The organism is Providencia sp. PROV141 (assembly GCF_028481645.1).
GTDB lineage: Bacteria > Pseudomonadota > Gammaproteobacteria > Enterobacterales > Enterobacteriaceae > Providencia > Providencia rettgeri.
The window spans coordinates 230,686-288,356 of record NZ_JAMPPR010000006.1 but is presented as its reverse complement, the minus strand read 5'-3'; the positions used below and the strand labels follow the sequence as shown (position 1 = coordinate 288,356).

Here is a 57,671-nt window from a genome sequence, read left to right as displayed (position 1 = left end):
ACCCATCCAAGCCCTAGCCCATCAGCATGGCCTGCAACATCCATCCCTTTAATTTCTAAAAGTTTTTCACGTGGAAAATAGATGCCTTGTTCACGGGCAGCTGTGACTTTTCTTAGGTTACTGTCTGTCGATAAAAATTGTTGCATCCATTTTTGCATATCTGCAGGGGTGGAATACACACCACCACTTCCTGCAGCTGCAAGAGTGTTATGGCAAGGGCTAGGTTTTGTTCCTTCCATTAACCGTGCGCATTGTGCATTATTGGGGGTGTAAGTGGTATTCGTCATTTTGGCGGGAGAAGTAACATAGTGGTTAAATAGCTGAGGGTAAGAGACTCCTGAAGCTTTAACCATCGCATCTGCCAATAAGTCATACGCTAAGTTGGAATAAGAAGCTTCTGTTCCCGGTGTTGCATCTAACTTACCTGTTTTTAGCCAGGTCCAGCGGTTATCTTGAGTTGGCCAAATAAAAACAGGGCGTCCCCATTTCCCACCAGGTTGTTCGCGAGGTAAGCCACTGGTATGGCTTGCTAAATGATATAAGCGAATAGCTTGCCCACTGGCATTATCAGGAACAGTAACGCCATGGTAGGCGTATTGTTGTAATGGGTCCGTAATTAGCAGTTTCTTATCTTGTTCAAGCTTAATTAATATTTCGCTTGTCATTAACTTGGTAATTGATGCAATGCGAATTAATGAATTTGGGCCAGGTTTTTTACCATTACCAGGTGCAGTTTCACCATAATAGCGCGATAACGCCTGATTATTATCGATAACAATGATAGCCATGCCCCGTGCATTGCTTTCATTAAAAATGCGATTAGCGTATAAATCGACAATCTTAGCGACGCGCTCGTAAGTCCTTCTATCTCCCTCAAAAACTTGCCAGTCAGAGGATTCAATATCATTACTTTGCAAAAACTTTGGTGCTTTTTCTGTCTTACTTGAACAGGCCATTAACGCTAAGGATAATGCAGATACAGACAGAACTTTTAGAAATGATTTCTTCATGTTGGAAGCCAGCCGATATGATTGTTTGCAAATGGCCTTTCAGCCAATATTATTTTTTCTTCGCGAAAATCTTCATTACCACACCAATTAAGATGCCAATAAAGATACCTGTTGCTATCCACCCAACAAAACCCATGATTAAACCTTAAATATTGACATTAGATTGCAGATAAACTAACAAAAATAATGACCTGCCGCCAGTCACAGAGCCTCGCGATAAGAAAAATAATTTGGGAGAAGTTAACATACTCATTAATAGATATATAAACAAAAGAAGCTTTCCCTGTGATTTTATTAGTTCTAAGGAATATGCTTTTTTTTTAAGCGAACAAACTGAATCTTCACGAATAAGTGTTGCCAGTAGACACAAGGCAAGTATAATGACAGCGTTTTCCAAGAAACACATCACTTCGTGCCGGAGTGGCGGAATTGGTAGACGCAGTTGATTCAAAATCAACCGCCTTCGGGTGTGCCGGTTCGAGTCCGGCCTTCGGCACCATAAGAACATCAAGAGACGTCAACCGACGTCTTTTTTTGTATCTGAAATCCCAGTTTTACAAGGCTTTTCCCGCGTTTTCAGTCAATGCATGTCAATCTAACTCAACCCACATCAACCTCCGAGTGAGTATACAACTGAGTATATACATCGCTTCGATAATGAATGTATACTCATTTTACCTCGTATTACCGATGATAGTGCAATGCAGGTGCAGCCTGTGGCGTAGGTACATAGTTGGTTATGTCACTCGAAATCATCGACTGTAATCTGAGATATCTCGTTTATATACTCACTCCGGGGGGAAGAGGACAAAGAATATGGCATTAACCGATACAAAAGTTCGTGCAGCTAAACCTGAAGAGAAAGCTTATACACTGACAGACAGTGATGGCTTGTTTCTTTATATTCACCCCAATGGTTCTAAATATTGGCGTTTTCGTTTTCGCTTTGGTGGCAAACAACATTTGATGGCTTTTGGTGTATACCCTGAAATTTCTTTAGCAGATGCAAGAGAAAGAAGGGACGCAGCTAGAAAGCAAGTTGCTTTAGGTATCGACCCACGCGAACTCAAGAAAGAATTAAAGGAAGAGCAGCAAAAGGAATTTAACACTTTCGAGAAGATTGCTCGCGATTGGCACGCGACGAATAAGAAATGGTCTGAAGGACATAGCCATCGAGTACTCAAAAGCCTTGAGGACAATATCTTTGCGGCTATTGGCAAACGTAATATTGCCGAACTGAAAACTCGCGATCTCCTCGAACCCATTAAGGCCATAGAGATGTCTGGACGTCTTGAAGTTGCTGCACGTTTACAACAACGTGTTACAGCCATAATGCGTTATGCCGTACAAAGCGGTTTAATCGACTATAACCCTGCACAAGATATGGCTGGTGCAGTTGCCACGGGGAAACGAGTCCACAGAGCAGCTTTAGAACTTAAACGCCTACCTGAGTTCTTACAACGTATCGATGATTATAAGGGAAGACCTTTAACTAAACTTGCAGTCAAGCTTACCTTGTTAGTCTTCATTCGCTCTAGTGAATTGCGCTTTGCTCGTTGGGATGAAATCGATTTTGATAATGCCATGTGGACGATCCCCGCTGAACGCGAAGCGATAGAAGGGGTGAAGCACTCTCATCGCGGATCAAAAATGCGTACCCCTCATTTAGTCCCTTTAAGTCGACAAGCCATTGAAATCTTAAAACAGATCTATCAATTCAGCGGTAACCACGAACTGATCTTTATCGGTGATCATAATCCTAGAAAACCCATGAGTGAAAACACGGTGAACAACGCATTACGTGTCATGGGCTATGACACTAAAACGGAAGTGTGTGGTCATGGTTTCAGAACAATGGCATGCAGCTCGTTGATTGAGTCAGGACTGTGGTCGAAAGATGCAGTAGAAAGGCAGATGAGCCACCAAGAGCGTAATTCAGTCCGTGCAGCTTATATTCATAAAGCCGAACACATTGATGAGCGCCGATTGATGGTGCAATGGTGGGCAGATTATTTGGATGAGAATAGGGAACGGCATGTGGGGGCGTTTGGGTTTGGGAAAAGGTAGATTAATTTATATCTGAATCTAATTTCAAGGAAGGTTGAATGTGAATAATTATGAAGAAATAAAATCATTTCTTGATGAATTGAACCAATATAATCAAGTCGTAGATAAAGAAACATCTATCTTTTGCATCGGTAGCCGAGGGTATTATGAAAATCCGACAACTGATATTCTTGCATTTTTTCTCGATGATAATGAATCTCATGGCTTAGGTGCTTTGGTTATTGAAGCATTAGTTGCTATTTTACCAGACGAATATAAAAAAATAGACTGTTCTCTGGTTTCACCTCCAGAGCGTGAAATCAGAACTAAAACGGGTAAAAGAATTGATTTATTACTAGAGAATCAGCAGTGGATTATGGTGATTGAAAATAAAATTTTTCATGAACAAAATAACCCATTTAAAGATTATGAAAATCATGTTTCAAAAAAGAATGCTTCTGATAACAAAAAAAGTATTTTCATTATTTTGTCGCCATCAGGGAGTGTTTCGCAAAAAAATACAAAATGGATTGGAATAAGTTATGCTACCTTAATTAATTCTATTAAGGATAAGCTCTCTGGCTACTTTATTTCAGAGCCACTAAATAAATGGGTAATTTTGCTTCGTGAATTTATTTTACACTTGGAAAATATAATGAATAATCCAGAAGTTTCAGATGAAAATATAAATTTTATCTTGTCTAATTTAGCTAAAATAAAGCAAGCACAAAAAATGCAAGATAAAGTATTGAAAGCATATAAAGATCAATTGCATAACGCTTTGTCTGTGAAGCTTAATGCTGAATTAAGCTCCGTTATTGTTCATTGGCATGGTTATCCAGCGATCAGGTTTGCACTAAAGGGATGGCTCACGGATTCTGATATAGTATTGTTTTTAGATTCACGAAAAGGGAAACCGTTTTGTATTAATTATTACTCTAGTGATATTGTTAATGATGCTCAACGTAAAGTAGCAGATGAGCATTTCAAAGAGGAAGATTGTGTACATGTATGGAATGAACTAAAGGAAACATATCGTTGCTACAAAGCTCATTTTACAGAAGAAGAATTAGAAAATTTCAATCAAGATGTAGCTCTGAAAAAATTAGCACATAAATTGAAGTTAATGGATGAATTTGAGGAAAAAATACGAATAAAACTGTTGTGATAGACTATATTTATTACCTTGTAAATAATTACTGGTTTAGATCACAATTTATAAATTTAACTATTTTGATTATCTAGTATTTAGATACAAATCAAATTTTTAATTATTTTTATGAGCATACTGTTTCATGAATTAGATGAACTACTTTGACCTCTACAAAGCAGACTAGTAAATCAAGTAAGGAGAATTAATGAGCTTTCATCACTATTATCCACAACTGAAATGGAAACCTGCAGAATATGAATCGTTAATGCTGTTAGAACAGGCGACAATAGGTGGGTTAACTCCAATTATCACTATACCAGATATTGATTGGGACTATGAAAATGAATGCTATAAAAAGAGCCTTAACTCTTATCTATCTAATTTTGGCTCTAATTTAGCATCTTCATGGATCACTAATCGCCCTATTTTACTGGATGTAAAATACCTTGATATACATGGAACAAGTCGGCAACATCCATTAGATATGTGTATTAAAGATGCAAGAGCTAATGGTAAAGAAATTATACCAGTCATTTCGCCTGTGTCGTCACAAAATTATATTCATGCAGTTGGGCGTAACTTAACAAACGGAATTGCAGTTTCAGTCAATCCGCAAACATGGCATTTATTCGGTCAATTAATTAATCAATTTAATATTCATCCATCATTAGTTGATGTAATAATTGATTTTGGTGACATTCAAGAAGTGAGCCCTAGCCTTCAACAACAGGCTTTAAATATGTTTGATTTACTCGTAGCTCAAGCACATTGGAGATCTTTAATTGTTTCATCTACATCATATCCAACTTCCCAAGCCGGAATACCTCAGCATCAGCTCTATCATATTCCAAGGCATGAGTATAATCTTTGGCTTTATGTTGCTCAAAATACAACTTCAAATAGAACACCAAGCTTTAGTGATTACCCAACATCGAGTTCTACAATAACTAGTGTAGATCCTCGTTTTATGTCGCAATATGTAGCTATTAGATATTCAGATGATACTTCGTGGATCTTCGTTAAAGGAACCGCTGTTAGAGGAAATGGTTGGAGTCAAACGAGAGCTCTTTGTAATATCTTAACTAGCTCCGCTGTTTATGCTGCATATGGACCTCTATTTAGCTGGGGCGATGACTATATTAATCAAAGAGCACATGGTACAAATAAATCCGGTGCTTCGAAGGAATGGAGAAAAGTGGCACATACACATCACTTAAAACTAGTTGTTACACAACTCATTAGCTTGGCTCAAACTTTACCAGTTAAACCTTAATTTTCCAACCAACGCGTTTTTTTAATGCAGCCCTGATTTCATGTTTTAAATCGGGGACTGGGATTTTTTCTGCGACTACATTCCACAATTCAAAACGGGGTTTACTTTTATATCCCTTAGAAAACCCCCATCGTTCGAGAATTTCAAGACACTCCATTTTCCAGAGCAGCTGAGCAAGTATTAAAGAATCATGTTGGTGGTTTAATTTTTCACTACGCATATGTTTTATGTGGATCGCTCCTTTGGGTCCAACGGTGACTGTTTTTATTCCCCACCAATTGGGGATTAACTTTAAGGCACCAGATAGATGTTTTTCAGCTACAACGAGCGTAACCTTATCCATAACAGATGAATAATGCTTAATTTGGGTTGGTAAACGTTCAAGAGAATCACTTTCACTTTTAAGTTCATAGCCATGCATAATTCCATTAATTACAGTAATATCCGCTCTACTTGCACCTAGCGATATGGAAAACTCATCAATAACAAGACAGTCAGGATCTAAATGTGTATTTTTCAGTAATTTATTATGCACAGCGGCTCTAACATCTTGATCTTTCATGACTTACCCTTTCTAAATTACCTAAAATTATCCCGGATAGTATTTTACTGTATTTGTGAAAATTGGCTAGGGCAAATTGTAAATCTATTGAAAGCGAACGTATTTATTTATGGTTTTTTTCAGTTTTTACTAATACTAATATTTTTGATATTTTTATTCATTAAGAGTGAAGATTTGCCAGACTCAATAGTTTCGTATTTTAAAAAATATTAGTCCAAATTTGAACCTAATATATTTACTAATTATAGTGATCTAATTAGTTTAATATTTAGCCTAAGGAGTACCACTCTTTTTGCTATATTTAGTTACTTATGAAAAGTGCTTAGAAGGGGCAGAGCACCAATTAACCTTTTGGCTATTTTTTGAGGATTAGATTTATAGACTTATGTTGTATGTGAAATTTACGAAAAGCATATAGTTCAATAACATATTGAACTATATGCTACTTAAGAGCAGTTATACCAAACTATGCTTAACTGGCTCAGGGAATATTAAGCCCAGATCTCTTGAGTTGATTTTAAACAATGGCCCTTTTTCCGATACTCTACCATTTTTTGCTGAACGTTTAATTAAATGGTCCATCGTAATTGTTCCGTTTTCAAGCAAAGGCATTAGTTGGTTCAAGAGGGGGGCTTTTGTATGAGTAACAGAAATTAATTGAAAGTATTCAACATCATCAATAAATTGGCTTTTAACTTCAATCCAGAATGTTTCAGAATGCTTTTCTTTCAATCGCTTGCGAAGTAGTTTCCCACTCCAACTTGCTACGTGCTCTTTAAATATATTCTTATCATCTTCATGTTCAGCACACCACTCCTGTAAAATATCCTCTTCAACCTTAAATATTAATCCTTGGCTGTTAGGTTTTCGCGTACTAATGGTACAATAGAGCTTAAAATCATCCTCTCTGAAGTAACCAAATTTATCCAAAATCTCAGCACTTTTCTTATAGGGGCTTATTTCCCATTCAGCAACTTGAGCGAAAATTGTTGTTCTATTTTTCTCGGCATTACGACCAGACTTTAGTTCAATACCTTTATAATCTGGTAACTTACTTGAGTTTGCTTGAATACCTAATGCATCTTCAATAGACATACCTACTGCGGTATCACCAACATGTGTTGCTTTTATTGGTGTTTTTGCTAATTCTTTTAGTTTATTGAGTAACTCATTAGCAATAGCATTATTCTCGCTTAAGTAGTCATCAACAAACTTTTTTAGTTGACTTGTTGTGGATTCTAGTTCTAAGGTCAGGTTTACTGAACTTAAATCTATTAAATAAGCGCAGTCATTATGAATAACGGTAGCGATTTGCGCTCCGGCGTATGTGAAATTTGGGAGACCGGAGAACCACATTCTTGGATCACCTTTTTTCGTTTTAGGGCGATATAAGCTAACAGTGGTTGGTATCTGTTTTTCAGATGTGAGTAAAAAGGCGGTTTTCTTTATACCGTATTCGCTTGCCCCTTGGCCTTGCAAGTCATAGTGATGAAAATTTGTTATCTCAAAGTGAGTTCTTACGACTTGGGTTGCATCTAATATACTTTTTTTTAGCCCAGTTTTTGTTGGTTCAAAAATAGAGAACTCGATAGCTAATTGTGTCAGGACTTTTTTATTATTATTGACTCGCAATTTTGTTGCTTCGTCAATATCTTCAGTCCGTTCCTGCAGAAGTAATTGTTGGTCACTATCATCTAAAACGACATCGGAGTCATCAACAAAAGCCTGAGATACATTAGGTGTAGGTGTTTTGATGCTAGCATCATTATCACGGGCTTTAACTACAGCTTTCCAATTACCAAAGCAATTACTTTTAGCAACAATCTCAAGCGCTTTAGCATGGGATATATTTTTTTCTTTTTTGATTTCTTTTGCTTGTTTTTTAAGCTTTTCGAATTGTGACGCAGTAATACGTGGGGGTTGTGACATGTATAGCCTCTCTGTAATTTAGTTTCAGAAACAAATACATGCACCATTTCTTACTGCCCATAAATAAGTGATGCATAGATATTGAAACTTAAAAATTACAGAGAGGACTCGAAAGTCTTTGCTTGCTTGGGCTGAAGGCTTCTCTCTAAGCCGTAAATGGACTCTATAATTTCAGATAAACTATGTCAATGAAATTGAAATTTAGGCCTGGACATTTCTAAATAATTCCTTTAGAATCTGTCAATTATTATCAATACTGTATATTTATATAGGCTATGAAAAAAGAAAATAAATTCAATCATATAGAGCTTTTCTCTGGGTGTGGGGGGCTTTCTCTAGGTCTTGAAAAAGCAGGATTTGAATTATTATTGGCTAATGAGCTATCGCCTATGGCGGCAGAAACATTTTCATATAACTTTTTTAATGAAGATTACCAAGATCTTGCTAAAAAAGATAAAAAGCCTAAACATTCATTTTGGATCAGTAGTAAGCATGAGAAGTTATTACCTCGGCTAAGAGAAAACCCATTTGAATACCCTGAATATGCAGATAAAGGTAGTATTACTGATATCCCTAAAAATATTAAAAGGTTGAAAGGTAATTTGTTAATAGGGAATATCATTGAGTTAAACAAGCTTATTGAAAGTAAGGAAGAACTGCGCCAAGCGTTAATATCAGGTTTTTCAGGTGGTGGTGTTGATCTTGTTTCTGGAGGCCCTCCATGCCAAGGTTTTAGTATGGCTGGATTACGGGAAAAAGATAGCGACAAAAATATGCTTCCTTGGGAGTTTGCTAAGTTTGTTGAGTATGTGCAACCTAAAATTGCTGTTTTAGAAAATGTAACAGGGATCTTAAGGGCATTCAAAGATAGCGATGGAAAGCCATTTTATGCTTGGTTTGAGGTTGCAAAAGCGTTTGCTGAAAAAAAATATATTCCACTATGTTTACATGTGAATGCTAGATTTGCAGGCGTCCCACAGAACAGACCTCGCTTTATAATGATAGCAATACGCTCTGATATATTTGAAGATATCAAAAGCTCTTTTGATAGCGAGGGCATTGATTATCAATTACTTTCTTCGTCAGAGAATTTCTACAAACTTGTTCAAAATAACCCAGATAAAGCGGTCATGGGAACACTTGAATGTTATGACCCAGTGAAGAATATTTCGTTGTTTGAAGGTTCATTTTTGCACCATCTTGTTGGTCATGACCCTGTATCAGTCAAAGAAGCTTTAGATGATTTAAAACAAACATTTCCGACAAAATCATCGAAATTTGTTGAAAGATTGAATGAAACATTCTCAACCGTATTGTTAGAGCATGAGAAGCTAAGTAACCACGACCATAGAAGTAATGGTTATCATGTTCAGCGTAGATTCCGCTTATACCAAGTTGTACAACAAAGCCAAAGTACAACGGTAAGGAAAGAAATATTTGATATATTGAAAGGTGATTCTTGCTCACTATCAGATGTAGTCTGGGAACAAGTAAAAGACTATGAATTTTTAAAAGATAACAACAAAATGGAATGTTTCGATTCAAAAAATAGCTTTATTGAATATTTACGAAATCACCCAACTAAGAAGCATTCACAAAAAGCGTTAGATCCTAATCAACCTGCGCCGGCGGCCTTATCGATACCTGATGATGCATGTCATTATGATAAAAATGAATTGAGAGTTCTTACCGTTAGAGAAATGGCAAGAATCCAGTCATTTCCTGATAACTTTGTATTTCGCTCAAAAGTGACAACTGGTGGGCAGATGCGTAAATTTGAAGTTCCTCAATATACTCAGGTGGGAAATGCTGTGCCACCGTTACTAGGTTTGGCTATTGGTAAAGTAATTAAGACGTTACTATTTAAATTAGTAAAATAGTCAAATTTGAGTATAAGAGCTAAAACTATTGATAAGGCGATAATGTGACTATTAGATATTTAAATATTTTAAAACGTATTGAAATTGAAGAAAAACGTAAAAAAAAGACAAAGAAAGATAAAAAACAATTTAAATTTCTGATAATAATGTCAATGTTGACATTATTATCTTTCTTAATGATGTTTTGGGCTAAACACAAAAGTAATGAAAAAATCTTAATTGTTGCATTATCAATTCTTATTTTTGTATACTTATCATTTATAATAGCTCCATTTTTTTTAGCATACAAAAACAGAAGTAAAATAAGAAATGGTTTTTTTCTTCCATTTAACTCTGCAATAAATTTAAATATAAAAAGTGAGGCTTTAATTGATCAAAAATATGTCCAAAAGCTAGCCTCCTTAGATAAGGTAGAGCTAGAGTTGGGTTTAATGGAGATAAAACACGAAAAAAATTTCTTAGAGAAAAGAATGTTACTTATAATTGGGCCTATTGATAAGCTAGGAATATTACCGGGAATTATGTCTGCTTTTGCTACGGTTACAACATTAAGTTCAGAAAATGGCTGGCTTATAGGAGCTACATATGGGTATATGGCTTTAGTTATTTCAGCATTATTTTTCTATCAATTAATTATGCGTTATAATCGAATGATTACATTGACGGAGTTGGTTATTTCTAAAAAGTTGTAAGGTGAAAATTATTATAACCATAAAACACTCCATTAGCTTATCATATACCGTGTATTTTTGACTTTATAGTACACCAATAAATAGCTCATCAGATTGATAAAACATGGGAGAAATATCTTAGTTTATTAAAATGATAGCATTATGGGTGGCTCGGTTACCTGTGGTAAGTGTACATTGAAAATAAATTATCTAATTTTTCCCTGATCTCAATATATTTTAAAGGGAATCTAGATAATGTAGCAATACTGCTATAGTTCAGTGATTATGCTACTGAAATTTTAACTTCCGTTGTGACGATTTAATAGCCACTTGGCAAATCAAAAATATGTTCACTAAGGTTATCAACAATAGTATTCGGTAAACAATTGACGGTAGTTAGCAATTTATCGTTTTGATATACATCCACTTGAGCTTCATGTCTTGAATCAAAATAAGAAGAGGAAATGGTATAAGTATAGTTGCCATTTCTAAAGTCCATTTCATAGATTTGGGCTGTACCCGTATCTCCTTTCGGATTTAAATAACGCCCTTCTAATTGTTCTGGTTTTCTAGTAATAACGATATCAGGTTTTTGATTGAGCTTGCCGAACTGATAAATATACTGCTCATTCACAAGGCTAATATTAACTTGCTTTTGATTTTTATTGACACATTGGAAGACAGTGACGGTATGGGTACTTGCCATCGCTATTGGAGAGAGTAACCCTACAGCGAAAAAAGAAAGCAGTGCATTACGAAAAACTGGCATGATGGTCCTCTAATTATCTTACTTGTGATCCACTCTAAACGTACTAGATTGTAGTTTATTTGAGTCATTATACTGGCATATCCTACCCCTTCAGTGAAGCATAAAACTTGTCTGCCTGATAGCCTATATTTATTGTAGGGGTACTCGTTCTTCATGCTGTCGTTGCACAGTTAATAGTAGGACATATGAACATGTCAATCATATAGACAACTCTTTATCGTGTAATACAAAATGTCCTCGAAACGTTTCTTATTAATGGGGGCTTGCACTGAAGCCCCTATTTTGTAGTATGTTCCTTTTAATCAACCTTAATCTTTACTTAGTGCAGCAATGCTATAGATACCATCCTGACATGTAGGACAGTACTTTGAACCGCTGTATTCACTCTGGCAAAGCACACAAAACCAGTCTGTTATAGGCACTAAAGGTTTTAACCATCGATAAATACCTTCCTGCATTTCATTTCTGATTTGCTGATTGATAAAACTCAAGCAGTGGATACAACGTTTCTCTGATGATTTATCACTATGCTCAAACCAATAAGTTTCGTCATCGGTTATTAAGCTCAGATTCTCTCCACAATGAAGGCACGTGTATTGTACTAAAGGGTCACTAACCGCCGCTCGGACACCGATAGGCTTAAGGTTCGGGGTATTTGCAATATACAGGCGAGGCGTCTCTAATTCTGGTAATGTTGTTGTCATAGCATGGTTACCCTAGTAAGAAATTATCTCTTCTTAACAGGCGCACGAAACCCGACGGAGTACCGTCTAACAGGCTTGGAGAATGCTGAAAAGAAGAGAGGATGAGTCAGTGAAAACTAAGCGCGTGATTGTTGAATTCGTGCAGATAGCCATAGTTCCACTTCGCTCTTGAGCCAGCGTGAGCTACGACCTAATTTAATCGGCTTAGGGAACTCACCGTCTTGAATGAGTTTATAGAACCACTTATCGGTTAAGCCTGTTAACTGCGTAATGAATTTCATATCAATAAGCTTGTCTGCGAGAAGAGAAGCGGGTGTTGAAGTCGTTGTAGCGTTTGTCATAAAAAAGCTCCTGCTTGAATTAAATTCAGAAGCGATATCGATTGAAGGAAAGGGATATCACTTGGTGTCATGACATCCGTTCCTCAGTGATTAATTATCGGCTACAACCTACGACTCGGTTTCCATCTTTGTAGGGTTTGCTGTAATCCTTAGCAAGGTAGCTAAGCTTATCAACACAGTTTTTGTAATCCTTCTCAAAGCTATCAGAGCCTTTATGCAGGTATCGGATAGGATTAATATCGTAACTACAGACATGAATAATCCCATCATTCAGCATTTCAATTCCTAATGCACTATGCCATGCCTGATTGATCCTTGAATATAAATTCTTGGTTGTTTTCTCCCACTCGTCATCACATTGAAAGCGACCTAATGTGAAGAAGGCATCCTTGTTGAAGAGCAGAACACAGTGATAATGGGGATTCTCACTTTTAGGGCCTATCTCTCTAACCCATAGGTTTTTTAACCCATTAGGATAGACACGTTGACCCTGCTTACGTTTTTTCAACTCATAAGCTTTTAGCTGGGCTTTTAGAGAATCAAAGAACCGTGATATCACGCGAGAATCTTTCTTACATTCGGTGTGTTGTGGGAACCGAAGATCTATTCTGATAATAAATAATCGAGGATGTTTATCTAAGGCTGTTTTTAAGGTTCGTTCTATCTTCCTACTGATATTTGGATTGATTGTTTTAAGCTTCTTTGTCTTAGTTTCATTATGTGGTTTCATGCTTGCCCTATCTCGTTATGTAACAGCATAAAGTCGTAGGGTAAGTACTTTTTTATTGGTGAATGGTAATGACTAGAAGATTAACTGTTGTCTTATGGGTAGGAGTATCTGGTAGATGTCGTTATGTATGTTAGGGATCTATGAATAGGTATATATATATTACTATACCAACGCTAGAAAGTAGCTTTAGCCTACTGAGCCATGTCATTTTCAAGCCTATTTTAACTCTGACATTGATGCATCAGAATGTCGATATAGGATAAAAAGATATTACTGAGAGCATCTACATTACTGATTGCTTTTTGCTCAATTACTGTTGTTGTTTTATTTTATTTGTTTAAAATCATTTCTTTGTGTGAAATGCTGCACTATATTGTAGGGAATTATCTGGATATGAAGCATTGAAGTACACCATTGCATTCGAAGCTAGAATAGGTGTGCAGGCAAAGGTATCATTGTAGGTAGGGTAGCCATGTAGCTATTTTCACAGAAAACGATTGATGAATTTGAAGTAGGGTAACGATATGGCTAAGCGTGTCACTGTTAACATTACCTCGACAAAAGTACAGAACTATCTTGATAAGCAAGGATCACGATCCGCTGCAATTAATAAAATTCTTGAAGATACAATTCCAGAAGAGAGCTTAGACTATCAGGATGAGAAGGATGATAATTTTACTAAAATAGGGTCAAAAGAATTATCTAATAACTTGATGCATATTTACTATAAGAACAAAAATCGTCACGATGATAAACATGGTCATACTTGTGAAGAAGAGCTACACATTGATTTAGTTCGACAGGTTATTAAATGCCGAGGGAATGGTTATCTAAGCATACCAATAGAAAAAAAGGGAGAATTCATTAATGCTAAAGATGAATTTAATTTTCTCAATATGCTAAAACGCCATGATTTAGTTCATCAACTTATAAGCGAAAGAGTGAAATTTAGAGCTAAAGGGAATGAAAATACTTATAAATTTTTTGATTTTATCATCCATCTGGTTAATCAAGTAGAAATTAAAATTATAGAAATAAAATATAATGACGAGCCTTATGTGAGGGTTTTTATTGAATTTTCATGGGATATGATATTTGTAGATATAAAAAATAGTTCATTCAGAATTTATGATTACAATAGCATTAATTATTATCGATATAGTCATTACATGACGAAATTTAATAATGAAGGGAAACCTAAGTTTAGTTTAACTCAAGGGAAATATGGTGGGTATTTTATTGATTTTTTAGGTACGGAAAAACCGACTAGTTATTTCATGAGTTTAGTTTCAAAAAGCAGAAAAGAGCCTATTCTCTATATCCATACCGATAATATTAAAATAAAAACTAAAGGTATGATTAGAATGGATGAACTGAATGAGAGCGTTCAGAACTCTGTGTCGCGTTAATTGTATTTATTTTCAAACCTACATTATCTCTTTGCTATTTATCAAGGAGATAATTTATTATGTCAACATCAAACCTCATTTCTAACGTATTAACTAAAACACTGCCTCAATCCCTTTCACATCTACATGCTCAAATCGAAAGCAAATTGAATGCCATCATTCACTATTCCCCGACGATTGGTTTAATGGGGAAAACAGGTGTTGGTAAATCCAGCTTATGTAATGCTTTATTTCAAACTAATGTTTCGCCTGTTAGTGATATTCACAGCGGTACACATGAAGCTAAACATTTTGAAATGCAGCTAGGCACACGAACATTAACTTTCGTTGATTTACCGGGTGTCGGTGAAAGTATCGCGAGCAACGATGCTTATCACTCGCAATATCAGCAATTATTACCGAAACTTGATTTAATTATCTGGGTATTGAGGGCTGATGAACGTGCGTGGATATCGGATGAATTGACTTATCAATTTCTAACAGAACAGTGTGGCTATGATAAAACACGGTTCCTTTTTGTTTTAAATCAAGCCGACAAAATTGAACCATGTCGAGAGTGGGATCTTGAACAGCATAGTCCTTCAGATAAACAATATCAGCACTTACAGCAAAAAGTAGATAGGGTTCAGCGTACCTTTTTGCCTGTACATCCAGTCATTGCTATTTCAGCGAAAGAGTCATATCAATTGGCTCAATTTGTGGAAACATTCATTGCAGCGTTGCCATCACATGCTAGCAGTAGCGTGGTCAGTCAATTACAAACGACATACCGAACTCAGCCGGTTGAATATATTGCTCGTCAGGGATTTAACCTGAGTGTGACGGAAACTATCGATTCCATAATCCATGAACTTCCCTTATCAACGCTATTAAAAACGGTATTAGTGAAAGCCAAAGACGTTTTAGTGGATGCAGTGACTTCATTGTGGCGATGGTTATTTTAACGTAACAGGTATAGCGCAAAACAGCGCTAAATAGACGTTTTTGTTTATATCTTGCTCAATGTGGTTCGACAGGGTGTGTCGTTCCCAAAAGGTTTTAGATTGATGGAATTAATATATTGTTAAATCAATATATTAGATGTTTCTATTTCTTGAAAATCTTTTCATTTAATTTTAAATCGCGACATATCCTGTCTGGTGTATTTCTTATACTGAGGCTTGTTTTATATGGCACAGGAGATGAGGGATATGCAGGGTAATGAAGCTCGTCATGACCGCTTAGCGGTTCGGCTATCACTGATTATTAGCCGATTATTGGCAGGGGAAACGTTATCCTTAAAAGCTCTCGCTGATGAATTTGGCGTGTCGGAAAGAACACTTCAACGAGATTTTAATCAGCGATTATCTCATCTTGACCTTATCTCAGATAAAGAGGGATATCGTTTGTCAGGACGTTTAACGGCTTGGCGTCCACCCGATATTTTCACCTTTTTACAGAAAGTAGGGCTATCTCGTTATTTTCCGGGACTAACACGCAAGGCTGTTAATCACTTACTGCATAGTGACATTCATTATCCTTGTTTAGCTTGGCATACATCAATTGAGGTACATCCCACCAGCGCAGAATGTTTTTATCGAATTATTACGGCAATTACGTCAACCGTTGATATTCGCATTCAACAAACAGATAGCGAGTGGTTACAACTGACACCTTATCGCTTAGTGCTTCAAGGCGCACATTGGTATCTCATTGCCTGTTTCACTCAGCGGTTAGTCGTTATTCCTTTGGATAAAATTCAAGCTGTTCATATTACGGAGATTATGAGTTATCGAAGACAGGATATCTGCCAACTATCACAGGAAGATGACTTCATTCGAGGGCTACCTTATTTCGAAAGTTTTCAACGAACAATGACAGGTATTGATTATTAGTACCTGTTTTTCTTTATATTTAATTAATGGAACGTAAACATAATGTTTTCAAAATTACTCAATAAATTAATTGATCATTCAAGAACCCTAATAATTTTATTGGCTATTGTTGGTATTGGTATCTTGTATAAAGGGTGTAGTGGTGAGGAAACAACTTACTATCGAGTAGGGGAAGTTAAAAGTGTTCAATCTTGTGGGCAGGTAGGCGCAAATAGTTATTTATGTGGTGTCGATATCTATGACACAAGCACTCAGAAATTGCTGGCTAATGAAACCATAGGGCTGAAGTCTAGGCCGTATCCCGGGAATATCTTAATAAGTCAGTGCACGTTGAAAGGCTCCAAAATGGCGTGTGCGAATGAATGGGCATATATGCGTTAAGTCACTTCTTTATTTGCCTGTTAATACACCGGATATTTCTAATTTAAATTTATGCTCATTTAATAAGCCTGTCGGGTGACCGACAGGCTTATTTGTCTTTATTCAAAGGAAATACATGATGAATTCAACAATATTAGTTAGTGATGACTTTGTACATATTCAAGCCAATATAGTGACGCTATCAGAAAGGCAGGATTTTTGGCAAACCCACTTTGGGACCGTTAAAGGCTTCGCCACGTTTGAAGTGGTGATTTTCACTATCATGGGCCAGTTCTGTGATGAATATACGGGCGGCTATTGGGAATACTGCACCTTACCCAATGGCGGTGCGTTTATTTATCCTGATTTAGCCCCTGAAAAACTCACACTATTCAATATGCACAATGGTAATGAAGCGGAACTCAGCTCTGAAGCAGCTGGTATTGCTGTTTGTTTGATGCTGTATAGCCAGTGGTCATTTAGAACAGAAAGTGAAGTTTTAGTTGACCGTTTTTACCAGCTTCGTGATTACGCTATTCAACATCCTGAAAGTTCAGCTATTTTCCATCTTATCGATTAACTCTCCCTTAATTTATTCTCTCAGTCTTATCTATCTACTTTATTTTCAAGGAAATTAATTATGACTCGTTTAGCCTCTCGCTTTGGTGCGGCGAATAGCATTCGTCGTGACCGCCCGTTAACCATTGAGGAATTGTTTCGTACTGTTCCAAGTGTTTTCTCTGAAGAGAAACACGAATCCAGAAGTGACCGATACACTTATATTCCAACCATTACCTTACTCGATAGCCTTCAGAAAGAAGGCTTTTATCCGTTCTTTGCCTGCCAGACTCGTGTACGTGATATCAGCCGTCGAGAGCACACCAAGCATATGTTAAGACTTCGACGCCATGACCAAATCACAGGAATCCAAGTACCTGAAGTTATTCTTTTAAATAGCCATGATGGTTCAAGCAGTTATCAGATGTTGCCGGGCCTATTTAGAGCTGTATGCCAAAATGGTTTAGTGTGCGGAGATACCTTTGGTGAAGTGCGAGTGCCGCACAAAGGTGATGTTGTTGGGAAGGTAATTGAAGGAGCTTATGAGGTATTGGAAACGTTTGATACAGTTGCTGAAAAGCGCGAACAGATGCAATCACTATTGTTACCGCCACCAGCACAGCAAGCCTTAGCGCAAGCAGCTTTGACGTATCGCTTTGGTGAGGAACATCAACCTATTACTGAAGATCAAGTATTACAGCCGCGCCGCTGGGAGGATAAGAAAGATGATCTTTGGACGGTATATCAACGTTTACAGGAGAATTTAATTAAGGGGGGATTATCAGGTAGGAATGCAAAAGGCAAGCGCGCTCGTACTCGTTCAGTGAATGGTATTGATGGGGATATCAAATTGAATAAGGCGCTGTGGGTGATGATGGAACAAATGTATGAATGTTTAACTACATTGAAAATATGATCAGAAACTTCCAACTCTGAGAATTTACTTTAATTGTTTGTTTTGGTTTCTATAAGGGAATGTGAACGATGCCTCCCTTATCAATGATATCTATACTATTGCTATAGTACTGTGGCTACAATATAACTTTATACAATTAGAATAGGATGGATTATTTCCCATGCTTACAAAAGAACAAAAATACTACTTAAAAAAAGATGGTCATGTTTTCATTCCATCATTATTGCCAGATGTTAATTCTATTGATTTTGCTAATTTGACAGGAAGTCTCTTTTATCCTGCAAAATTAAACAATAATACGTTATTTAATTTTGTTGATGTACTATCCCCAAAAGATAAAAATATAAATAAAGAAAATACATATAGTGGTATTTTTGGTATGAATGAATTTCCGTATCATACTGACTTTGCCAACTTATCTTTGCCTCCTAGATACTTGTTGTTACGTTGTTTTATAGGAACTTTGTCAGTAAAAACTAATGTTTTATCGTTAGATAAAATATTAGTTGATTTTGGCTACAATAAACTAAAGAAGTGTATTTTAAAACCAAGAGATAAGCTTTTAACTAAATATTCACTTCCATTATTCTTGATTTTTAATAATCAATATATACGGTGGGACTCAGTATTTCTTGAACCTGCAAATAAACATGCAGAAAATTTCTATGATTGGATGCAGCAACAAAAATGGAGAGATATTGAAAGTTCTTTTTCTCTATTGAATAAAGGTGATACTCTGATAATAGATAATTGGAAGACACTACATTCAAGAAGCTTAGTTACTGAAGAAAGTAAATCGAGGACTATTGAAAGAGTTTATTTGTCGGAGATATGGGAATGACACAGACACTAATTGACCACCCATGGTCAATGGATACTTTATTTGCTAAGGCATTAATTTATGTTGGTAAAATGGAAGAGACACAACTAGATGACCCAATTTACGGTTTATGGTCCTCATTGAGTTTAGAATTCCTAGCTAGATCTGCTTTATCATATACATCACCGACGCTTTTAGCTGATGCCCATAGTTGGAGAAACATTCAATATGCTTTAGGGCATGATGTTACGATGAAAGGTTTTACTCCTAAATCGATAGGAATAAAGGATGTTTTTTTAAGGTTAAGTGAAATAAATCCAACTTTTACATCAGAAATAGTGGGGTATTGTTCTCAGCACATTGAAAGGCGAAATGCTGAACTGCATACTGGTGAATTAGCGTTTTCTGGACTTAAAAATTCAATTTGGCTTTCTCGGTATTATAAGTCTTGTGAAGTACTACTTTCCATTATGAATAAAAATATAGAAGAACTTTTTAGTATGCCAGATGTTGTCAACCATGCAATAAACTCATTAAGTGATGAAGCCGCTAAATCTGTAAATCAAGATATAAATGCATATAGGAAAGTTTGGAACGACAAAAGTAACAGTGAAAAAGAAAATGCACGCAACCAGGCGTCTTTATGGGCTACTCGCCAAAATGGGCATCGTGTGAATTGTCCTGCATGTGGTTCGTTAGCCTTATTGCAAGGTTCTCCATCATCGACAATTAAAACTACAATTGATAATGACCAAGAAGAAGTTATTCAAAAACAAGATATGTTGCCATCAATATTTGAATGTATAGGCTGTGGACTTAAAATTAACGGATATTCGAGGTTGAGTGCATGTGGTCTAGGAGATTCATATGTAACAACTACAACATATACTATTGCTGAGTTTTATAATCTTTACACTGAAGATGAAATTGATGAAGCTAGAAAAGAAGGAGAAGCATCTGTAAGTTATTACGAAGAAGATCACAATGAGTAATAATTTTTATCTTCATGGGTACATTTACGGGTATAAAAATAATCATTAAAAATATATCATTTAAATTTCATGTTGTTAGTATTTCTTTGCGAGTCCGGCCTTCGCACCATAAGAACATCAAGAGACGTCAACCGACGTCTTTTTTTGTATCTAAAATCCAGTGCTTGCAAGACTTTCTCCGCATTTTCAGTCAATGCATGTCAACTTAACTCAACCCACATTAACCCCCGAGTGAGTATATACGTCGCTTCGATAATGAATGTATATTCGTCATACTTCGAATTACAGGGTTGTTGGCTTCGTTCAGCTATCTGAGTCACATAGTTATCTATGCTCCTCGGCTATCTTCACTAGCTGCCTACACGTAATCCGAATTATTTAGAGTATATGCTTGCTCAGAGGTGAGAGGATAAAGAATATGGCACAATCTACCCGCAGCAGCGGATTGATTATTTAGCTCAGCAATAACAGGCCTAACGCAGCATATGCCATGGCATTCGCGGTTTTATTATCTTCATCTACTTGCTGTTTTATCAATGTCGCTAAGTACGGAGACGAGGCATTTGCCAATGCACTTGCTAAATTATCACCTGCCAGTCCTTGTAGCCGCCCCGACGCTGACCTCTTGTTGTTTGGCATCATAGCCCGGGTCGATTTGGACGCTATCGCCCGTGAGGTTCAAGTCTTTTTGAGCAATCAGCTCCGTCCATATGCAGTTTGTTGCCGGCGGTGATGTTGACATTGTTGCTAGCGGTTAAGGTGACATCATTCTTTGCCACCACCGAGGAGCCTTTGACAGTCAGGTCATTCCCTGTGGTAATGGTAACTTTTTCGTCACTGAGCAAGCTGCCTTTTTCATGAGTGGTTTCATCGTGTTGGATAGTGTGTTCACTGCTAGTGCTTAAGAAGTCTTTACTGCTACGCTGCTCTTCGACGGTTTTTTGTTTTCTTAATTCTGCAAGATTAACGTGTTATGGCGGATATTCAAGTGGCCAAATTTATTATTAAGTAGCTACAATTTAGAGCCAAACAATTGAGCTCTAACATAGATTCTTTAAGGCTTTTTTCTTAGTATGTAAATTAAACACTCTTGTTTAATGATATCTTATACCTTAAGAAAAGAGATAACTAAAATGCCAGCTGCTAAACGCCCTATTTTTAATTTGGAGCTTGATTTACTTCGTACTTTTATTGCGGTTGTTGATGGTGCAACTTTTGCCGCCGCTGCAGAATCTGTTTGCCGAACGCAATCAGCGGTGAGTCAACAAATGCAAAGGTTGGAGTCACTCATTGGCAAGGAATTATTTGTGCGGCAAGGCAGAAATAAAGCATTGACGGATTCTGGTACACAACTATTGAGCTATGCCCGTCGTATTCTGCGGCTTAATGATGAGGCATGTTTATCGCTAGTTTATGAAGAAATTGACGGGGTATTAAAAATTGGTTCGCCAGATGACACAGCGAATACCATATTACCTGATTTACTAGCCAGATTTTCAGGGGCTTATCCAAATTTGATCATGGATATTATTGTCAAACGTAGCCCATTTCTTATGTCAATGTTAGAGGATAATGAACTCGATTTGGCCATTTCAACCGAGGAACATGTTGGTTACCCTAAAATTGTTTTACGTGTTTCCCCTTCGCTATGGTATTGCGGGAAGCACTTTACCTTTAATTTAGAGCAGCCACTGCCATTAGTTGTGCTAGATGAACCGAGCACTTACCGTGAGATGATGATCAATCACCTCGATCAACAGCAAATACCTTGGCGAATTGCGTACATGGCAACAACATTATCTGGTGCACGTGCTGCAGTTAGGGCGGGATTGGGCATTATGGCGCGTTCAATTGAACTTTCTGGGGAGGATTTACGCATACTCGGTGAAGATGAAGGGTTACCAGCACTTCCGGCAATTCGATATAACTTGTACCTCAACTCAAAAAGCCCAACTAAAGCCGCCCAAATTCTTTTTAACTCATTAAAAAATGAACAAACAGACGTTATCTCCCATAACAACTAAAATTAGGAGTGATTATGACCCATTTTCACGGTATTTTTCCTTATCTTGTTTCACCAGTTGACCAAGCTAAAGGGGTTATTCTTGAATCATCCCTTCGTCATCTAATTGAACATCTTATTTCGAGCGGAGTTCACGGGTTGAGTCCGTTAGGGAGTACAGGTGAATACGCATATTTGTCACAAGAATTGCGAAATGAAGTCGTTCGCATTACGGTTGATCAAGCCGCGGGGCGGGTACCCGTATTAGCGGGGGTCGCCAGTTTCTCAACATCAGATGCGTGTTCACAAGCAGAACAATATGCCAAGTTAGGTGTGGATGGTATGGTACTGATATCCCAAAAAATGTACCCTCTGAGTGACAAAGCTCAATTGAGTTATTTCCAGACAATAGCAGAGTCTTTTCCTGAAAAATCGATGACGGTCTATACCAATCCTGGTTTATTAGGGGATGTGCTGTCAATTTCTCTTTTGAATGAATTAAGCTATATCCCTAATATCGAATATGTTAAAGATGCATCGAGTAATACTGGAAGGTTATTAACGATGATCAACACCTTCGGTGAGCGAGTTAAAATTTTTAGTGCTTCAGCTCATATTCCTTTATTAGTCATTAAATTAGGTGGCGTGGGCTGGATGGCGGGTCCTGCCTGTGTATTGCCAAAACAATGTGTTGAACTATATGAGTTGGCCACTAGAGGGGATTGGGATACAGCGTTAGCAAAACAGAAAGAAATGTGGCAAATCAACGAAGCTTTTACGCAATATGCATTAGCATCATGTATTAAAGCATCTTTAAACATTCAAGGGTTTAATGTTGGTGACCCGATCCTTCCACAAGAACCTCTCAATGATGTTGCTATTGCTCATTTACAGCAAATTATTGCTCAGTTAAATGAATAATAAGGGGAAAGAAAAATAGAAGCCCATTTAGTGTGGGCTTCTATTCGTTAGTCGGTATTATTAAATACCGACACGCAATAACTGTGTGATAGCCGGTATAGTTTTCGTTTCGAAGGACAATACACTTTTAGCAAGCTGCGCAGCTTGTTCATTTTTCATTACCAACTCTGCATTGTCATAAAATTTGCTCACAATATCCTCCAACGACATTGGATTTTGTGGGTTACCGTATTGGATATCTAATCGTTCCGTTATTGTTTCACCATTAGTTAATGTGACAAAAATTAAGCCGGGAAAATAGGTTGGAAAAGGAATTTCATTTTCAGTGGGATAACGATAACTGACTTTTTTCGCGAGGTTTTGGATATCTGTTCGCTGTAAATTTTGGGCTGAAAGCAAACTTAATGTTAATTTGTCTTCGATAAAGCCTGCGGCAAACAACCACGGGAGGCTAAATTTCGCTGCATAGGCACTCTGAGGAGCCCATTTTTGTTCTGGTGGCTCACAAATTAAGGCAGCTGCAACGGGATCGACAACGCATTCTACTTTAGCAATTTGCTCGAGGGTTATTCCTTGTTGTAATAATCGTCTCCCACAATCGACAGTGGCATGAGCAAAATGGCAAGCAGGATAGGGTTTAATGGAAACATTCATTAACTGCCAAACATTACCTAAGTCTTGGGTGACTTGCTCGGGATGCGCATTTTCACGAAGACCATGTGTTTGGTACAGGCTATAGCGCCCTTCAAAAATAGTTTCTGGCCCTGTCATTCCGCCTTTAGCTAAACAAGCTGCAATAATGCCTGATTGCGCAGCCCAGCCCGCATGAAAACATTTTGCAGACGAGCTATTGGTTAGGTATTCAGCAACACCACTGGCTTGGCTTCCTGTTAGTCCAAGAGCATGAACCGTTTGTTCCCGAGTTAATTTAAGTAATGAAGATGCACAAGCTGTCGAGCCAAAAATACCGGCTATGGCGGTAGAATGGAAGCCGCGTTGATGGAACCCGCTGTGGCTTGCTAACCCCACTCTGGCAGCAACTTCCCAGCCAATAATCCATGCAGTAAGGAGCTCTTGCGTTGTTGCTTGTAAATGTTCTCCGAGTGCAAAGGCGATAGGGGTAAGTACGGCACTACCGTGAGTGATTGAGTCGGTGTGTGTATCATCAAAATCTAATGCATGTGAAGAAATACCATTTACTAAAGCGGCGGTGGTAGTTGAAACGGTTTGGTTACTTCCCCAAATTGGAATTTTTCCTTGATGATCAGGTAAATAAGCGACTCCCTTACGGCATTGTGTTGCACTTTGTTGGAGACTTCCGGCAAGTGCAACGCCTAATGTATCGAGTAAATGATATTTGGCGCGTTCAACAACCTGCGGTGGAATATCAGAAAATGATAGGGATGTGATAAATTGGCTTAGCTGTTGGCTTAATGTCATAGATACCTCTGGTGAATGAAAAAGCCAGCACTTGACTGGCTTTAAGAAAGTAGAGATTTAAACTTTGCTAAAATGAATTAGTCATTAAGCCAACCGGATGCTTTGGTTTGTTCTATTACTCGAGTGACTTGTTCAGGAGCATTTCCCACATAGGTCGTTGGATCTAATAGGGCATCAAGTTCTTCTTGCGTTATATGGTCACGAATGCGCGTGTCACGGTTAATGGCCTCAATAAAGGTGATGCCTTCTTCTTGGCCAGACATAGAAGCTTCATAAACAATTTCATGGGCAGTTTGTTTACCCGCTTTGTCTGATAAAGCAAACATGACGCGCTCAGCGAGCATAAATCCACCTAAAATATCTAAATTTTGGCGCATCTTATCGACATGCACGTTTAATCCCCCTAATACCGTTTTCATGTTATCGAAGATCACCGAAAGCATCAGGCACATTTCTGGCATCACTTTCCATTCCATCTTCCAAATCGCACCATCTCTTTCGTGTTGGTGTTTCATCATGTCGGTAAGTACTGAAAGATTAGCTTTCAATGTATTACTGACACATGCCGCATTTTCGACAATGGCAGGATTACGTTTGTGTGGCATCGTTGAGGAGCCAACTTGACCTTTACTAAAAGGCTCTGAAAGTTCATCAATTTCATTGTGAGCTAATAATAAAATTTCATTGGCAATTTTTCCTAACGTGCCGCTAATTAAACCAATCAGCATGCCATATTCACTAAATCGGTCGCGAGCGGGTTGCCAAGATATTTCAGGAGTGCCTAAACCGAGCCGATTTAATACACGAACTTCAAGCTCATCTGCTTTGTCGCTCAATGAGGCCTTAGTTCCAACAGCGCCAACAACACTACCAACGAATAAGCGAGGTTCGATTTCTTTTAATCGTTGATAATGGCGTGCTAATTCAGTTAACCAAATTGCAGTTTTGTGTCCAAAGGTAATCGGTAAGGCTTGTAAGGCTAAGGTTCGTCCTGCCATTGGTGTATTGCGATGCTTTTCGCTTAACGATAATAAAGAACGCCCTAATATTTTGATATCACGTAAAAAAACGTTATGAGCCTCTTTAAGTTGAAGCACTAAGCCTGTGTCCATAACATCTTGTGTCGTGGGTCCAAAGTGGACGTATTCACCAAAATGTTCAGGACAAGCATGCTCTAAACCACGGATGGTTGGAACAAGTGGGTGACGAGTTAAACGCACTTGCTCTAAGATGAAATCCATATCTAACTTTTCCAGTTTTGCTGTATCAGCAATGATCTTCGCCGCTTGCTTTGGAATCAAGCCTAATTCAGCTTGTTCAATTGCTAATGCTGCTTCGTAATCAAGCCAATTTTGCATTCTGACCTTATCAGAAAAAATAGCTCGCATTTCTTCTGTAGACCATAAGTTCTTTAATAATACCGAATCAAAAACACTAGTACCCATAATATTCCCCTGTGTAAGAATAATATTGAAAATTAAAAAGCAATTATTTGTTAGAGAGTTTCTTTATTTATGCAACAAATAATAAAAATAAACACCTTAATAAGATTAATGTTAATTAAAGGCTTTCTTATGTATTTATAATTTCATTAAAATCAATACGTTGTATTTTTATTTATTGTTTGTTATCTATCGATTTTAATTCTTAATTTTCTCTTAAGTTTTCATTAATTTAATTAATGCTCATTTGTATGATGAAGATCATCTTTTTAAATAAGACATGTTTTAAAAGAAAAGTAATTTGATATACATAATATGAATTAAAAATTATCAAAAATAAATAATCTTCCTTTTAATTATCAGGGGATCTATTCTTATATTTGGAGAAATAAATAATGACATTAAATAAATATACAAAATTGATACATAGTGGACGACAAACTATTACAACATCAGGACCAATCAATCCACCAGTAATGCGAGCGAGCACTATTGTTTTTGATTCAATTAAAAGCTGGCGTGATGTTCGCGATCGCCGCGCAACGGAACGTGTTTTAAGTTACGGTGCGCGAGGTACAGAAACAGCATTTGCACTTGAAAGCTTGGTAACTGAATTAGAAGGAGGTTATAGAGCACAGTTATTTCCTACAGGTCTAGCCGCGATTGCCGTCACTATTATGGGCTATGTACATAGTGGTGGGCATGTATTGTTTGTGGATTCGGTTTATGAGCCTGTGCGCAAAATTGCCGATGCTTTTTTAAAACCAAACAATATTGCCTATAGCTTCTTTAAAACAGATGGCTCAGATTTTGAACAAAAAATTCAGAGTAATACACAGCTTATTTTTGTTGAGTCCCCTGGTTCATTACTTTATGAAATGTTGGATTTACCCGAAATATGCCGCATCGCGCATGAACGAGATATTCCTGTCGGCGTTGATAATACTTGGGGCTCAGCATGGCTTTATAATCCACTAGAATTAGGCGCGGATGTTTCTGTAATTGCAGCAACAAAATACCTCTGCGGGCATTCTGATGTGATGATGGGAATTATGGTCGCGACAGAAAAAGCTTGGAAAAAAATTGGTGCCTTGCCAGAAGCTTTAGGTCAAGCCAGTAGCCCCGATGATGCAGCTTTAGTTTTACGAGGAATGCGGACTTTAGGGCAGCGATTAGCTGCGCATGGCAAAGCCGCGTTAGCGATTTCACAATGGCTGGAAACGCGTCCTGAAGTGGAAAAAGTCTGGTTCCCTGAATTACCATCTCATCCACGACATGATCTATGGAAGCGTGACTGCAAAGGTAGTAACGGCTTATTAACCATTGAATTCAAAAAACAATATACCACTAAGCAAACAGAAAACTTTATTGATGCTTTAGCCCTGTTTGGTATCGGTGCATCGTGGGGTGGGTTCGAAAGCCTCGCACTACCCGCTAACGTAGTCGGTGCAAGAACAGCATCAGATTGGCGTGAAGGCCACGGGCCTTTTGTTCGTTTACATATTGGCTTGGAGTCTGTGGATGATTTGATATCCGATATTACACAAGCATTTTCAACATTAAACCAATAACAATAAAGCTGCACCAATACCGGGGAATTCTTCTATGACAGGTTTAATCATTGCCGCGCTAGTTACAGCGCTGGTTGTTTACCTGCTGGCTCGAGGTTATAAGCCTCAGCCAGTCTTGTTGCTAGGGGGCTTGCTTTTGCTGCTCCTAACCGCATCTTTAGATCTTAATTCATTGTTACCAGAAAACAAAACTACGCATTTTAAGTACTTTGATATCTTCCAAATTTTTACTGATATCATGAGTTCTAGATTAGCAGGTCTAGGGTTAACATTAATGGCGATTGCTGGATTCTCCCGTTATATGGAGCATGTGGGGGCAAGTCGCGCATTATTTGCTATTTTTGAAAAGCCACTAAAGACTATTAAATCACCTTATTTGCTATTAGTGATTTCATTTTTAGTAACGCAAATTCTCGTTATTTTCATTCCAAGCCATGCCGGGTTGGGGATGCTACTAATGGTGACTATGTACCCAATATTAATTCGTTCAGGTATCAGCCCGCTTTCTGCTTTAGCAGTTATCGGTTGTTGCCAGTTTATTGACCATGGACCCGGTTCCGGTAATGTCATTATGGCAGCGAAAACAGCAGATATTGAACCTGCCGTTTACTTTGTTCAGTATCAATTACCCGTAACTATCCCTATTATTATAGCAGTGGCAATCACCCATTTCTTTATCCAGCGTTGGTGGGATAAGCGTGAGGGGTTTGTTTTTGATTTGAGTAAAATTGATTCTATTAAAGAAGATAGCGGTAATAAAGTTCCATTGTCTTATGCGTTGTTACCAGTTATTCCATTGATCTTAATTATCGGATTTAGCCCATTATTACATCCATATATTAAGTTGGAAGTCACCACTGCGATGATCATCAGCACTGTCATTGCACTGATTTTTGAATACGTCCGTTTACGTGATGCGAAAGCCGTCATGGACAGCTTTATGTTGTTCTTTGAAGGCATGGGGAAACAGTTTGTTTTAGTGGTTTCTTTGATTGTTTCAGGGGAGTTTTTCGCAAATGGATTACTCAAAAGTGGAGCGGTGGATACGTTAATTAGTGCTGCTCAAGATGCTGGCTTTGGTATCGGGGCGATGATTATTGTTATGAGTGCCATCCTTGCACTTGCGGCGTTCCTAATGGGCTCAGGGAATGCAGCATTCTTCTCTTTTGCTGCATTGACACCGAAAATTGCTGCTTTTCTCAAAGTGGATGTGGTGACGCTCATTTTACCAATGCAGATCATGACAAGCTTTGGACGTACAGTTTCACCTATCACTGCAGCAATTGTTGCAATTGCAGGGATTGCGGGGGTTTCACCGTTTCAAATAGTAAAACGGACGGCAATCCCAATGGCAGTTGCCGCAATAGTTAACCTTGTTGTAACTTTCTACTTCTTATACTTCTAATTAGACTTGCGCATTTATCCCTTAAACTTTTCGTTACTCTTCGGTTTAAGGGATTTTTTTATTGATTGGAGGGCTATTATTCATCCTTTTATCAAAAACTATCATCAATGATAGTATGGGTATGTGATTATTTGGTTAGTTATCTTTTTATGTTCAGTCATTAATACAAAAAATATTTGAGATACTCTCGAGCATACATTCAATAGCAATGAGGCTGCAAATATCTTGCACATCGTGCTCGAGGCAAATACGTTGGAATAACCATAACCTCATAATGTTTTTTAGAACACGGTAGTGGCCATTAACCTCACCTTTAGTAATCAAATGGTTTGTAAAACGATGAATTTCATCTAATGATAATTTTTTATTATGCACATTATAGCAAGCCAACATGACACGACCGCTAGATGCGCTTAAATCAATAGCAACAACATGGCGAATATTCATGACTTTTTTATCCCTATTACTTAACTTATCGTCATATACTAGAGTGAGTGAATAGTGGCGGGCTCAATAGATCGTCACTAAAAAGTAAAAATGGTAATATATTTAAAGTCGTAGTGATCTTATTCACAGACTTGAAATCTCTCAATATTTCTACCAGAACCATTTAATCAGGAGCGAATAATGAAAGATCCTCACCATATAGCTGAATGGGCTAAAGTTAGAGAAACCTCAATTGAAATTGCTCAAGCTATTTTTGAATTAGCGAATAATGATGAAGTGTTAGCGGAACAAATTTGGGAAGAAGGTTCTGATGAAGTTTTACCTCTGGCCTTTTCGAAGACCACTGCGGATAGGCTATATTGGGGGGAAGAAACCATCGAAAGGAAAAATGTATAATTCGTTTTGAGCTTTTCTGAAGAGATAAAAACCTCGCGAAGGCGAGGTTTTTATTAGCGATTATAAAGTGTTAATTTATATTATTTGCCATTAAAAGACTGGATATTTTTGAGAATAGCGTAAAAACAAAAGTAAGATGGCCATCACAGAATGACTATTTGCTTTGTGATTATTTTTGTAGCAGTAACCGTTGATTGGATTATTAGTAATAAGGTTGATAAATCAGGCACTGAAAGAAATATCAGTGCCTAGATATGAAAAGCAAAACTAATTAATATTCATAAAAGCAGCGTATTTTATTAAAAAATACGCTGCTCAATTATCAAGTCAGTGAATTGGTTTTTCGAAGGTTTTGATTAACTAATTAAATGCAATAATGACGACTGCATTTCCAGTGTAATACCCAGGTGTTACCGTTCCTGATGCATGTAATTCAGAAGTAAATGTGAATGAATTCGCCGCATTATTCCCAGAAATGTTCATGTTCGCGCCATTCCAGCCATTTTGATTATTAATTAATGGATTTGAATAAAAGTTAGAAGTCGAATTTAAATATACATAACGCTCACCTGTGGTTGAACGAGCAAATAAATTGATATTTGTCGCCTGTGTACAAGTGATATTGCCAGAAACTGAGTTTGTTTTACCATTTAAACTCGTGTTACTGAGTGCCCCGTGATTAACAAAAGCAGGCAGAGATATACTACATGTTTGATTTGTAGGTGGGATTTCACCACAGACGCTACCTGGCCACTGGATTGCATTCCTAACTCCCGGGGTTGGTTTATGGTTAACATAGAATAATCCAATACAAGTCGCATTTGGGCTATCAATGACAAACGATGCACGATAAGGAATTCCTTTTGCACTACGAAAAGCCGCTGCGACTTCTTCCGCTGTTCGATACTGGTTAATTCGAATGCAGTTACCATAATCTAAGCAAGATCCACTCAACGACGGCGCACCAGATGCATACAGAACATCAGGGCCTACCCAGCATTCGGTTGATCCATAACAAGGGTTAGTAACACCACTTGCTTCACTCCAAGAAAGAATGTCCATCTCAACACGAGGCCAAGCTCCAGAGGTCATACTCACAGGCATTACATACGCAATCGCATTGGCAGGGCGAGAAGGAAATAGAAACGCTAATGCGATGATTAATAATAAAATACTCAAATGGCTTGTATTTAACATTCCGTATATTTTTGCTTTTTTCGCATACATAATGATTTACTCATAATCTAATTTGAACGTGGCACTCGCAGCCCATGAACCGAGCACAATTGATTTATTTTGCAATGCAACTGGCTCAGCTCTCACATACGCTTGAAATCGTAGGTCATTATTATTTCCGGTATACAACCCTTGGGTATAACTGCCACTATTAATTTTGATTGCCGCACCGGAAATACTTTCAATACCAACCGCCACACCTGTTGCTTGGCTTCCAGCATCTAACGCTAATAAACCAGGTAAAGCCAAACTTTCTGCGCCCATAAATGTGACTTTCACTTCATGGCCTAACGCTAAATCGCAATTGATTAAGCGAATGGTAAAAGGTTGGCTATTGGTTTGAGTATTCAGATACAGGTATTTATCTACTATCGTACCGAAATCTAATTCAATCGACTCGTCGCCAGGATAGACGTCACAAGCATCTTCAATTAGCGTGCCATCAAATTCCACATTGGCAGGAAAAGCGGCAGTGGCACCCAAAAACCATAAGCCAAAGGCAAAGCTCATATTACGTTTAATATTCATAGTTATGACTGCCGCCTCCTATTCAAAAATAATGGTTAACGTGCCTGATGCAGTAAAATTATCCCCTACGAGTTCGCTTCCTGAGCGCATGACAGGAACCGCTGAAAGGGATGGTAGGGAAGCCGCATTAATCAAAAAGGGTTCATTCAATGGTTGAGGTTGCCCATTTTTCTGAATTTGAATTCCTAATTTGCCATTATTCAACGGTGTCACCGTTCTTAATGTCGCATTATCAAATCCACTTCCCGCAGGTGTTCCTCCAAATATCAAGCTGATATCCCATGGTTGTGTCATATCGCCAACACAATCTAATTGAAAAGGAATAGATTGCTTGAAGGCGGTACCATTGATTTTTCGTACACCGACTTTACCGAATGAAACTTTTATCGGGTCGTCATGGCTTAATTGGCAAACAGGAGGAATAATTAACGTACCATCAAATGCCCAATTTGCTTGCGCTGAAGATATGGACATCACCATTATAAATCCTGCCATCCAATGCTTAATTTGATTGTTATTCCACATAATCATTCTCACTGATACTCAATTTTCAGTGTTGCCAGCGCTGTAAAAAATCCGCCATCGGTATTCGTATAATTGGCATTACTGTTTTTTACTGGAGCAACCTCCAAGGTTGGCAGCGCTGTATATAACACATTGAAAGGCTGGTTAATAACTTGCTTAGCATTGTTCACATAAAAGGAAAGCCCGAGTTTTGGGTTACTCGTTTTTAATGCGCCATTGCTATTAAATGATGTTCCATCACCGACAAGCGTGAGCTTTATAGCGTTTTTCGCTAGATTTGTGCAGCTGAGTCTCATTGGTACAGTACGCTTGTATTGAACTCCATCAATACGCGGAAGCAATATATCGCCAAAATGTATAGTTTCTTGTTGGTTGTTATTCAAAATGCACTCGGGCGGTGTCACCAATAATCGACCTTTTAGCTGGATACCAAGTGTTGCTGCTTGGCTTTGGCTAAACAGGCTAAGCATCATGCAGACCGAGAGAAGATAACGGAATAATTTCATTGATATCATCCTATTGGTAATCCAATACCATCGTGAGATTGCCCGTAAAATCCCCACCTGATGTTAAGTTTACTCCTGTAGGCTTAACGGGGACGGCATACAAAGCAGGCGAACTCCCATAATTAAAATTGAGTGTCGCACCATTACTGAGCCGGGTTCCATCACGGTAAATGGCAATACCTAAATTCGGGAGATTGGTTGTCACGGATGACTCACCATTAATTTGCCTATCAGTCCATTTCAGCGTCATCTTTAATGTATTCTTATATAAGCCATTACATATCAAGTTGTAATTAATAGGTGAGCGCCCATAAGTACCATCAATCTTTGCCTGATGTATATCGCCAAAATCTACCGAAGTCGTTGTTGCACCGCCAAGGGTACATTCCGGCTCACCGTATACCGTCACGCGGATTTGGATATTAGTGCTTAGGTTTGCAGCGATAGCATTGTAAGAAAAACTGAGTGAAATCAGAGCACCAAAGAGAATTACCCCAGCGAGGACAAGCGCTTTAAAGCATATCGTAAGAAAATAAGTTCCTCTCATCTCCATGCTCCTATTCATAACTTACCTGAAATCTAATTAACGCCTGATAAGCTCCAGCATTCAGTTGAGCGGAGGTACGTACCGGCGTTACATAGTAAGTTAATTGGTTTTGTCCAGGTGAAACCAACTGTGGTGTACTGTACTCACCTAAGTTAATTGGTGAACGCGCTGCATCACTTAATTGCAGGCCAATCCCTTGAACACCGATAACAGCTGCCAAGCGCGGGTCTTGAGTATCTATAGGAGCCAAAAAGCGGATCTTCATTGAAGGCATTTGTTGGCTCCACAAAAGATTTCCCTGTGCAGTACGGCTGCGGCTTTCACCACTTAGACAATCTTCTAAATGCAGTTCAATCGCAACAGGATGACCTGTTTGCCCGACATGCTGAAGCTGTCCGGTTCCCACAGTACCTAAATTAATAGTTTGATATGCTGATGACATTGCTAAACGACAAGCACTTTCCGTCAAGGCCCCATGGACATATAGCGTGCCATGTGAACCATCTACATCCCAGTTATCAACTTTATTTAGAGCTGTTCCCATCGCCATGTTACTGAATAAATTCAGCGCTAAACTTCCTAAGCCCACATAACGGAGCATCCTGCTTGTGTTTGCCATGATATTCTCCTGCTATCTCATCGCGCATTTCAAATCAGTCTATTTTTTTTCAGGTACCACATGGCAGCTATTTCCCTGACATGTAAACGACAGTGTTGGACGACCACCGTAATCATTGATATAGGTCAGCACAGGTTTATTACCTAATGCGTCTGCACTGACGTTCAGTGCTTTGCTGCTTTTTGGTGCCACCATCACTGGCTCAAACCCTGCGACCGTTTGTCCATTTTTGTTGGGAACAGCATCGACAAAAGAAACGTAATAGGCTGTTGGGTTATTAATCGTATACTGGTTACCTTGGCGAGTAAGAGTCACTTTTTCCTGCCATGGGTTATCCATTTGCTCACGTGTCGGAATGATGGCTTTCGGTCGATAAAACAATTTGATACGTGTTTGTAACGCCAGTTGCAGTGTATTGGGCTTATCACTTTTTGGTGGTATCTCACGCAAATTAAAGTAATACACGGATTCTCTATCTTGCGGCAGTGCCGCTGCACTTGGCAGTGCTTGGATTTTGATTTGGCTTTTTGCCCCTGGCTCAACACGTTGCACCGGTGGCAATACCGTAAATGGGTCGCTTATTTTTTCACCTTTCTCATTTTCCACCCAACCTTGAGCAAGATAAGGTAATTGTTTGTTTTCATTGCTGATATTTAAACTGATCGATTTTTCGTCTCCCGTAATAATCGCTCGAGTTCTGTCTAATGCAACTGCCGCTTGAGCAGAAGATAGCGTTGTTGAAGTCAACACAACGCCAGCCAATGCGAATACTGCTCTATGGGCATTTTTTTTGTTCATTAATTTGTTTTTCATCATGTTATTCATCATATTGTTATCTTCTATGGTTAAGGAGCACTCATCGCTCTTTGCGTACCACCATTTTTATTATTTTTGTAACCAGCGACTTGGTTCCTTTGACGCCGTTCTTTCAACTACAGGCACAACCAGTTCTGCTGCTTTCGGCATTGCTTCTAATGCACGACTCGCTGATTGTGTTTTTATGGTCGCTGGCGATGCGGCTTTTGCTCCCGGTTTGTGGCACGGTAGTAACCAGCTTGCCTGTAAATATTCATCTTCTGGCAAGGTATCAGGGAGTGTGATTTCACACTGCACTTGGTCATCCCAACGAACTTGCAAGGTATCTTTTGCATTTAAACCAGTAAGATAGGTATTTCCATCATCACCCACCATACCGACTTGCTGACCACGACCGTTTAAGACTATTGCTCCGAAAGGTGGTGTGCTATTGTCCGATAGCCTTAACAACGCCATCGCACTGCTTCCTGCGACAACATCAAATTGACGGTAGCCAATTGCCCCTTCTGTTAAAGTGCCTTGCTTTATAGATTGAGACACTTGCGCTTCATCTGGTAATGCATTCAAATCAACGCTAATTTGGTTACGGTAATAGCTATTCACGTCACTAATAACGGCTTGTCCAAAGCGGTTGGTACGCACAATAGAGCCGTAACCACGTAGTGGAATATTAGGTACACCATCGGTATCAACAAATATGCGAGTACCGCCAATTTGGCTACCACGATGCAGTACGGCACCTTTCTCTGTTGCAGTGAAACCACCTTGCAAAGAGAACCCCGCAGACCGATAACGGTCTTGTTGGTACGTTGCGTTTGCGTTGAGCTGTGCTAAGTCCCCCTGATGAGTGTAATAGCCACTCACGAGCGCACCTGAACGCGCCCATCCGGTACTTAGCTGATAGTTATTTCTCTCATCGATGGTGCTGTAGTAACTCACACGTTGTGAGTTATCATTTTTATCCCAACTACTGTTATAACTAACGGAGCTTTTTTCACCCCAAGGCACGGTGAGTGACGCATATACGCCATCATCATTACTTTCACGATAACGATTTCGATAGGCCGTCAAGTTGAGGCTAAGATTCTTCCATTTACCAATATCAAAATAGCGCGCTAATGAAATACTATAGCGGTCGTTATCGGGTTGATCCCAATAGGTTTGATGGTAATAGTTGATGAACGCACTTAGCCCTAACTCGGAAAACTGTTGGTTATAAGAGATGGTATACATTTCTTTGCTGTTGTATTGGCGAGCACCTGTTTCCTGCGCATCCAAATACTCAGACATACTCATAAAACCTTGCTCAGAGAATCGATATCCTGCAAATGTCACTTGGCTGTTATAGGTATCAAAACGTTTAGAGTAACTTAAACGATACGAGCTTCCGCGATACGTTTTATCGCTAATATCACTTAAGTTGGTTAGATGCGCCCGGGCATGAGTAATATCGAATGACAATGCACCGAATACCATTAAGTCACGACCAATCCCTATAGCCGCGGATGCATAGTTTTCCGCACCAATTCCACCTCCATACAGTGACCAGCCGTTGTTAACCCCCCAAGAGAACTCGCCACTTGCAAAGGTATCGCCACTAACATGATGGCGCCAATTTGTTGGGCGCCCAGCGGCTAATTTGTAACGCAGTTGTCCTGGGCGTGTTAAATACGGAACACTTGCAGTATTGACAGTGAAATTCTGTGTTGAACCGTCTTGTTCTTTAACTTCAACATCGATTTGCCCAGCTAATGCATCATTCAAGTCTTGGATACGAAATGGGCCCGCAGCGACTTGAGTTTGATAAATAATTCGTCCTTGCTGGCTCACAATAACTGTCGCATTACTTTTTGCGACCCCAGTAATTTCTGGTGCGTATCCACGTAGATTGGGTGGAAGCATATTGGTATCGGTAACCAAACTAAGCCCTGTAAATCTGAAACTATCAAAAATATCAGAGGTTAAATAATCCTCACCTAAAGTGAGTTTTGCACCTAATGATTTGATTGCTCGGTAGACATAATAACGAGTCCAATCTAGTGATGTGGTCGTGCTTTGTCCTTGCTGCTTATCAATACGCATTTGCCAGTCAGCACGAACACGCCAAGCACCCAAGTTAACACCAGCAACCCCATTACCGCTGGTACTGTAGTTGGTCTGTTGTCCTGAGCGGGTTTGCTGGCCCACTTGTGCATTTAAGTTGTAATCAAACAATGCGCCGGGTAACCCTTCTTCCCAGCGTGCGGGAGGATCCCAATTCTCAGCGGTATATTCGAGGTAGGCTTGCGGCAAACTAATATACATAGCCGAAGTCGCAAGGTCGGCTTTAACCTCAGTTCCGGGTAAACTTTCAAGTGATAAACACTGTCCTTCGTGCCACCACTTCAATGTCGACATCAATTCAGGCTTGATACCGAACTTTTCAACTAAAGCAGGGTTCAGGCAAGGGAGACTTTCATCCGACTCACCTTCAGGCGCATAGTAAAAGACAGTTTCTTCCGGCATGCTTTGCTTGTTTAAGAAAACCGTAAAACTGTATTCACCAGGCATGAGATAGCCTGGACGCGCAAATTGGCTTAAATCAATGTTGTTTCGATCATTGACGTCTAGCATATCCATATTAAATGTAATATCGGATGCGTGACCACCAAAGCTGATAGCCAGCGCGACTAAAAGCCCTAATCTGCAAGGCCGAGTTATCCGTAACACAGGCGTGTGAATGAAATTCAGGGTCATCATCTCGACCTTCTTTTGCGTTCTTTTATCCGTAATGTCATTTCGCTCGCGAAGCTCATCCTACAGGAGATCTTCATTTCTTAGAGGAACCGACTATTCATAATCCAGTTTGAAACGTAATTGACTGTAGTATTGACCTGATGCCAATGGGTGGTTGTTCGCTACCAACCGTAGCCGATAGGTGAGATCTTTTGTTCCAGCTGTTAGTGCGCTCACTGACATTCCTTGGCCTGGTATGGCAATTTCACCGTCTCCCTCACGTTGAATTTGTAATCCAACACCTTGAGCTTGTCCGTTTACTCCAAATAACCCCCTGTCATGGGAGCCATCGAATGTTACGCGAAAGTATTGCCAATTCGGTTTGTCAGGATTTTGGCGTTCAAGAACACAATTCACTAATCGGATAACAAAAGGGCGAGCAGGTCCTTGCCCATCACGGCGAATTTGAGTCAGCGCAATACTTCCCATATCAATAGTTTGATCACGGCTGCCGACATCAATTGCACATGCTGTTTCAATAATGCTTCCATTCATACTCACTGAGCCTTGAGCATGTGCAGTTGATACCGCAGTCAACGTGCCTATACTTAAGATCAATGAAAACACTCCACTGGTTATCGAATGATTCATTGCTTCCTCTCTTACACCCAATTCAGTCGGAATGAGCCAACAAATTAATTTGTTGGCTCAAGATGAATTACTCGTAAGACAGAGTGAAATCCGCTACTGAGCTAAAGTCACCGGCAGTGATAGTGTCGATATCGCCACCATTACCTTTTAAGTAAGCAGCGAAATTCAGTGTGTTGTTACCATTTTGAACTTGTTGGAATGGTGCAGCTGTTCCTAAAGTCACCACATTGCCGCTACCATTAGTGATCTGAACACCAGCGCCAGCACCAGTACCAACAATACCCAGTGTTTTATTGGTATTGTCGAAAGATGCAGCAGCACCACTAAAGGTTAATTGAACACCTTTAGTCAGTTTAGTGATATCACAGTTCTCTAAAGTGATTTCGAATGGACGTGGAGTTGATTTACCGCCATCAACTAATGCCATGTTAGAAATTTGGCCTAATTCAACTGTTTGGTCGATTGAGCTAGGAGAGATTGAGCATGGAGCATCGATAATAGCGCCTTTGAACGTTACTTTACCGTGGCCTTGATCAGCAGCATTTGCTGCAGAAGCTAAACCCAGAGCCATAAAAGTTGCCATTGCAATAGATTTCATTTTCATGAATATAAAGTCCTATGTTTTTTGTTAAATAAAGAATGAGTGTCAGTTTTCATTGCTCATTGCAGACACTCTATTTGCAATGAACTGGAAAAAAGCAAAGCACTAGTATTTGATTTAAAAAAATCAAATACTAAAAATTAAATTTAATTATTAATAATTAAAAAATATATTTAGTCTTCTATTAAGAAAACTTGAATTGGTACTTTAAATAACTCAGATAATTGAGATAAAAAATCAATATTAATGTGATTAATGCCTGATTCATAACGAGAAATTTGCTGCTGACTTACACCGATATATCTCCCTAACTCCTCAGCAGTTAATTTCATTTCTTTTCTGTGTTTTTTTATTTTTTTTCCTACAATAATATTAAATGTTGGTTTTATTATATTTTCTGACATAAGGTTAAGCCTATTTCATAAATTGACTAGATCCTGAAAACCATCCTTCAGCTTTAAAATAACATTCCATATTATGGATATAATTTACTGAGTTATTTTGAAATCCAACGCCATCTAATAAACAATTAATATCAATATCAAGCGAGTTCGCAATTTGCTTAATTTGCTCTAGGTGTAGTCGAATAACGCCGCGCTCAATACGTGAAACATGTTGCTGTGAGCATAAAAGTAAGTCAGCTAGCTCAGAACCACTTAGCCCTTTAGCTCGGCGAGCTTTATGTATATTGCTCCCAACAATTTCCTTAGGAGATAAGTTAGATTGCATAAAATCCTCCTCATGAAACTGAATGATTTACTAATTTAACTGTTGTCAAAATGCACCAAATTGACAATAGTTGTATATTGTTAGTTAAATATTTCATTAATTACTTGTTAACTTAAATTTTATATTTTATTTTTAAAATTATCGGATAATTATTCCAAATAAAACATTTCAGAATATTACAATGTGTAAGTTTGAGATGTTACGGAGAGTTTTAACGTGTGAAAAAATTAATAAATTCAATGATCTTTTAATAATGGAATGTGCTTATTTTTAGTAATATATACATAGCGTTATTTACACGCTACGTATTTGACGTGTATTTTCATTTAACTTAAGATGCACCTAATTCATTACGTTTGTCAATTTGGTGCATTTTGACAACTCTTTTAACGCATTTATCTCACCATACTCCCCGAAATCTTGCTGGGTTACTTGCTGTGTATCGTACGGTATGTTGTATATTCGTGTGTCCCAAATAATCCTGAATTAGGCGCGTATCGGCGCCTCTATCCGCCAATGCATAACCACATGCATGTCGTAACATGTGGGGATGAATACCTAGGGTTAGCTCAGCTAGCTCACCAAGTCGTGAAAAAAGTTGATAAAAGCGCTGACGAGTCATGGCAGTCCCTCTTTCAGATAAAAATAACCACTGACTTTCTTTCCCTTTCCATGTATTTCTAATTTTTAGCCAAGCTTTAATGAGTGGGATCTCTTCATCAATCAGTGGGTGATTAACGGAAAAACCATTCTTTAAACGATGTACATAAAGCTCATTACTTTCTAAGTTAAGATCAGATAATTTTAGTGATAGGGCCTCGCTTGCCCTTAGACCATGTATAAAGCACATATAAATTAAGCAAGAATTACGTTCGGGATGTCGTGACAAATGACAAGCAGCTAAAAGTCGAGATATTTCCTGTTGAGTTAAATACTTACGAGTGGACATGAACGTTTCCCCATTTAGTCAAAAAAGGTCAATCATATCTAAATTAATCGGCCTAACATATTAATTTTTTTAGATAAATATAATGCTTTTATTCTATAGGTGAAATAAAAAATTATTTATTATCCGTCAGGTCAGTAATCAAAGATTAATTAACTAAAATTTTATATTTTATAAAGCAGTTTTTATTCTGCTTTATAAATGTGAGAGAAAAGAGATTATTTACTTGTAAAACAATACTTACTCGTCGATAAAAGCAGCTAATTTCCATTTTTCGTACCGAGCTATTAATCATTCTACGAGTTATTTTTAAGGAGCTAGTGTCATGTTTTCTCTGCGTATTTTATGGTTAAATTCCTACCCATATCTTTAAATTGAAAATTTCTTTAAGATGAAATGAAATTAAGTCAAATAAAGTCACTGTTAGGTTCTCATGAGAATACTATTAATTGAAGATCACCTAAAAACCCAAGGGTGGGTCAAAAATGGGTTAGAAGAAGCGGGTTTTCTTGTGGATGTAGCTGATGATGGTCGCGACGGTCTCTATTTTGCTTTAGAAAACAGTTATCAGTTGGTAATCCTCGACATCATGCTGCCCGGTATGAATGGCTGGGAGATTTTAAAAATCTTACGCACAGCTAAAAATATTCCAGTTATCTGCCTCACTGCACGGGATGCCGTTGATGACAGAATTAAAGGCTTAGAGTTGGGTGCTAATGATTATCTCGTTAAGCCGTTTTCATTTTCTGAATTATTAGCTCGGGTTAAAAACCAATTAAAAGTTAACCAGCCAGCCTCAACCACCATGGCTATTGCGGATTTAAAAATCGACTTAACTCGCCATGATGTTGAGCGTGCTGGAAAGAAAATCATCTTAACTCGGCAAGAGTTTTCCTTATTACTGTTCTTCGTTCTACATTGCGATGAAATTTTACCTAGAACCTTAATTGCTAGCGAAGTTTGGGGTATCGATTTTGAAAGTGACACGAATATTATTGATGTGGCAATCCGTCGATTGAGAAAGAAAATCGATGATGAATTTGACGTTAAACTCATTGAAACTATTCGTGGGATGGGATACCGCTTAAATAGGCCGATAGAATGAAAAAGAAGTCACTTCGTTTTAAACTTATTTCTCTGTTTATCATTCTTATGATTACTAATGCCGGGGTGGTGACATGGGTTTTGTATCATTCACTCAAAAATGAATTATCTGAACAAGATAATAACTTACTGGTTAACCGTGCGGAGCAACTTGCCAAACTCATTGCTGGTGGCATTGATATCAAAACACTTCCCATGTATTTCCAAAGCATGATGGACATGCGCCAAGACTTAATCCAAATTTCTGATGCGGCGGGGCACATATTGGTCACCACCAATCGCGAATTATTAGGTTCTCAACCTCTTCAGTTAGTCAAACTTGAACAGCTAAATATTAATGCCATCAACCATTGGCAAACCGCTCAAGGTATCCCTATTTCTGCGGTTTATTTCTCGATGAACTCCCCAAAAGGGCCGCTCCATGTGGTACTTGGTAAAGTGTCTGTCGACCGTAGTGGCGTGTTGACTCAATATCTCACCCAAAGCGTAGTGATTTCTGTCCTCTCAATTTTGTTGATGGGGCTACTCAGCTTATGGCTGCTGAAAAAAGGGTTATCCGACATTCAAGCATTGAGTCAGATAACGGTCAAAACAGATGTTCATGCGTTAAATGACCCAATTGATATTGACCAGTTACCACAGGAGTTGAAAGAGCTGGGCGAATCGATGAACACGATGCGCCAGCGGTTAAAGCATGATTTTGTCAAACTTACCCAATTTGCCGATGATTTGGCGCATGAGCTGAGAACCCCAATTAATGCAATTCGGGTGCAAAATGAAATTACCCTCCAGCGCTCGCGCAGTGTTAGCGAATATGAAGGGATGATAGTCAGTAATATTGAGGAGCTCGATAAACTGTCACAAATGATCCAAAGTACCTTATTTATTGCCCGTGCTGAAAATAAAAATATTACCTTAAATCGAGAAAACCTTTCTTTATATACGTTAGTTAACGATGTCTATGAACTCTTTTCTGCCTATGCAGAAGAAAAACAGATTGAGCTGTATAGCGAGCCCTCATCCCTGACTCTTAATGCTGACCCTGTATTACTCAGCCGAGTTTTAGTGAATATTGTCTCCAATGCGATTAAATATTCTCACCCGGACACTCGTGTCGTTACCCAAATTAATGCGCTGCCACAGCAACGGGAAATTAAAATCACTAATCAAGGGGAACTTCTACAAAACAGTGATGAAATTTTCACCCGTTTTTGGCGCGGGGATAATGCTCGAACCACAGAGGGAACAGGGCTAGGGTTGGCGATTGTGAAAGCGATAGTTGAATTACATGGCGGCTCAGTGAGCTTTGAACACCATGCAGGAACCAGTACCATTACACTGAAATTTCCTACAATTAAGTAAGATGACAAATTTGTCATCTTACTGTCAGCCACTTTTACTGCGCTTTCGGTATAACTAATTTCATTTCCCTTTTGCTATGGAGCGCATGATGAAAAAGTTACCTAAAATTCCCGCATCTCAAATCACGGATGAAACCCTCTTTTTTATGAAACGCCGTCAGTTACTTAAGGCATTAGGCATTGGAGCCGCAGGTTTAACCGTTGCGGCGACGGCCAATGCGGGGCTGTTTTCTTGGTTCAGTGACGATGCGCCAGCACCTCCGATGAAGCCAAGAAAACCTCTGACATTTATTCAACCTGAAGAATTTCAGCCATCATTAACCCTCACACCTGAAGATAAAGTGATTGGTTATAATAATTTTTATGAATTTGGGTTGGGGAAATCCGACCCTGCCGAGAATGCCCATACTTTAGTGACGGATGAGTGGACGGTAACGATTGATGGGGAAGTAAATCGTCCCCTAACGCTTAATCTAGATGATATAAACACTAAGTTTCCCTTAGAGGAGCGCATTTATCGTATGCGCTGTGTTGAAGCTTGGTCGATGGTCATCCCATGGGTTGGTTTTCCTTTAGCGAAATTATTGGCTTTAGTCGGACCCACTAGCAAAGCCAAATATGTGGCTTTTGAAACACGCTACGCTCCAGAACAAATGCCGGGACAAAAAAGTCGTTATATTGGTGGTGGATTATCATATCCCTATGTGGAAGGGCTACGCTTAGATGAGGCTATGAACCCGCTGACTTTGCTGGCGACAGGCGTTTATGGAAAAACATTACCCAACCAAAACGGAGCACCGATCCGGTTGGTTGTACCATGGAAATATGGCTTTAAAGGGATTAAATCGATCGTCAAAATTCGTCTTACTGAGCATATGCCTGACACTACATGGAATTTATCAGCGCCGAGCGAATATGGCTTTTTTGCCAATGTGAATCCAGATGTAAGCCACCCTCGTTGGTCACAAGCCACCGAACGTTTTATTGGTGCAGGAGGTTTAGGTCAAGTGACTCGTCAGCCAACATTGTTATTTAATGGATATGGTGAACAAGTGGCAAGCTTGTATCAAGGAATGGACTTGCGGAGAAATTATTGATGCCCCAGGACAATAAATTCATCGTTGGATTAACCAAAGGGAGCTTTCATCTTATTGCTTTGCTCCCTTTGATATGGCTGATTTTTTTAGTCGATACTCAACAGCTTGGAGCTGACCCCACCAAAGATATCCAACATTTTACAGGAATAGCGGCTTTACGTTTGCTTGTCGTTATTGTATTGATCCCTCTGGCTGCAAAATTATTGCGATTTACGGTATTGTTTCAAACACGAAAATTACTGGGGTTATGGTGTTTTTTCTGGGCTGTGCTGCATTTAAGTAGTTATCTATTACTGGAAATTGGTGTAAATAATTTAGCGCTATTTTTCGAAGAAATTTTTTCGCGCCTCTATTTAGTGATCGGCGCGGTAGCTTGGTTGTGTTTGTTGTTGATGGCGGTCAGTTCATTCAACCGTATACGCCTTTATTTGGGCGTATGGTGGAAAAGAATTCATATGCTGCTTTACCCAACGATTTTACTCGCATTTTGCCACTACATGCTGTCATTAAAAACCTTAACACCTGAGCCATTTATCTATTTAGCCGCCGTGGGGAGTGCATTGGTCTATCGCATGTGGAACCAGCAATCACAACGAATAAAACCTTCATAAAGGTTGGCGTGCTTAAATTGTATTCTTACTTGGTATTATAAAATGCCTAATACTACGGTTTGCTAGGATTAGGCATTTGGTGTGCATTACAATATAGTGTAAAGCAAATCTATGCTTCGTTTTATGATAATACTTTACCACCTTACTCAACCCCTTCTTACGATAACCGTTAAATCGTCACTCTTTGAATTGCTCTTAAACTTAGTGTGGCTAGCAAGGCTCTCACCTTTCTATAGATAAAAATATTTAAAAGAAGTTTTCATTAGAATTTCTTTAAAGCTTAAAGTTATACATTGATATATAATTTTTAAATACTCGTTATTTGCGTAATTAATATCCTTATTTTCGGGTAGTATCGGGATTTATTATATGTGGGTGATGATTTTTGTGAGATATAATTTCGTTGATAAACTTTACAATTATTTATAATTAATTTGTTGGTGTTTGTAAATAATGAAGTTAAGATAAATCTTAAAAAAAATATTTAATAATTTACAAACTCAAAATTCGAGTAATACTACTTTTTTAAGTTGTATTTTATGGTTGAAATTTAACCATAAAATACATCTGATTAGTAAAAGATATGTTTTAATATTTTCAAATGTATCAAAATGTAATTTGAAAGGTGATTGGCTGAAGTTTTATGTCTATAACATGCTGTTATTTATATTATAAATTTCAGTGTGGTTATTTTCTGTTACATTTATCCTATGTTAATAGAGCGATAAATGATTTTAATGGTAATCAATTTGCCCTATCGATTATACAAAATAAATAATCAGACATATAATCATCAAAAATTTTAGGACGGTATCTATGGTTCAGATGGTGCCTATAATTAATTTTTAATATAAAGGTTAAATTAAATGACTTATTTTTCTAATGAGATAAATAAAGAAATAGGGCAGTATTTGAGAGGAATTAGAAAAGAGCAAAACTTAACAGGGGAAGATTTGGCAAAAAAGTTGAATATTAGCCAACAGCAGATATCCCGATATGAAACGGGAAAAACAAAGCTGACATTTGAAATGATGGATACAATTTTAGTGATATTCAATAAGTCATGGAGAGACCTTTTTAATCATGTAATAGATAGATACGATAATGAAAGATTACAGTATACCATAAAAAATGAAAATAATTATTTTGCTATCTTAGATAAAGACACTAAAAAAATGTGGCGTTAATTCGGCCAATAAAAAATCAAATCTTTTTGGTGAAGTGTAATTAGTAAATATAATAAATTTAGCCTATTAATATGATAACTTTATTAAAAGTAATCATTAATTTAATTAAAATAATGATTACTTTTATCTAAAGTTGTTATTAACAACTCTTATGGCGAAACATACATTATACAAGTATTATACAGGATTAAATAATCATGAAATTGAATAAATTTGTAATGGGTGCTGTATTTGCATCAGGCTTTGCTTCGTTCGCAGCAATGGCAGCTTATACGGGTACACCTACTAACGGTACTATCGAATTTTCAGGTGAATTAGTGAATTCTGCTTGTGGTTTAAGTGAAGAATCAAGTCCTGTAAAAGTAAACTTTTATCAGATCCCTGTTTCTAATTTAAAAAATGGTGAGCGTGCAGGTAATATCAAGAAAGATATCGTTCTGCAAGGTTGTGATACTACAGTTGCACAAACTGCAACTGTAACTTACACACCATCAACTATTAACCCTAATGATAATACATTAGCGGCGTTCACTTCAGGTACTGCAAGTGGTGCTGGTATTGGTTTAAGAGACAATGGAAATAAAGATGTTGTTTGGGGACAAGCTTCTACTGCAGTTAATTTAACTGAAGGTAAAACTGCTATTCCATTCGTTGCTTATTTAAAATCTGATAATGCATCTAATGCAGTGACTCCAGGTAGCTTTGATTCAACTATCAATTTCAAAATTGATTACCAATAATTTGTAATTGGTTTTATATCAATATGCGGAGTATTTAATACTCCGCATTAATAAAATCTACCAATAACTAAATGGTATTGTTCATGATAATTCGGGTTGCAAAAATAGCATTAGGATCTAGTTTGTTATGGCCTCTATTAAGTTGGGGAATGACTGGTAATAACATCCCTGGTGATATTGTAATGCAAGGTGAATTAATAGAAGCCTCATGCACGATTGATCCTGAAAGCCGAGAACTTTGGGTTAGTTTTGGTGAAATCAGTGCCCGAGAAATCACCCCTGAAGTCAATATGTTGGTGAGTAAGAATTTTGCTATAAAGCTTGTTGGATGTACGTTGCCTTCTAATGACAAAGGTAGTGCATCGCGCGCGCAAATAACTATGATGGGAACCTCTGTTAATGATGATCAACTTTTACAAGTGAGTGGTGATTCAGAAGGATTTGGAATTCAATTTAGGGACTCTCACGGTGAAATACTTAAACTTAATAGAAGAATGCCGGATTACACATTATTAGAAGGGCACAATAAATTAGATTTTACTGCAATTTTAGTTGCTTATCAAAAGCATATTAAGGCAGGTGATTTCGCAGGAGTTCTACGATTTAGAATGGATTATTTCTAAAACTAATAATAATTACATATAAAAGAGAATTGAGCTAAATCTCTAGCCAAATGAGTGAATACTGAGTAACTAAAATGATTATTTTAAATGGAAATATAAATAATATAAAAAAACTATTTGCAATATATATTGCAGTGCTTTGCTATTCACCAAATATGTCTGCAAATGACCTTGTTGAGTTTAATGTTGACGTATTAGATGTTGGTGATCGTAACAATATTGATTTAACTCGATTCTCTAAAGATAACTTCGTATTTCCTGGGACTTATTTATTGGATGTCTATATTAATGGACAATCATTGTCACAGCAGAAGGTCACTTATATTACCGATCCTCAAGATAGTGAAAAATCATTAGTCTGTTTTACGCCTAAGCAAATTGAAATGTTAGCGCTCAAAGAAGATGCGTTAAAAAAAATCCAAACCATATCCCCTGAATGTTCAAATATTTTACCTATTTCAGGTGTTAAAATTAATAATCATGAAGGCAAGCTGGATATCACTATTCCACAGGCATGGATGAAATATTCCGATCCTAGCTGGGTGCCGCCTGAGCGTTGGGATTCGGGGGTTTCAGGTCTTATATTTGATTATAACCTGACCGGGTCAGTTTCTCGTTCTTTGACGACACATACAAATAAGCACTCATTGTCAGCATATGGTCAGACGGGTTTTAACTTGGGGGCGTGGCGCTTTAGAGCTGATTATCAAGCTAATTATAACGAGCGTGGCGATAGAAAATTCGATTGGAACCAGTTTTATGCATATCGCCCTCTGATCCACATGGCGGCTAAGCTGACACTGGGTGAAATTTATTTAAATTCTCAAGTTTTTGACACGATTCGTTTCACTGGCTTTAACCTTGCCAGTGATGAGCGTATGTTACCGCCAAATCTGCGAGGATACGCACCACAGATTAATGGTATTGCGAAAAGCAATTCAAAAATTGTTGTAACCCAAGCTGGGCGTGTCGTTTATGAAACGACGGTACCTGCGGGGCCATTCAGTATTCAGGATTTGCAAAGTTCAATTCGTGGAACCCTAGATGTCAAAGTTGAAGGTGATGACGGTGAGGTATCGACTTTTCAAGTTGATACGGCAAATATCCCTTATTTAACGCGTCCGGGCTATGTGCGTTATAACGCTTCGGTCGGTAAACCATCACGATTTAATCACAAACCAGAGGGGCCAATGTTTGCCACGGGAGATTTCTCTTGGGGGCTGAGCAATAACTGGTCACTCATTGGTGGTCTACTTTTTGCGGGTAGGGATTATACCGCTATATCTGCTGGATTAGGGCGTGATTTATCTGTATTTGGGGCACTTTCTGCCGATGTCACACAATCCATTAGCCGAATGCCAGGTGATAACACGCAAACGGGTTCTTCCTATCGCCTGAGTTATTCAAAATCATTTGATGAACTTAACAGTACGATTTCTTTTGCGGGTTACCGCTTCTCGCAGGATAAGTTTAGAACACTGTCGCAATATTTAGATGAGCGTGAAAACAAATATCTGGGTATTGGCCGTCAAAAAGAGATGTATACCGTGACAGGGAATAAAACTTTTTGGGCTGATGATCCTGATTGGAGAACGACAGTATTCTTAACGTATACCCATCAGACCTTTTGGGACCAGACATCTCAAGATAGATATGGCTTATCTGTGGGTCGAACATTTCGTTTAATGGGCATCAATGGTGTTTCAACCAATATTGCGGCCTACCGTTCTGACTATCGGGGTCGACGTGACGATAGCATTTCACTTTCGGTTTCAGTGCCTGTTGGTGATAGCCGTTGGGCGGGATATGACTTGCAAAATAGTGGCAGTAAGACCAGCCACATGCTGTCTTACAGTGACAATAGGGATATGAATAACTTATGGCGAGTTAGAGCCGGTCGAAGCAGTGATGATCGCGTACGGTTTGATGGATATTATCAAAAACGGACGCAACTTGCTGAAGTTAATACTAATGTCAGCTATCAAGAAAGACAAACGGCATCGATCAACGGGACATTGCGCGGTGGTTTCACTGCTACCAAGCATGGAGCTGCGTTACATAACAGTACCGGTACAACGGATACAGCAAGAATTATGGTCGATACCAACGGTGTTGGTGGCGTGCCGTTTAACCATGAAAAAACACGAACTAACTGGGCCGGTATTTCTGTTGTGCCTGATATTGTCAGCTATTACAGCTTCGACACGCGTATTGATGTCGATAAGTTAAAAAATAACGTTGATACCAATAAGGCGATAGCAACATCGACCTTAACAGAAGGCGCAATAGGTTATCAGCGCTTTGATGTTGCAGAAGGTGAAAAGCTCATAGCAACTATTCGTTATAACGATACGGTACCTCCATTTGGTGCTGATGTGACAAACGCTGATGGCATTAACATTGCCATGCTGATGGAAAATGGATTGGCGTATTTGATGGCAGTAAATCCTAAAGAAACATTAACGGTATCTTGGGGCGGAAAAGCGCAATGTAAAATTCAACTGCCTGAAAAAATTAATTCGGGTATGTCAGTTTTGCTGCCTTGCCAATAATGTAATGACAGTTTGAAAAAGTATTCTATAAGGTAGAGAAAATGGCGATTCGTATAAATAAATGGGTAGGTGGTTTGCTAGTTATGATGGTTGGCGTAGGGCAATCATATGCGGGTATTTCACTGGATAGAACACGACTGATTATTACCGGCGATGAAAATTCTGCGAGTGCTAATTTATCAAACACCAGCTCAAGTATTCCTTTTCTTGCTCAGTCATGGGTTGAAGATGCCAATGGGAAAAAAATTACATCGCCATTAGTTGTATTGCCACCATTACAGCGCATTAATGGTGGGCAAAAAGGGGTTGCCCGTGTTTCAAAAACAGCCGAGATAGATAAGTTACCCCAAGACCGAGAAAGCCTGTTTTATTTAAATGTACGCGAAGTTCCGCCAAAACCCGATAAACCGAATGTTTTACAGTTAGCGATGCAATCGCGGATTAAATTGTTTTATCGGCCGACAGCCATTATTCCTGAGTCTAAAAGTGCAGTTTGGCAAGACCAAGTCATATTTTATAAACAGGGAAATAATTGGCGCGCTGAAAACCCAACTCCTTATTTTGTGACCATTATTAGCCTTAATAATAAACCGGTGGCAGAAGGTGGAAAAAAACTAACTGATTTTCCAGGGGTGATGATTGCACCTAAATCGCATCTCGATATTAAGGTCAATAGTTCAGGCGAGAGTTTCACCATGATGTATGTGAATGATTATGGTGGTCATCCAGAACTTAAATACAGTTGTAGCGGAAATACGTGTAAAGCGTTACCACCAGAGCAACAGATTCGCTAGGAGTATTGATATGAACATTAGGTGCTTAGGGATCGTATTATTGGGGCTAGGAAGTTTCTCCGCGGTTGCAGAAATTGCGGATGAAAAGCTGTCCCGCCAAACATTGCTAGACGTACATAGTACTGTGCATTTTACAGGGAGCGTTTATGCATCGCCTTGTGTTCTTGAATTAGAAACACAAGAGCAGTATGTCGATTTAGGTGAAATCAATGCCAGAGAATTTCATCGCATTGGCGATAGAAGTACTCCTGTTGCATTTAATATTCGCCTCAAAGATTGCCAACGCGGAGCATCCAAGTCATTTGTGAATTCTGCTGGAGAAGCAACTCAAAATGCGCAGCGTTATTACTTGACGGGAGAAAGTGCTGTTTCATTGAGCATTGCGGGAGATACGGATTTTTTTAACCCTGATTTGGTGCGAGTTACAGGTGATATTCGAGGTGCCGGATTGCGTATTTCCAGTAAAGAACATCAAAACCTAATGGTCAACCAGCCAACAAGTTCATGGGTGATCAAACCTGGCGATAATAACCTCACACTTAATGCATCATTGGAATCTACAGCACGGTCTGTTTCGGCGGGAACCTTTAGCGGATTAGTTAGGCTAAAACTGGAGTATTTATAACCATGTTTGTCTACAACAATAAAAAACTAAAAGATATCACTATTGCTGTTGGTCTGTTTACCGTCGGGGCGTTGCCGTTATCTGCTTTAGGGGCTCCCCACGGTTCTGCTATACCGGATGGGGGAACGTATACATTCGAAGCAAGAATGAATAATCAATTGCTCGTTAATGAGAAGGATGCAGAAACAGTATTCAATTTTGATGTGGGTAATTGGCCTTATTTTGATATTTATTGCCAAAGCTATATGAAGCCGGGGGGGGTTGGGAATTCAGATCCAGATTCAGGGATGACATTTGATTTAATGTCAACCATTCCTACATCAATGCAAAACCCAGGATACCTGAACCTCAATGAATATTTTGATGTAAAAGTTGAAATTCAAATCGGGGGAAAGGTTGGCCAGAAAGTTGCTGTCCCAGTAAAGGATATGTGGAATGGGGGTTCTGACCCAATAGAGTGTACACCACCGAGAGTTAATAGCCGCGATTATGGTGTCGAGCTACGGACGGGATCGAGTGGAACGATCACGTTTAGGCTGAAAAAACCGATTATTAATGGCATTACCATCAACCAAGCGGAACTGGTACAGGTTTTTGCTAAAAAAGGCAGCCCAGCGAATGGCAGTACAGCTTATGCACCAATTCCATCAACGCGAGTCGTTCTAGGGGCAGGAATTATCACGGTTGCTGATGAGTGTACGATTAATGAAGGCAACCCAATAGATATTAATTTTCTTGATGTGGCAAACACGAGTGAACAGTTGAATGGCACTAATTATGCTCAGCCCTTTAAGATCCCAGTTAAATGTACCGGAGGCAGTTTTACGACAGGTGATTTAAATATCAAGCTGTCATTGTTGCCGGGAGCGTCAGGTAGCGCGGATTTTAACCCTGATTATTTCGGTACGTTAAAAAACGGTGTGAAACGCACAAATCTTGGCATTGTGGTGACTGATAATTTGACCGGAACCTTGGTAAGACCGAACCAAGCTTATCAAGTGCCTAATTTTATTAATAACCAAGGCACCTGGAACTTAACGGCTGCGCCAATAGCTGCGCCTGGTAGTAGCGTGGAAGAAGGTGAATTTACAAGCACCGGGACAATTCTTGCTGAATTCCAATGAGGCCGATCATGCGAAATAATAATCAGATAAAGCGTAATAAATATTTATTGTCGATTGGCTTATATTTATTAGTCTCAGGGTCGGTGAGTGCAAGTGTGATCCCGAGTAATATGGGAAGCTATTCATTCAGAGGCATGGTTGTTGCTACGCCATGTCAGATAGCACCTGGAAGTGAGAAGGTCCCTGTTGATTTTCAACAAATCTCGGTTAAAGATCTTTATAAAGAAGGCAAGTCGAAACCTTTAATTTTCTCAATTCATTTAACGAATTGTAATACGACCATATTTAAATCGGTGACAGTGACTTTTAATGGAATTGAAAATAAAAATCTTCCTGACCATCTTGCGATTAGTGACCAAAGTGAGGCAAGTGGAATCGGTATTGGGTTATTAAATTTAAATGAAACACCCATAGAATTGAATACGCCATCATTAGCGCAAAATTTGGCAAAAAATGATACGGAAATTCAATTTAAGGCTTATGTCGAGGCTGAACCAGAAGCGAGAATTAACGAAACGATTATCTATGGGAATTTTTATAGTACTGCATACTATACATTAAATTATCAATAACGAATGAAAACATGACGTTTGCAATTAAAATTAAAGATAATAAAAAAGAAAGTTATCCATGGGTGCTTTTAGGTTTTGTCGTTATATTTTTTGGCATTATATTGCATATTTATCTGCCGAATATGGGCGGAACAGGTTTGTCATTGCCATTCAATATAATTAGTGGTTTTTTTATTGCGTTTTTTATTGTGATGATTAGTATTACACAAATTAAAAATTTAAACTTATACTATTCTAAGTCGAGTAATTATATTACGATTGGATTAGTCTTATTATTAGGTTTGTGTTTTTTTGCGCCAGAAAATTACCAGTTTAATGCGTACTTGACTGCGTATTGGTTATTGGGGGCGTTATTTTTTTATCAAGCTTTATTGCAAATAAATATTTCAGAAACTGTATTGAAAATAATTGTTTGCAGTGTATTATTTGCTGCTATTATTGAGAGTCTATATTCAATAGCACAGGTTTTTAATTTTTTTCCGATATCAGGGGATAGGCCATATGGTGTATTCCAACAAGTTAATGTTCTTTCTAGTTTTATTTGTGTTGGTATTGCCAGTGCAATAGGCATGTTTATTTTAATGAGAACTGTCACACGGTATGCGTTTGCCATTATCATTGTGAGTCTCATTTTAATGAGTATGGTATTGCCATTGTCCCAATCATTAACTGGATATTTAAATTTATTATTAATTGTTATTGTTTTTTATTTTTTCGCAACGTATCATCGTCAATATATTGTTTACTCTTTAATAGCGATTGTTATCGGTCTTATTATTGGTTATGGAATAAAAGTTAGTTTTAATATTTCTGACTTTTCTGACAGTAAATTACAAACATCACATATTAGATGGGTGCTATGGCAACATAGTTTATATCTATTTAGCGAAAATATGTTATTTGGCTCTGGGGTTGGTAGTTTTGAATCTGTATTTTTAGAGCGTTTTGGTGGTGGTTTGCTAGGAACCAGTGAAAAGGTTATTTCACATCCACACAATGAGGTATTGCGTTGGATGGTTGAAGGTGGGTTAGTTGGTTTTGCGGCAATATTGTTAGTTATTATTGGTGGTGTGCATCTACTTTATTCTTCATTAAAAAATAAAAATAACAATTATGTTTTTTTAGTTATTGCGTTACCAATTGTTTTTCATATGATGACAGAGTTTCCATTGTGGTTATCAATACCTCATGGGGTGGTATTGATATTGTTAATGCGTTGTACCGATGTTCCAACTAAAAAATATTCATTGAATAAGTTTGTAGGGTATTTTTCGAAAACAATTATTGCGTTAGGTGGTTTATTATCCATGGGGTTGCTGTATTTTACTTTGCAAACACAGCAATATTTAACGTATATCGAAAAAACAGGGCAGCAGTATCTTCTTTCGATGAATGAGCCTGATTATAGTGAATGGAAATACTATTTAATCGATGATCGTTACAAATTGGATCTCAATATGGGGTATTTATTACGCTATAACGAGACGCAAGACCCTTATTATTTGAATTTATTTTCATCTTGGGCAGAAAACTATTCACGTTCTTGCTCAGATCTTAATGTTTATTTTTCTTGGATCCTTGTTTTAAATGAATTAGGTGAGAAAGAGAAAGCAAAAAGCGTCAAAGAAAAAGCGATTTTTTTATTTGATAATAATGAGAAATTAGAAGGATTGAATTTTTAATTATTCATGCGGTAATTTGTATATTAATTAAAAATCTAAAGGATTTATTGGTGTTAATTATCAATAAATAGGGCGTTTTATTAATTTAAATCTATATTAAAGGAAATAACATGAAAAAGTTAAATGCTATCGAAGCTGCTGCTGTAGTTGGTGGAACAAAACAAGTTTGTACTAATTCTTACGAGAGCATCACTGTTGGTGGTGTTAAATCTTGCCAATTAGTGACCACTTGTACTGATAAGCACGGTAATAAAACATACAAAGCAAAAGCTGTTGGTGCATCAAACTGTGATGTAACAGCTCCATAGTATTAAATTTGATTTTTATTAATTGATACATGGGGAGTTATCCCCATGTATTTTTCGTACCTGAATGGAATTAACTGTTATGAATACTCGTTTTAAACCAATAACTATTACACTTTATACTCTATTTGTTATTATCGCTTCTTCACTCATGACGGTTTTGTTCTATCATATTTTTGTTTTTAATACTTTTTCAAATGATGATGCACAAAGCTCTTCTTTTATTGAATTTAATAGTGAACAAGTTCTATTGAGTCCAATAAAAGAAAATAACAGCATCATAGAAGTCCTTTCTTATGGTTGCCATTATTGTGCCGTAAATCATGATAATGTCAGTCAATTCGAAAAAACACTCCCTGAGAACGTCAACTTTAAAGTCGTGCATTTAGCCATGGATAATAATCTGGGGCTTGCTGCCTATGCGCCTATTTTTGCGACATTGGAAGAGATGGGGGTGGAATCTCAATACCGTCAGGATCTTTATACCGCAGTTATCAATGATAAGCTTGATTTAGCTAATAAAGATGTCTTAAACCAATGGTTAAAACAGCACAATGTTGATTCAACCCAATATCTAAAAACCAGTGAAAGCCAAGCGGTTCAAGAACGTCTGAAAAACATGCTTGAAATTAGCAAGTTTTATCAAATTACTGGAACACCTGCATTTATTATCAATAAACGCTATGTCGTCTATCAAGACCGTGATTTTGCAGACTTTACTGCTTATATGCTTGAATTATTAGACAAAAGCAATAAGGAGTTACGGTGATCCGGTTTTGCATTGTCTGGACGGTATTTACAGCGAAAAACTGTTTGATGCCGTTTAAAAAAGGATATCAAAAACTTAATCATAGTGGACTTACCTTTTTACGGTTGTTACTGCGCCGGGGCTATATCACATCGGTATTATTTGTCTCCAATTTATTATGTCGCGTAGGCTTATTAGGTCGTCAATATCGTAATCGGAATAAAGTCGCCACGGAAAACTTTCGTAGTTTAATGGAAACGAAAGGGCATATTGATATGAGCTGGATAGCTGTTCGACGCTTCATTTTGGAAGAAGCTGCAACATGGGGACAAAACCAAAAAATCATGGCGCAAGTTCGAGTTTGTACTCTTGAACTTGATAGCATCGTTGCGCCTTTGCACCAACAAAATAAACCCGTTGTGCTTGCTCCATTGCATATGGTTTCTGATGTTTTAGCCACCATGGTTGGTGCAGGGGTGACCCCAGGCAATGCGACGGTGGTGGTTTCGTCGAGTGCAGAACAGCAAAAGTATAACGCTTCGGCACGTGAGTTAGGCCAGGTGAATTTATCATATTGCTCTATTCATCAGGGAAATAAAGTATTAGCTAGCCAGTTAATGACTGCGATGACAGAAACGGCGACAGGGCAAAAGAATATAATTGTTTTTCCTGATATCACCCCTGATTACACGGTTCAAACAGAGGAAGGGGCGTCGAGCAAATTATCGTGCCATTTATTCAACCGTGCAGCGAAGCTGCACAATGGTGTCGTGCGTTTATCCAGTGCGATTTCGGCACAGGTGGTTTTTTATCATCTGTACTACCAAAACGGTTTAAAAATCAAGGTTTATCCGCCTGTTGCAGCAAAAGATGTTGCAACTCAAATGCCCGCCATCATTGAAAATGCGGTTCGTCATTATCCCAATGATTGGCTTTTATGGCATAGCCATTCACTTTATTTTATTAGCCATTAAATAATAATGAAAAATATTATTCCAAATTTTGTTTCTCAAGAAGAAACCAATGAATGTGGCTTAGCATGTATTGCGATGTTAGCACAAACTCAAGGTCTCAATGTTTCTCTTGAAACGCTGCGAGAGGTGTATCCAGCATCGGATCATGGAACTTCTTTGATTGACCTTTCGTCCATTTTAGCTAATTACGGTGTTGCGACGACACCGGTGCTATTTGAGCACCAAGAGCTCAATAGCTTACCACTTCCCGCTATTTTACATTACGGAGCAAGCCATTTTGTGCTGCTTGCTTATCGCAAAGGAAATAACGTGTGCGTGATGAACCCTGCAATTGGGCAGCAGTGGTTACCTTTCTCTGCATTAAAAGCGGAAATTAGCGGCTATGCATTAATTTTAGAACCAGATACCGCGCTGGAAAAAATTGAATCATTAGCACCAGAAGACAGAAATGATGGGACTACAGGGAAAAAAGCTCCTCATGCAATGAGCCTGAAAGAAACCTCAGAAATTCGCGGTGTTTATTGGTTGATGATATTCGCTTTTTTGGTTTCGTTAACGCTATTTTTAATGCCAGCCATGGTGAGCAATGCGATCAACCAAGCCTTTTCCGACGCTAAAAATGCCATTTTTCCTTACGGCTGGTTCATTGTTGCCTTTGTGGTTGCAACACTATTAGCACTCGGGGTGAGAATACTAAGCGAGCGTTTCGTAAAACACTTTGTGTTGATTAAAAGCGGGGTGGGTTTTTCACGTTTATTGAGTAATCCATTGCGCTTTTTTGAAAAACGCGCACCTGGGGATGTTTTTAGCCGTTTTGTCGCTTGGCAGGGGGCCTTAACTGAAAAAATTGAGCTGGATAACGGGCTACGAACAGATTGGGTTATTTGTGCGATAGCATTAGGTACCATGTTTTGGATTGCGCCCGTATTAGCGGCTATTTCAGCTGCGGGTGTCACTGTGATGGGCTTAATTAGTGTATGGGCGATAATTCGTGATCGGTGGTATACCCAACAGTTACAGTTAAAATCAGCAGAATTAAATGACTTTTTTATGGAGACGCTGCAAGGCATTCTGACCATAAAAACAGCAGGGATTGAAAATCAGCGTAAGGCGCAATTTGCATGGTTAAGCCGTGAATTGTTTACCTGTATGCAGCGCAGAAATGTGTATCAACAAATTAAAGATGGCATCTATCAATTAACCGGTAGTTTGGAGATGGTCATTTTTATGTTAGTGGTTTTACCCATGGTGGCCAATGAGTTAATTTCTTTGGGGGATTTCTTTGCTTATAGTTTCTTGCGTCAAATTTTCACCAATTATGTGACGCGTATTTTTTATGCGATTATCCATAAGTCGCAACTGCATATTATTGATACACGCGCCCATTCTTTATTCCCTAAGAAAAGTGAGCAGGACACCGCGCCATTCCATAAAAAACACGCCGCAGCGCTAGGAAAAGCACCTCACTTATCATTCAACGGGATTCATTTCAGTTATGACCCTGCGAAACCGATTTTAAATAATGTGTCATT

General features: G+C 38.3%; 58 protein-coding genes, 1 tRNA gene and 2 pseudogenes (2 of these 61 only partly in view). 36 read left to right on the top strand and 25 right to left on the bottom strand.

Going from position 1 to position 57,671, the window contains the following annotated elements:
- Positions 1-1,010: the 5' portion of a D-alanyl-D-alanine-carboxypeptidase/endopeptidase AmpH gene (gene ampH, locus PSF09_RS05470; RefSeq protein ID WP_210835624.1), read on the bottom strand. 214 nt of this gene lie to the left of the window's left edge; 1,010 of the gene's 1,224 nt are visible here — the first part of the coding sequence; its start codon is at positions 1,008-1,010; the stop codon falls past the left edge of the window.
- A gap of 414 nt (positions 1,011-1,424) precedes the next feature.
- Here ampH and PSF09_RS05465 point away from each other — a divergent pair.
- The 4 genes from PSF09_RS05465 to PSF09_RS05450 all read left to right on the top strand — a co-directional run bounded on the left by PSF09_RS05465 (position 1,425) and on the right by PSF09_RS05450 (position 5,482).
- Positions 1,425-1,509: transfer RNA gene (locus PSF09_RS05465), tRNA-Leu, on the top strand.
- Between the two features lie 317 nt (positions 1,510-1,826).
- Positions 1,827-3,077, top strand: a complete 1,251-nt coding sequence (locus PSF09_RS05460; RefSeq protein WP_272683601.1) for a tyrosine-type recombinase/integrase — start codon at positions 1,827-1,829, stop codon at positions 3,075-3,077.
- Between the two features lie 40 nt (positions 3,078-3,117).
- Entirely contained in the window at positions 3,118-4,224 is a 1,107-nt protein-coding gene (locus PSF09_RS05455) for a PDDEXK-like family protein (RefSeq protein WP_272683600.1), read from the top strand.
- Positions 4,225-4,414: 190 nt separating this feature from the next.
- Positions 4,415-5,482, top strand: coding sequence for a beta family protein (locus tag PSF09_RS05450; protein WP_272683599.1), 1,068 nt, complete (start codon positions 4,415-4,417; stop codon positions 5,480-5,482).
- Here the strand turns inward: PSF09_RS05450 and PSF09_RS05445 are convergent.
- On the bottom strand, positions 5,472-6,044 hold the full coding sequence (locus tag PSF09_RS05445; RefSeq protein ID WP_272683598.1) for a sce7726 family protein: 573 nt from the start codon (positions 6,042-6,044) through the stop codon (positions 5,472-5,474). The two genes, PSF09_RS05450 and PSF09_RS05445, sit on opposite strands and share 11 nt — an antisense overlap.
- Positions 6,045-6,500: 456 nt before the next feature.
- A complete protein-coding gene (locus PSF09_RS05440; RefSeq protein WP_272683597.1) occupies positions 6,501-7,973 on the bottom strand; it encodes an MvaI/BcnI family restriction endonuclease in 1,473 nt (490 codons plus the stop codon).
- Between the two features lie 275 nt (positions 7,974-8,248).
- Here PSF09_RS05440 and PSF09_RS05435 point away from each other — a divergent pair, with 275 nt between their 5' ends.
- Positions 8,249-9,853: a DNA cytosine methyltransferase gene (locus PSF09_RS05435; protein ID WP_272683596.1), complete on the top strand. Its 1,605-nt coding sequence runs from the start codon at positions 8,249-8,251 to the stop codon at positions 9,851-9,853.
- A gap of 44 nt (positions 9,854-9,897) precedes the next feature.
- On the top strand, positions 9,898-10,545 hold the full coding sequence (locus PSF09_RS05430) for a hypothetical protein (protein ID WP_196719605.1): 648 nt from the start codon (positions 9,898-9,900) through the stop codon (positions 10,543-10,545).
- A 298-nt stretch (positions 10,546-10,843) separates the two neighbouring features.
- Here PSF09_RS05430 and PSF09_RS05425 read toward each other — a convergent pair whose 3' ends face one another.
- The 4 genes from PSF09_RS05425 to PSF09_RS05410 all read right to left on the bottom strand — a co-directional run bounded on the left by PSF09_RS05425 (position 10,844) and on the right by PSF09_RS05410 (position 13,068).
- A complete protein-coding gene (locus PSF09_RS05425) occupies positions 10,844-11,293 on the bottom strand; it encodes a hypothetical protein (RefSeq protein ID WP_272683595.1) in 450 nt (149 codons plus the stop codon).
- A gap of 308 nt (positions 11,294-11,601) precedes the next feature.
- Positions 11,602-11,997 (bottom strand): putative zinc ribbon protein, encoded by a 396-nt coding sequence (locus tag PSF09_RS05420; RefSeq protein ID WP_272683594.1) that lies wholly within the window; start codon positions 11,995-11,997, stop codon positions 11,602-11,604.
- A gap of 116 nt (positions 11,998-12,113) precedes the next feature.
- Positions 12,114-12,338 (bottom strand): helix-turn-helix transcriptional regulator, encoded by a 225-nt coding sequence (locus PSF09_RS05415; protein ID WP_036973767.1) that lies wholly within the window; start codon positions 12,336-12,338, stop codon positions 12,114-12,116.
- Positions 12,339-12,432: 94 nt separating this feature from the next.
- A complete protein-coding gene (locus PSF09_RS05410) occupies positions 12,433-13,068 on the bottom strand; it encodes an inovirus Gp2 family protein (RefSeq protein ID WP_272683593.1) in 636 nt (211 codons plus the stop codon).
- A 524-nt stretch (positions 13,069-13,592) separates the two neighbouring features.
- On the opposite strand from PSF09_RS05410, the gene PSF09_RS05405 reads away from it, so the two are divergent.
- The 8 genes from PSF09_RS05405 (at position 13,593) to PSF09_RS05370 (ending at position 19,997) form a co-directional block, all read left to right on the top strand.
- The gene (locus PSF09_RS05405; RefSeq protein ID WP_272683592.1) at positions 13,593-14,477 is read left to right on the top strand and encodes a hypothetical protein; all 885 of its coding nucleotides are present in this window, start codon (positions 13,593-13,595) and stop codon (positions 14,475-14,477) included.
- Between the two features lie 59 nt (positions 14,478-14,536).
- Entirely contained in the window at positions 14,537-15,421 is an 885-nt protein-coding gene (locus tag PSF09_RS05400) for a GTPase family protein (protein WP_272683591.1), read from the top strand.
- 246 nt (positions 15,422-15,667) lie between these two features.
- Positions 15,668-16,351, top strand: a complete 684-nt coding sequence (locus tag PSF09_RS05395; RefSeq protein ID WP_272683590.1) for a helix-turn-helix transcriptional regulator — start codon at positions 15,668-15,670, stop codon at positions 16,349-16,351.
- A 42-nt stretch (positions 16,352-16,393) separates the two neighbouring features.
- Positions 16,394-16,732: a hypothetical protein gene (locus PSF09_RS05390; RefSeq protein ID WP_272683589.1), complete on the top strand. Its 339-nt coding sequence runs from the start codon at positions 16,394-16,396 to the stop codon at positions 16,730-16,732.
- Positions 16,733-16,847: 115 nt separating this feature from the next.
- Positions 16,848-17,291, top strand: coding sequence for an antirestriction protein (locus tag PSF09_RS05385; protein ID WP_272683588.1), 444 nt, complete (start codon positions 16,848-16,850; stop codon positions 17,289-17,291).
- 60 nt (positions 17,292-17,351) lie between these two features.
- Positions 17,352-18,185 (top strand): DUF932 domain-containing protein, encoded by an 834-nt coding sequence (locus PSF09_RS05380; RefSeq protein WP_272683587.1) that lies wholly within the window; start codon positions 17,352-17,354, stop codon positions 18,183-18,185.
- 160 nt (positions 18,186-18,345) lie between these two features.
- Positions 18,346-19,026: a hypothetical protein gene (locus PSF09_RS05375; RefSeq protein ID WP_272683586.1), complete on the top strand. Its 681-nt coding sequence runs from the start codon at positions 18,346-18,348 to the stop codon at positions 19,024-19,026.
- Positions 19,023-19,997 (top strand): hypothetical protein, encoded by a 975-nt coding sequence (locus PSF09_RS05370; protein WP_272683585.1) that lies wholly within the window; start codon positions 19,023-19,025, stop codon positions 19,995-19,997. Before PSF09_RS05375 ends, PSF09_RS05370 begins: the two co-directional genes overlap by 4 nt.
- Positions 19,998-20,450: 453 nt before the next feature.
- Here the strand turns inward: PSF09_RS05370 and PSF09_RS05365 are convergent, their stop codons facing one another.
- Both PSF09_RS05365 and PSF09_RS05360 read right to left on the bottom strand, forming a co-directional pair.
- A complete protein-coding gene (locus PSF09_RS05365; protein ID WP_272664496.1) occupies positions 20,451-20,636 on the bottom strand; it encodes a hypothetical protein in 186 nt (61 codons plus the stop codon).
- Between the two features lie 23 nt (positions 20,637-20,659).
- Positions 20,660-20,881 (bottom strand): annotated as a pseudogene (locus PSF09_RS05360) (hemagglutinin repeat-containing protein); the annotation flags it as partial.
- A 249-nt stretch (positions 20,882-21,130) separates the two neighbouring features.
- Here PSF09_RS05360 and PSF09_RS05355 point away from each other — a divergent pair.
- A complete protein-coding gene (locus PSF09_RS05355; protein WP_004907568.1) occupies positions 21,131-22,021 on the top strand; it encodes a LysR family transcriptional regulator in 891 nt (296 codons plus the stop codon).
- Between the two features lie 14 nt (positions 22,022-22,035).
- Positions 22,036-22,920 (top strand): dihydrodipicolinate synthase family protein, encoded by an 885-nt coding sequence (locus PSF09_RS05350; protein WP_210839107.1) that lies wholly within the window; start codon positions 22,036-22,038, stop codon positions 22,918-22,920.
- Positions 22,921-22,980: 60 nt separating this feature from the next.
- Here PSF09_RS05350 and PSF09_RS05345 read toward each other — a convergent pair whose 3' ends face one another.
- Together PSF09_RS05345 and purB are read right to left on the bottom strand one after the other, a co-directional pair.
- Positions 22,981-24,360 carry an MmgE/PrpD family protein gene (locus PSF09_RS05345; RefSeq protein WP_210839109.1) on the bottom strand — a complete coding sequence of 460 codons (1,380 nt, stop codon included), beginning with the start codon at positions 24,358-24,360 and terminating at the stop codon, positions 22,981-22,983.
- Positions 24,361-24,437: 77 nt separating this feature from the next.
- On the bottom strand, positions 24,438-25,805 hold the full coding sequence (purB, locus tag PSF09_RS05340; protein WP_109912793.1) for an adenylosuccinate lyase: 1,368 nt from the start codon (positions 25,803-25,805) through the stop codon (positions 24,438-24,440).
- Between the two features lie 392 nt (positions 25,806-26,197).
- Between purB and metC the strand changes: the two genes are divergently transcribed.
- The gene (gene metC, locus PSF09_RS05335; RefSeq protein ID WP_210839956.1) at positions 26,198-27,373 is read left to right on the top strand and encodes a cystathionine beta-lyase; all 1,176 of its coding nucleotides are present in this window, start codon (positions 26,198-26,200) and stop codon (positions 27,371-27,373) included.
- Positions 27,374-27,407: 34 nt separating this feature from the next.
- Entirely contained in the window at positions 27,408-28,778 is a 1,371-nt protein-coding gene (dcuC, locus tag PSF09_RS05330; protein WP_004907576.1) for a C4-dicarboxylate transporter DcuC, read from the top strand.
- Between the two features lie 321 nt (positions 28,779-29,099).
- On the opposite strand, the pseudogene PSF09_RS05325 reads toward dcuC, so the two are convergent.
- Positions 29,100-29,225, bottom strand: a pseudogene (locus tag PSF09_RS05325) (FGGY family carbohydrate kinase); the annotation flags it as partial.
- A 180-nt stretch (positions 29,226-29,405) separates the two neighbouring features.
- Here PSF09_RS05325 and PSF09_RS05320 point away from each other — a divergent pair.
- On the top strand, positions 29,406-29,621 hold the full coding sequence (locus PSF09_RS05320) for a YccJ family protein (protein WP_047756975.1): 216 nt from the start codon (positions 29,406-29,408) through the stop codon (positions 29,619-29,621).
- 360 nt (positions 29,622-29,981) lie between these two features.
- Here the strand turns inward: PSF09_RS05320 and PSF09_RS05315 are convergent, their stop codons facing one another.
- The 13 genes from PSF09_RS05315 to PSF09_RS05255 form a co-directional block, all read right to left on the bottom strand.
- On the bottom strand, positions 29,982-30,848 hold the full coding sequence (locus PSF09_RS05315) for an MrpH family fimbial adhesin (RefSeq protein WP_272683583.1): 867 nt from the start codon (positions 30,846-30,848) through the stop codon (positions 29,982-29,984).
- A 6-nt stretch (positions 30,849-30,854) separates the two neighbouring features.
- On the bottom strand, positions 30,855-31,385 hold the full coding sequence (locus PSF09_RS05310) for a fimbrial protein (protein ID WP_272664494.1): 531 nt from the start codon (positions 31,383-31,385) through the stop codon (positions 30,855-30,857).
- An 18-nt stretch (positions 31,386-31,403) separates the two neighbouring features.
- Positions 31,404-31,916, bottom strand: coding sequence for a fimbrial protein (locus PSF09_RS05305; protein ID WP_042851490.1), 513 nt, complete (start codon positions 31,914-31,916; stop codon positions 31,404-31,406).
- Positions 31,917-31,918: 2 nt separating this feature from the next.
- Positions 31,919-32,416, bottom strand: coding sequence for a fimbrial protein (locus tag PSF09_RS05300; RefSeq protein WP_272664493.1), 498 nt, complete (start codon positions 32,414-32,416; stop codon positions 31,919-31,921).
- 10 nt (positions 32,417-32,426) lie between these two features.
- A complete protein-coding gene (locus PSF09_RS05295) occupies positions 32,427-32,963 on the bottom strand; it encodes a fimbrial protein (protein WP_247605450.1) in 537 nt (178 codons plus the stop codon).
- A gap of 10 nt (positions 32,964-32,973) precedes the next feature.
- The gene (locus tag PSF09_RS05290) at positions 32,974-33,582 is read right to left on the bottom strand and encodes a fimbrial protein (RefSeq protein ID WP_272683582.1); all 609 of its coding nucleotides are present in this window, start codon (positions 33,580-33,582) and stop codon (positions 32,974-32,976) included.
- Positions 33,583-33,621: 39 nt separating this feature from the next.
- Positions 33,622-34,410, bottom strand: a complete 789-nt coding sequence (locus tag PSF09_RS05285; protein ID WP_004907602.1) for a fimbria/pilus periplasmic chaperone — start codon at positions 34,408-34,410, stop codon at positions 33,622-33,624.
- 57 nt (positions 34,411-34,467) lie between these two features.
- On the bottom strand, positions 34,468-37,137 hold the full coding sequence (locus PSF09_RS05280) for an outer membrane usher protein (RefSeq protein ID WP_272683581.1): 2,670 nt from the start codon (positions 37,135-37,137) through the stop codon (positions 34,468-34,470).
- A 90-nt stretch (positions 37,138-37,227) separates the two neighbouring features.
- Positions 37,228-37,764 (bottom strand): fimbrial protein, encoded by a 537-nt coding sequence (locus PSF09_RS05275; protein ID WP_210839935.1) that lies wholly within the window; start codon positions 37,762-37,764, stop codon positions 37,228-37,230.
- Between the two features lie 67 nt (positions 37,765-37,831).
- Positions 37,832-38,368: a fimbrial protein gene (locus PSF09_RS05270; protein ID WP_004907609.1), complete on the bottom strand. Its 537-nt coding sequence runs from the start codon at positions 38,366-38,368 to the stop codon at positions 37,832-37,834.
- A 170-nt stretch (positions 38,369-38,538) separates the two neighbouring features.
- Positions 38,539-38,769: a helix-turn-helix domain-containing protein gene (locus tag PSF09_RS05265; protein WP_210839958.1), complete on the bottom strand. Its 231-nt coding sequence runs from the start codon at positions 38,767-38,769 to the stop codon at positions 38,539-38,541.
- Between the two features lie 10 nt (positions 38,770-38,779).
- Entirely contained in the window at positions 38,780-39,094 is a 315-nt protein-coding gene (locus PSF09_RS05260; protein WP_004907614.1) for a helix-turn-helix domain-containing protein, read from the bottom strand.
- A 400-nt stretch (positions 39,095-39,494) separates the two neighbouring features.
- Entirely contained in the window at positions 39,495-40,043 is a 549-nt protein-coding gene (locus tag PSF09_RS05255) for a tyrosine-type DNA invertase (protein WP_014657972.1), read from the bottom strand.
- Between the two features lie 430 nt (positions 40,044-40,473).
- Here PSF09_RS05255 and PSF09_RS05250 point away from each other — a divergent pair, with 430 nt between their 5' ends.
- The 17 genes from PSF09_RS05250 to PSF09_RS05170 all read left to right on the top strand — a co-directional run.
- The gene (locus PSF09_RS05250; RefSeq protein WP_210840356.1) at positions 40,474-41,145 is read left to right on the top strand and encodes a heavy metal response regulator transcription factor; all 672 of its coding nucleotides are present in this window, start codon (positions 40,474-40,476) and stop codon (positions 41,143-41,145) included.
- The gene (locus PSF09_RS05245) at positions 41,142-42,506 is read left to right on the top strand and encodes a heavy metal sensor histidine kinase (RefSeq protein ID WP_272664490.1); all 1,365 of its coding nucleotides are present in this window, start codon (positions 41,142-41,144) and stop codon (positions 42,504-42,506) included. The genes PSF09_RS05250 and PSF09_RS05245 overlap by 4 nt, the downstream gene beginning before the upstream one ends.
- Positions 42,507-42,591: 85 nt before the next feature.
- A complete protein-coding gene (msrP, locus tag PSF09_RS05240) occupies positions 42,592-43,602 on the top strand; it encodes a protein-methionine-sulfoxide reductase catalytic subunit MsrP (RefSeq protein ID WP_272683580.1) in 1,011 nt (336 codons plus the stop codon).
- Positions 43,602-44,213 carry a sulfite oxidase heme-binding subunit YedZ gene (locus PSF09_RS05235; protein ID WP_272683579.1) on the top strand — a complete coding sequence of 204 codons (612 nt, stop codon included), beginning with the start codon at positions 43,602-43,604 and terminating at the stop codon, positions 44,211-44,213. The genes msrP and PSF09_RS05235 overlap by 1 nt, the downstream gene beginning before the upstream one ends.
- 866 nt (positions 44,214-45,079) lie before the next feature.
- Positions 45,080-45,400 carry a helix-turn-helix domain-containing protein gene (locus PSF09_RS05230; protein WP_004907630.1) on the top strand — a complete coding sequence of 107 codons (321 nt, stop codon included), beginning with the start codon at positions 45,080-45,082 and terminating at the stop codon, positions 45,398-45,400.
- 197 nt (positions 45,401-45,597) lie between these two features.
- Positions 45,598-46,140, top strand: a complete 543-nt coding sequence (locus tag PSF09_RS05225; protein ID WP_004907632.1) for a fimbrial protein — start codon at positions 45,598-45,600, stop codon at positions 46,138-46,140.
- An 83-nt stretch (positions 46,141-46,223) separates the two neighbouring features.
- Positions 46,224-46,763: a fimbrial protein gene (locus PSF09_RS05220; protein WP_210837193.1), complete on the top strand. Its 540-nt coding sequence runs from the start codon at positions 46,224-46,226 to the stop codon at positions 46,761-46,763.
- A gap of 74 nt (positions 46,764-46,837) precedes the next feature.
- Positions 46,838-49,315 (top strand): fimbria/pilus outer membrane usher protein, encoded by a 2,478-nt coding sequence (locus PSF09_RS05215; protein ID WP_210837192.1) that lies wholly within the window; start codon positions 46,838-46,840, stop codon positions 49,313-49,315.
- 41 nt (positions 49,316-49,356) lie between these two features.
- Positions 49,357-50,109 (top strand): fimbrial biogenesis chaperone, encoded by a 753-nt coding sequence (locus PSF09_RS05210; RefSeq protein WP_109912784.1) that lies wholly within the window; start codon positions 49,357-49,359, stop codon positions 50,107-50,109.
- Between the two features lie 10 nt (positions 50,110-50,119).
- A complete protein-coding gene (locus PSF09_RS05205) occupies positions 50,120-50,734 on the top strand; it encodes a fimbrial protein (protein WP_272664487.1) in 615 nt (204 codons plus the stop codon).
- 2 nt (positions 50,735-50,736) lie between these two features.
- Positions 50,737-51,858 (top strand): fimbrial protein, encoded by a 1,122-nt coding sequence (locus PSF09_RS05200; RefSeq protein WP_210837189.1) that lies wholly within the window; start codon positions 50,737-50,739, stop codon positions 51,856-51,858.
- An 8-nt stretch (positions 51,859-51,866) separates the two neighbouring features.
- Positions 51,867-52,430: a fimbrial protein gene (locus PSF09_RS05195; RefSeq protein WP_247605332.1), complete on the top strand. Its 564-nt coding sequence runs from the start codon at positions 51,867-51,869 to the stop codon at positions 52,428-52,430.
- 11 nt (positions 52,431-52,441) lie between these two features.
- Positions 52,442-54,112: an O-antigen ligase family protein gene (locus tag PSF09_RS05190; RefSeq protein WP_272683578.1), complete on the top strand. Its 1,671-nt coding sequence runs from the start codon at positions 52,442-52,444 to the stop codon at positions 54,110-54,112.
- A 110-nt stretch (positions 54,113-54,222) separates the two neighbouring features.
- A complete protein-coding gene (locus PSF09_RS05185) occupies positions 54,223-54,420 on the top strand; it encodes a DUF4762 family protein (protein WP_004907658.1) in 198 nt (65 codons plus the stop codon).
- 79 nt (positions 54,421-54,499) lie between these two features.
- Positions 54,500-55,186 carry a thiol:disulfide interchange protein DsbA/DsbL gene (locus PSF09_RS05180; RefSeq protein ID WP_247605331.1) on the top strand — a complete coding sequence of 229 codons (687 nt, stop codon included), beginning with the start codon at positions 54,500-54,502 and terminating at the stop codon, positions 55,184-55,186.
- Positions 55,186-56,139, top strand: coding sequence for an ABC transporter (locus PSF09_RS05175; RefSeq protein WP_371031956.1), 954 nt, complete (start codon positions 55,186-55,188; stop codon positions 56,137-56,139). The genes PSF09_RS05180 and PSF09_RS05175 overlap by 1 nt, the downstream gene beginning before the upstream one ends.
- Before the next feature lie 6 nt (positions 56,140-56,145).
- Positions 56,146-57,671, top strand: the 5' portion of a protein-coding gene (locus tag PSF09_RS05170; protein WP_272683577.1) for a peptidase domain-containing ABC transporter. 679 nt of this gene lie beyond the right edge of the window; the window shows 1,526 of its 2,205 coding nt (coding positions 1-1,526); it begins with the start codon at positions 56,146-56,148; its stop codon lies beyond the right edge, outside the window.

Coding starts and splice junctions, on each gene's coding strand:
- PSF09_RS05195 (WP_247605332.1), top strand. CDS start 51,867: ATGCGAAATAATAATCAGATAAAGCGTAATAAATATTTATTGTCGATT.
- PSF09_RS05390 (WP_272683589.1), top strand. CDS start 16,394: ATGTTTTCAAAATTACTCAATAAATTAATTGATCATTCAAGAACCCTA.
- PSF09_RS05300 (WP_272664493.1), bottom strand. CDS start 32,416: ATGAAATTATTCCGTTATCTTCTCTCGGTCTGCATGATGCTTAGCCTG.
- dcuC (WP_004907576.1), top strand. CDS start 27,408: ATGACAGGTTTAATCATTGCCGCGCTAGTTACAGCGCTGGTTGTTTAC.
- PSF09_RS05185 (WP_004907658.1), top strand. CDS start 54,223: ATGAAAAAGTTAAATGCTATCGAAGCTGCTGCTGTAGTTGGTGGAACA.
- PSF09_RS05275 (WP_210839935.1), bottom strand. CDS start 37,764: ATGAATCATTCGATAACCAGTGGAGTGTTTTCATTGATCTTAAGTATA.
- PSF09_RS05310 (WP_272664494.1), bottom strand. CDS start 31,385: ATGAATATTAAACGTAATATGAGCTTTGCCTTTGGCTTATGGTTTTTG.
- PSF09_RS05350 (WP_210839107.1), top strand. CDS start 22,036: ATGACCCATTTTCACGGTATTTTTCCTTATCTTGTTTCACCAGTTGAC.
- PSF09_RS05345 (WP_210839109.1), bottom strand. CDS start 24,360: ATGACATTAAGCCAACAGCTAAGCCAATTTATCACATCCCTATCATTT.
- PSF09_RS05290 (WP_272683582.1), bottom strand. CDS start 33,582: ATGGCAAACACAAGCAGGATGCTCCGTTATGTGGGCTTAGGAAGTTTA.
- PSF09_RS05460 (WP_272683601.1), top strand. CDS start 1,827: ATGGCATTAACCGATACAAAAGTTCGTGCAGCTAAACCTGAAGAGAAA.
- PSF09_RS05210 (WP_109912784.1), top strand. CDS start 49,357: ATGGCGATTCGTATAAATAAATGGGTAGGTGGTTTGCTAGTTATGATG.
- PSF09_RS05375 (WP_272683586.1), top strand. CDS start 18,346: ATGCTTACAAAAGAACAAAAATACTACTTAAAAAAAGATGGTCATGTT.
- PSF09_RS05405 (WP_272683592.1), top strand. CDS start 13,593: ATGGCTAAGCGTGTCACTGTTAACATTACCTCGACAAAAGTACAGAAC.
- PSF09_RS05320 (WP_047756975.1), top strand. CDS start 29,406: ATGAAAGATCCTCACCATATAGCTGAATGGGCTAAAGTTAGAGAAACC.
- PSF09_RS05440 (WP_272683597.1), bottom strand. CDS start 7,973: ATGTCACAACCCCCACGTATTACTGCGTCACAATTCGAAAAGCTTAAA.
- PSF09_RS05415 (WP_036973767.1), bottom strand. CDS start 12,338: ATGACAAACGCTACAACGACTTCAACACCCGCTTCTCTTCTCGCAGAC.
- PSF09_RS05400 (WP_272683591.1), top strand. CDS start 14,537: ATGTCAACATCAAACCTCATTTCTAACGTATTAACTAAAACACTGCCT.
- PSF09_RS05285 (WP_004907602.1), bottom strand. CDS start 34,410: ATGATGAATAACATGATGAAAAACAAATTAATGAACAAAAAAAATGCC.
- PSF09_RS05355 (WP_004907568.1), top strand. CDS start 21,131: ATGCCAGCTGCTAAACGCCCTATTTTTAATTTGGAGCTTGATTTACTT.
- PSF09_RS05215 (WP_210837192.1), top strand. CDS start 46,838: ATGATTATTTTAAATGGAAATATAAATAATATAAAAAAACTATTTGCA.
- msrP (WP_272683580.1), top strand. CDS start 42,592: ATGATGAAAAAGTTACCTAAAATTCCCGCATCTCAAATCACGGATGAA.
- PSF09_RS05315 (WP_272683583.1), bottom strand. CDS start 30,848: ATGTATGCGAAAAAAGCAAAAATATACGGAATGTTAAATACAAGCCAT.
- PSF09_RS05220 (WP_210837193.1), top strand. CDS start 46,224: ATGATAATTCGGGTTGCAAAAATAGCATTAGGATCTAGTTTGTTATGG.
- PSF09_RS05190 (WP_272683578.1), top strand. CDS start 52,442: ATGACGTTTGCAATTAAAATTAAAGATAATAAAAAAGAAAGTTATCCA.
- PSF09_RS05260 (WP_004907614.1), bottom strand. CDS start 39,094: ATGCAATCTAACTTATCTCCTAAGGAAATTGTTGGGAGCAATATACAT.
- PSF09_RS05235 (WP_272683579.1), top strand. CDS start 43,602: ATGCCCCAGGACAATAAATTCATCGTTGGATTAACCAAAGGGAGCTTT.
- PSF09_RS05250 (WP_210840356.1), top strand. CDS start 40,474: ATGAGAATACTATTAATTGAAGATCACCTAAAAACCCAAGGGTGGGTC.
- PSF09_RS05365 (WP_272664496.1), bottom strand. CDS start 20,636: ATGCCAAACAACAAGAGGTCAGCGTCGGGGCGGCTACAAGGACTGGCA.
- PSF09_RS05225 (WP_004907632.1), top strand. CDS start 45,598: ATGAAATTGAATAAATTTGTAATGGGTGCTGTATTTGCATCAGGCTTT.
- PSF09_RS05420 (WP_272683594.1), bottom strand. CDS start 11,997: ATGACAACAACATTACCAGAATTAGAGACGCCTCGCCTGTATATTGCA.
- PSF09_RS05435 (WP_272683596.1), top strand. CDS start 8,249: ATGAAAAAAGAAAATAAATTCAATCATATAGAGCTTTTCTCTGGGTGT.
- PSF09_RS05180 (WP_247605331.1), top strand. CDS start 54,500: ATGAATACTCGTTTTAAACCAATAACTATTACACTTTATACTCTATTT.
- purB (WP_109912793.1), bottom strand. CDS start 25,805: ATGGGTACTAGTGTTTTTGATTCGGTATTATTAAAGAACTTATGGTCT.
- PSF09_RS05280 (WP_272683581.1), bottom strand. CDS start 37,137: ATGATGACCCTGAATTTCATTCACACGCCTGTGTTACGGATAACTCGG.
- PSF09_RS05450 (WP_272683599.1), top strand. CDS start 4,415: ATGAGCTTTCATCACTATTATCCACAACTGAAATGGAAACCTGCAGAA.
- PSF09_RS05385 (WP_272683588.1), top strand. CDS start 16,848: ATGATGAATTCAACAATATTAGTTAGTGATGACTTTGTACATATTCAA.
- PSF09_RS05410 (WP_272683593.1), bottom strand. CDS start 13,068: ATGAAACCACATAATGAAACTAAGACAAAGAAGCTTAAAACAATCAAT.
- PSF09_RS05265 (WP_210839958.1), bottom strand. CDS start 38,769: ATGTCAGAAAATATAATAAAACCAACATTTAATATTATTGTAGGAAAA.
- PSF09_RS05230 (WP_004907630.1), top strand. CDS start 45,080: ATGACTTATTTTTCTAATGAGATAAATAAAGAAATAGGGCAGTATTTG.
- metC (WP_210839956.1), top strand. CDS start 26,198: ATGACATTAAATAAATATACAAAATTGATACATAGTGGACGACAAACT.
- PSF09_RS05425 (WP_272683595.1), bottom strand. CDS start 11,293: ATGCCAGTTTTTCGTAATGCACTGCTTTCTTTTTTCGCTGTAGGGTTA.
- PSF09_RS05370 (WP_272683585.1), top strand. CDS start 19,023: ATGACACAGACACTAATTGACCACCCATGGTCAATGGATACTTTATTT.
- PSF09_RS05295 (WP_247605450.1), bottom strand. CDS start 32,963: ATGAGAGGAACTTATTTTCTTACGATATGCTTTAAAGCGCTTGTCCTC.
- PSF09_RS05270 (WP_004907609.1), bottom strand. CDS start 38,368: ATGAAAATGAAATCTATTGCAATGGCAACTTTTATGGCTCTGGGTTTA.
- PSF09_RS05255 (WP_014657972.1), bottom strand. CDS start 40,043: ATGTCCACTCGTAAGTATTTAACTCAACAGGAAATATCTCGACTTTTA.
- PSF09_RS05305 (WP_042851490.1), bottom strand. CDS start 31,916: ATGATTATGTGGAATAACAATCAAATTAAGCATTGGATGGCAGGATTT.
- PSF09_RS05395 (WP_272683590.1), top strand. CDS start 15,668: ATGCAGGGTAATGAAGCTCGTCATGACCGCTTAGCGGTTCGGCTATCA.
- PSF09_RS05445 (WP_272683598.1), bottom strand. CDS start 6,044: ATGAAAGATCAAGATGTTAGAGCCGCTGTGCATAATAAATTACTGAAA.
- PSF09_RS05380 (WP_272683587.1), top strand. CDS start 17,352: ATGACTCGTTTAGCCTCTCGCTTTGGTGCGGCGAATAGCATTCGTCGT.
- PSF09_RS05245 (WP_272664490.1), top strand. CDS start 41,142: ATGAAAAAGAAGTCACTTCGTTTTAAACTTATTTCTCTGTTTATCATT.
- PSF09_RS05200 (WP_210837189.1), top strand. CDS start 50,737: ATGTTTGTCTACAACAATAAAAAACTAAAAGATATCACTATTGCTGTT.
- PSF09_RS05205 (WP_272664487.1), top strand. CDS start 50,120: ATGAACATTAGGTGCTTAGGGATCGTATTATTGGGGCTAGGAAGTTTC.